The following is a 56,066-nucleotide window of genomic DNA, read 5'->3' as shown; positions in this document are numbered from 1 at the left end:
TTAGCGAATTGCACCGCTACGCTACCCAGCGCTTGATTGCGCAGGCTGGACGCGATCTTACGGATAAAGCCCTCGGTATCGAGCCCGACATCTCTGATCTCGCCACAGGGGCTTTCTCGGCTGTCGACTTCGCGATCGCGCGGGCTCGTACGAAAAACACCTGGGGCAAGGCGGCAGATTTTGCAAGGCAGGCGCTCAGGGATTTTCTCGATCCCAATACTCCGGCCGGTATCTCAACAGGTCTGAAGGATCTCGATGCGATTTCCGGGGGGCTTCATCGCGGAGAGATGAGTATTGTCGGCGGCAGGCCCGGACAGGGCAAGACAACGGTGGCCACGCAACTCGCGCTCAACGCGGCAGGCAGCGGTGTAGGCGCTTTGGTGATCTCACTGGAGATGGGCAATGCGCAGCTCATGCAAAGAGCGTTATCGAACCTCGCTTTCAGGCGCGATAGGGAGCCGATCCCTTACTCGCTTTTTCGCACGGACAAAATTGCCAGTCCCGAGAAGCGAAAGATCGGCGAGGCCGAGGTCGAGCGACTGCAGAACTCCATTACTGCGTTGGAGGCGATGCCGCTTTTCCTCGAGGACAAAGCTGGACTCACGCTCGCAGAGATCGCCGGGATCGTGCGCAAAACTCGTGCGCACTGCGACAAGCAGGGTATTGGCCTCGGGCTCGTTGTCGTCGACCACATCGGACTTGCGCTTCCGACCGACAGATACAAAGGCAGCAAAGTCAACGAAGTCTCAGAGCTGACTGCTGGTCTTAAGCGTCTCGCCAAGTCTCTCGACGTTCATGTCATGGCTCTGCAGCAGCTTTCGCGCGAAGTCGAAAAGCGGGATGAGAAACGCCCTCAGCTCTCGGACCTTCGAGACAGTGGGAGCAGCGAGCAAGACGCTGACGTCGTGCTGTTTCCCTTCAGGGAAGCGTACTACCTCGAGCAGCAGAATCCCGACGATCCTATCAGCCGACAGAAACGCGACGACCGGCTTTTCGAGGTGAAGAATCGTATCGAAATCAATTTCGGCAAGAACCGCTCGGGCAGTGTCGGCGGCGCTGTTTTCGAAACGCATATGGACTGCTCGTTAGTTCGCGACCTCCCGAAATAGAATAGGACATCCGTCATGACTCAACATCTCAACCACCTCCCGCGTCACTACCTTGGAAAGTCTCCGATCGTCTGCAACGCCATCCTCTCGGCGCTTCGCAGCGGGAAAAACATCACCACTGCGGCCCGCATTGTGGGGCTCGCGCGGTCGACCATTCTCGTTTGGCGGAAGGCCGATCCAGAGTTCGATCGCGCCGTCAGTCTTGCGAAGGAGGACGGCATTGCGAAGGTGGTCGCGGATCGGCTGCGGGGCATAGATCATGAAACCTAGGGTGTCCCAACGGACAGCTGAAAAAGCCATCGGGCTGCTCGCTGAGCGGATGTATGAGCGCCATGGCATTCCCAAGCAGACGGAGTTGCCGGAGGCGACGGCACTCGCTCTGGCACGCGGCGATCACGTCGCCGCTTCCTTGTCCGATGACATTCGCCTGATGACGATGGCCGCCGGACTTGGGGGCGGCAGTGGTCGGAATGGTGCGGATCAAGACACCCTGGAAGCGCTCAAGCTTCTCGCCGTGATGGACGGGCTCGCGGAAGCGAAATTTCCTCCGAGGCCACTCCAAGCTCCCGCCGTGAAATCCGAAGATGACTGGAAGAAGAGCAGGGGCCCGTATCGCAAAACCCGTTTGAAGCAATCGGGTCTGAGAGCGGAGGCACGAGGCCTCATCGCATCCAGCGCGATTTTCCTGATTGGGCCCGAGGAAGGCCCGGTCCGGATCGGCGTTTCGAAGCAGCCGATGGATCAGCTGCGCCTGATGAACCGGCACTGCCTGCTGACGTCGTATATCGGGTTCGAAGGGTACGCGGCTTCGAACGCGAAAGCCCAGCGCACCATGCGTGAGGTGATCGAGTACGCGAAAGACCGGGGCCTTCGGCACCCCGTCAAAACCGACGTTCTGATGCTGCCGATGGGGACGGCGATCGAAGTTGTCATGCGCGTCGCCGCGCAGATCGGCATCGCATTGCTCAGTAAAGAAGAAAAAACCCGGACCATTGCCGAGTTCGAAAAAACCGAATGGCAGCGCGAGGACCAGGCATTCGACCTTGGTGGATGAGAACCGACGCGGCCCGCGAGTTGCGTGGGACCGTGGACTTGTGAGACAATGCGCTGGCGGAGGAGAAACATGCAAACTGAAGGGGCAGCGTCTCAGGTCCACGGCTACGTTATGGCCGTTGCATCCGAAACGATCCGGAACCAAATGCGTGCCCGCGATCCCTCAGTGCACGCGAACATGGTGTCGGCGGCACTCTCTACCCTTTCCACTGCGCCGCAGGCGAAGCCAAAAGCGAGCTTGCACGCCGATGATATCGTGCGCGGTGACCGCTTTATGTGCATCAAAGAGCTGTGCCACAAGGTCGGCATGGGCAAGTCGACAATCTACCGCTGGATTGACGACGGACAATTTCCGGAAGGCGTCAAACTCGCATCCCAGATGGTCCGCTGGCGGGAAAGCGTGATCGACGCTTGGATGGCTTCTCTTAGTTCCGACGCCCGTTGAGCAGGTCCGATGCCGGCGGCAAGCCTTCGAGCAGGATGGCGGCCCACTCATTCGCAATTTCGCGCCTAAGCTCCATGTGTTCGGCACGATTATACGCCGCTTCCACGGCGTCCTCGGGCAGGTGCGCAAGCATCAGGTCGATGACGGCTTTATCATGCCGGCGACGTTCGTTCATGATAGTTGAAAAGGTCGAACGCCATCCGTGGGGAACGTGCTTCCTTGAATATCCCGCCCGCTTGAGAAGGAATGAGAGGGCGTTCTCCGACATCGGCTTTCGAATATGTCGGTCGTTCGGGAAGAGGAATGGAGATTGCCCAGTGAGCGGCTTCAGTACTTCCAGTATTTCGACCGCGTCAGGTGAGAGCGGCACGAGGTGATCGTGGGCTTCGTCGTCTTTGAATGCCTTTTTCAGCTTCATTCTTGCCGCCGGAATGCGCCACACTGGTTTGTCTGGATCGAGGCTGCCTAATTCGTCCCAAAGAGTCGCTGCGAGTGTCCCCGGACGTACGGCGGTAAGCGCCAGGAACCGCATAGCCAGCTTCGTCACCGGACTAGCCGGGATCGATGCTGTAGAGACCAGAACTTGTCGGGCTTCGTCGAGCGACTTTACAGCGGGCTGGCGCCCCTTCGGCGGCAGAGGTGCAAGCGCCTGCTTGACGATCGCTGCCGGATTAACGTCGCAACGACCGCCCGCAACCGCGAAGCCAAAGACCATGGACACGCGCTGTTGTATACGGTGAGCAGTTTCAATCGCAGAGCGCGCCTCAACTTTGCGCAGCGCCTCAATCACCATCGCTGGAGTGATATCGCGGAGAGGCTTGTTGCCAAGCGTCGGGAACACATCCTTCTCGAGGCTATCCAGGACGTTCCCCGCGTGAACATCCGTCCACCTCGCCTTCGTAATGGTGTGCCACTCGCGGGCGACCCTCTCGAAGTTGTCGGCCGCATTGCGAGCCTGAGCTGCTCGATCATCGCTCTGAACGCTTGCCGGATTTCGCCCATCGCGAAGCGCCTGACGAGCCCGAGCATGCCGCCCCCTCGCCTCAGCAAGCGACAGTCCAGGATACTCCCCGAGGGTTAGCGTTCTCGGCTTGCCACCAAACCGATAGCGAAACCGCCAAAGCCTCGACCCCGCCGGCGACACATACAGTGACAAACCCCGGCCGTCGGCGAGATAGTATGGCGAGGCTTTGGGCTTCGCATTTCTAGCCTTTGCATCCGTCAAAAGATCGACTGCCACCCAGCGCCCCCGATTACACAAATCCTGGAACCGATTACATACGGATTACACGGAAAGGGAAGACGGCCCGGGATAAGGCGGGACTGCGCGGGACAAGAAACCTGCGGAAAACCCTGATTTTGTTGGGATCGGGAGGCCGTCCGGGACTGCCTGGGACGAGCAGTTGGTGGAGAGGGCTGGATTCGAACCAGCGTAGGCGAAGCCAACGGATTTACAGTCCGTCCCCTTTAGCCACTCGGGCACCTCTCCCCAGGGCCGTACGTCGGCGCCAGAAATGAAAGCGCCCTGCCAACCGGGCAGGGCCTTTGGACGCGTTATCTTCATGGGGGCCTTTCCTGTCAATCGGAAAAGCGGCAATGTGCTCTTGCGCCCCCATCATAGGCCGGGCAAGGACAGAATCCCCCATGAACGGGGAGAACCGCACTAGCTTTCGAGGCCAAGCCCTGCAGAAACCACGTTTTAACAAGCCGTGGCGCGACAAGAAGCGCTCCAGCGGGTTTCCATCGCGCGGGACAAATGCGCCCGCCCACCCCGGCTCCCAGCGCTCCCGAGGCGGTGATCGTCATAACGAGGATGACGGCCCGATCCGGCTCTTCGGCCTGCACCCCGTCGAAGCCGCCCTGAGGAACCCCGCGCGGCGGGTGTTGCGCCTGCTATTGACCGAAAACGCCGAGCACCGCCTGCGTGAATCCCTCGGCGAGATCGCGCCCCCGATCGAGCAAGTCACTCCGCGCGATCTCGATAAGTTGTTAGGCTCCGATGCCGTGCATCAGGGCGCGGCACTCGAAACCGAGCCCCTACCCGAACCGGACTGGCAGGACCTCGCGGAATCGTCCAACGGCCGTCCGCTCATCGTCCTCGACCAGGTCACCGATCCGCACAATGTCGGCGCTATCCTGAGATCGTCCGCCGTGTTCGGCGCCAGCGGCCTCGTCATGACCCGACGGCACAGTCCGCCGCTGAATGGCGTCCTGGCGAAATCCGCGTCCGGGGCGCTCGAACTCGTCCCTGTGGCTCTCGTCTCCAATCTGTCCCGCGCGCTCGATGAACTTAAGGACGCAGGCTTCACCATCGTCGGCCTCGACGGCCAGGGGGAGCAAACCATCGAAGCTCTCGATTGGTCGCGACCGACGGCTATCGTCATGGGATCTGAGGGCAAGGGGCTGCGCGAGTTGACGCGTAAAACCTGCGATTGTTTGGCCCGCATCACAACGGACGACACCATCGCAAGCCTCAACGTCTCCAATGCCGCTGCGATCGCATTGCATACCGCCCTTCTCGCGCGCAAAGGCGGCAACGCCTAGCCGGCCGACATCTCGTCGAATACAAAGCGCCCGGACCGTCTGAGGCGATCCGGGCGTGAAATTTTTCACTGAGTTCTAGGACGTAGCTTTAAAAACGTCAGCCCTAGCTCACCAGTCTCCGCGGCGATGTCCGCCGTAGTGACGGCGATGCCATTCGACGTGATAATAGCGACGCTCCGGCGCACCCCAAGCACCATAGTACGGCGGCAAGCGCAATTTGGATCGGCGGATAAGGCGCCCGCCCCACTCACCCGAGTTGTAGTAGGGATAATAGCCCCTCGGCGAATAATGATACGAATAATACTGCTCGAGCGCATCGTTGCGGCGATATTCGCGATCCCGAAGGTCTGGCCTGTTCAGATCGAAAGCCGACGCCGATCCGGCGACCGCTAGGGCCGCCGCCGCGATCGCGGTGAGCGTCATCAGAGACCTAAAGCGCATTGGCAGAACTCCTGCGAGGGTCTGGGCAGAGCACGACTATGCCCTGCAAAAGAATATCAGAATCGTTGCACGAGAATATCTTAAGTTTGCTTGAAGGGCACCTCGCGATGCCTTCCCGTCGCCAAATTTTTTCAACCCGTTACATCTCTGCCAAACAGATGCGGCATGACAGAAATATGCCAGACATCGGTCCGCTTGAGATCGCGGCAGGGTCGGAACCTGGGTTGCACGAATAGCCGGCTAGTGACGGAACCAAAATCAGTTTACCGCGTTCAGTTACGTTACGGGAAATCGGAATACAAACGGAGGTTGTTTTGCGCTTAAAAGCCATCGCGCTGATCGCAGTCATGACCGGAGGCTTTGCCTCCGCAGCATCGGCGATGACTGTCACAAAGCCCGCGGGCCTAGCAGCTCAGTCGGCGTTGCAGCAGGTCGACTACAAAGATCACAAAGGGAAGAAGTCTTATCATAAGCGACAGAAATACCGCGCGGGCGGCCGTTACAACAAGGCCCCGGGCAACTGGCACCGCTATAACAATCGTCCCGGTGACTGGCAGCGCCGCGGTTGCATCGTCGTAGGCCCGATCTGGTGGTGTCCGTGAGGCACGAGCGATAAGCAACACCCTTATTGGACGAAGGCTTAAGTCGGCGAATTCGGGGAGTGGGGGCTTGCCTCCGCTCCCACTTTGTTACTGCCACTATTGCCGCTTACCAGACCGAGCAGGCCGCCCGCAAGGTTGACAACGACGGGCTGATCGGCAAGGACTTGCCGCGATCGCAAGGTTCAGAGTCCGAACTCAATCTGCCGCATCGCAGTCTCTTATGCCGGCTTAGCACAGTGGTAGTGCACCTGATTTGTAATCAGGGGGTCGTAGGTTCAAATCCTACAGCCGGCACCAATGAAATCCGTGCGCCGTCCGGCGGAGTTGGCGAACGATCGGATGTGACGCCGGCCAAGTCTCAATTCACCATGTCCCCGGCCGACAAACTCCCTAGATTGCGAGCTTCCCGGATTTCGCCGCTGCGTATCGATCACCGACGACTTTCCAATTTACGACGTTCCACCACGCTTTCAAATAATCGGCGCGTTTGTTCTGGTACTTCAGATAATACGCGTGTTCCCAAACGTCGTTGCCCATGAGAACACGGTCACCGTCCATCAGAGGCGTATCTTGATTGGGCTTCGGCATGAGCCCCAGCTTGCCGTCCTTGTCGACCGTCACGAACACCCAGCCCGAACCGAAGACTTTCGTCCCCGCAGTATTGAACTGCAGTTGGAGTTTATCGACGCCTCCGAAATCGCGGTCGATCGCGGCTTTAAGATCGCCGTCGGGCCCCGCCCCGCCCGGCGCTCCCATGATCTCCCAGAACATGCTGTGATTGGCATGGCCGCCACCGTTGTTGCGGACCGTCATCCGTATGCTTTCGGGGACATCGGCGAGCTTCGCAAGCAACGCCTCCAGCGGGAGTTCCGAAAGTTGCGAATAGTCCTTTAGCGCCGCGTTGAGATTCTTGACGTAGGCAGCGTGATGCTTGTCGTGGTGAAGCTCCATGGTTACGGCATCGATGTCGGGTTCGAGCGCCGCGAAAGCGTAAGGCAGCGACGGCAGTTTGAACGGCCCCCCGGACGGCTCGGTCTGAGCGAACGCCCGGACGGCCGTGGAGGACGAAACGGCCGCGACGACCGAGGCCGCACGCGCCGTCTTGAGAAACGATCGTCGATCGAGGCTCGTCATAATGAAGCTCCTTGGGTCACATCGCTTCTAGGCATTGCCTGAAAATGTAGATCCGGATTTGGAAATCACCAGCGAGAACGCATAAGAATGATCAATTGAGCCACACCGGATGCGCCGCAACCGCCGCGCTCGGCGCAAGGCATATGACGCCGTCCATTCCAGACGGATCGTCAAAGCTATTGCGCGTGATCGTGCTTCATCTCGGAGTCGTCCATTTTCATGCTGCTGTGATCGGCATCGGAACTGCTCATTGCTCCGAGCGATTCCACTTGGAAGGCGACGTCGATCGTGCCGGCCTTCGCGAACGTCAGCGCGCCCTTGATCTTCGGTCCCTGCGCGATCGGCGCTTTCAAGCCGACGAACATCAGATGATTTGCACCGGGATTGAATTTCACTGTCTCGCCCGGCTTGATCTCCAGCCCATCTTTGAGTTGCCGCATCATCATCTTGTCGCCATCCATCTTCATCTCGTGGATTTCGATATGATCAGCGCCTTCGAACGTGCCACCTGTGAGCGTGTCGGCTTCTTTACCGTTGTTCGTGATCGTCAGATATCCAACTCCGACGGCCGCACCCGGAGCGGTCGCCCGCGCCCAGGGATGACCGACGACGATGCCGTTCTTCTCGAACTTGTGAGCAGACACGTGCTCGCTGAACACAACTAGCAGCGCCAATGCCGCCATCAACTGTTTCATCTTTTCTTCTCCACTTTGAACTCTATGAATATTTCCAAATGCGAAAAGCGGCAATCAGCAGCGAAGTACGACGGGCCTCACCTCTAGCCCAAGCCGCGATTACGCGATGCCGCGAACGCGCCCGCAGATGCGCCAAAAATGACGAAACCCAGTAGAACCCCAAGCGGGTTAAAGGCAACGCTCGCCCATTCCGGCATGATGACTTGCGCCGTATTGAATGGTTCGAAGCTGTTGCTGCAGATCTCAAGGGCGATGGCATCCTGCAACATAGCCAAATTGATTTCGTCAGTGAGAGCATCCGCCCTGCTCCGCGTCTCCTCTGTCTTCCGAAGACGGTCGAGGAGCGCCTTGCTCGCCGCCAGATATGCGTGAGAGCACTCGTTAAAGGGATTGGCTTCGTCGGAAAGGCTCCCTGGAATCAGCCCCCACAGACAATAGGCGAATTGCAAATTGATGAAATTCTGTAGCGACCTCGCTTCGACGCCCGGTTGGATCTGCCGATTGGCAAGATCCAGAATCGCCGACCGGTACCGGATCATGATGTGAAGTTGACCGTGCGTGAGATTGGGTATCGAAATCCCCGAAGTTTGATCCGAACTTCTGACACTCCGATGAGCCTCGACGTTGAAGGATGAGGTCAGCGCCAGTCCGAAGATCATCAGGAAAATCGATGTGCCAGGGCAAATCTTTGCACCAAGCCATCCGAGAATGCTTTGTTTAACATCGTCCCAATCGACCACGGCGCTGCTCCGCTTGAACGCGACGAACAATCAACACGCAACCGCGGGAAAATCAACGCTTGCAATATGTAATCGATTGCCCACAACGAAGCGGCCGTCTCTCGTCTGGGGCAGGTCACGAGTTCTCGTCACCCTGGGGCTCGGGAAAACGCCGCAGCGCCAGCAAACGGCGAATATAATTCTCGACGATTTGCGGTTCGTAAGGCTTTTTCAGGTGCGGACCTTCCTCGCAAAGCCGCCCCGCAGCAGCCGACGCACTCTTCGGCGTGCCAGCCATGACGATTTTGATCTCCCGACGGTTCTTACGCAGCCACTGCGTCAATGTGAACGGACTCAACGCACCCTCAACTTCGACGGCGCTAAACACAACATCGACCGTTACAGGAGCTTGCTCGATAACGCGCAAGGCTTCATCGGTCGTCGCCGCCTCGACGACGCGGTACCCGCAGTCACGAAGATAGGCCGCAAGCGCCATCCGAACGAGCACTATGTCCTCAATCACGAGAACGCTTGTGAGATTTTGAGATTTTGCTTCCTGTTCAATCACTCCCTTCTAACGGCTGGGAGAACCGCCGTGTTCCGCTTTAGGCAGCAACTTTCGCACGCACCGCATTAAGTCATCGAGGCGAATTGGTTTCGCAAAACACGCATCGAATTCGTGCGGCATTCCGGAGTGAACCTCGCTCGATATGAGTACGATTTTGATCGAAGGAAATACTTTGCGGGTCCACTGGGCCAGGGCCATGCCGTCAACATTTCCCGGCATGCGGACATCGGTCAAGACCATCCCGATATCGTCGACGCTCGACAACAGCGTAATGGCTTCATCGCCACTGGCGGCCTCGATAACGGTATAATTTGCCTCGCGAAGCTCTTCCGCCAGATGCAGCCGGATCAGAACTTCATCTTCCACGACCAATATCGAACGCTGTGCCAAATTTTGGCCCATTGCTGCAGGCGGCGGTTCGATTTGATTTCTCCCTTGCCCCATACGACCCTAAATAGCGCCGAGCGAGTTTGGTTCCCGTTCGTAGAAGTAACTTTTCGATGAAACTTCACCAATGGCAACATGCGGCGTCCGAGAAGCAGGCGGGAACGCACGCCTCGCCTTGAAGTCTCGCTCGCGATGAAGCCAAAACGCGGCTCAAAACGCAAGCTGCTACCGAAGATCAAAAAGCTTCACGCGGCCAAAGCGAACACGCTATAGATAGCCGGCATCAGATGAGAGAAAGCGACACCCGCCCTTGGCACGAATTCTCATCGTCGAAGACGAAATTCTGATCGCTGAACTTCTGGCGATGTACATCGAAGATCTCGGCCACGAGGTCATTGGGCCTGCCACCACCATCGATCAAGCCTTGTCGATCTTGAGCGCGGACCGGCCGGAATACGCCTTCCTCGACTGCACGCTCGGTCAACAGGACAGCGCCCCGATTGCGGAAACTTTGGCAAAAGACAATGTGCCCTTCGCGTTCGCGACCGGCCGAGGCGTCGAAGCATTGCCCACCGACTTTAAAGCCCAGCCGATGATCTCGAAGCCTTATGCCTTTGAAGACGTCGAGCGCTTGCTCGCCGCGTTGACGTCATAGCGATCCATCAACGCCGCGATCGTCAAGCCAGTTCGTGAACGCTGAAGAGATTATTGGCGTCGGTCCAGACGCGCTCCGCCTGCCAGCCGGCCCTCGTCGCAAGATCGCGAAACTCCGCCACCTTGTATTTATAGGAGTTCTCCGTGTGGATGCTTTCGCCCTTTCGAAAATGAAAGATCCGTCCGCAAACTCTCACGTCTTGCTCACGCTCGCTCACAAGGTGCATTTCAATGCGGCCCTGTTCCGAATTGTAGATGGCCTTATGGACGAACGCGCGCTCGTCGAACGTGCCGCCAAGTTCGCGATTGATGCGCGACAGCAAATTCATGTTGAACGCCGCGGTCACGCCTGCTGCGTCGTCATAAGCTCTTGTCAGCGTCTGCTGGTCCTTCTTGAGATCGACGCCGATGATGAGCCGCCCGTCCTTACCCAACACACGCCTGAAGCTCGACAATAGGATCTCGGCCTCACGCGGCGCCAGGTTTCCGATCGTCGAACCCGGGAAAAATCCGACCGCACGTCTGCTCGCGAGATCGCGGGGCAAAGCGGTCAACCTCGAAAAATCCGCAACCAGCGGCCGCACCTCAAGCCCGGGATAACGCACGGCAAGGCGCATGACCGCGTCGGCAAGCGCCGTCTCCGATACATCGACCGGAACATAGACGATCCGCGCCGCGACCCTATCCAGCAGGATCTGCGTTTTTAAACTGGAGCCCGAACCAAACTCGATAAAAAGATCCCCATCGCGAAAGTCCTCGACTAGATCGCTGGCACATCCCCTCAGGATTTGAGCTTCGGTGCGTGTAGGATAATACTCGGGAAGCCGCGTAATTTCCTCAAAAAGAGCGCTCCCCCGCGCATCGTAAAAATAGCGGCACGGCAATTCCTTTTGCGCGCGCGACAAACCCTCGATGACGGAAATCGAAAATTCGCTATCGACTTTCGAGACGTCCGCGGGCAACCGCTCGAGGGTGGGAACATAACGCATCAGTCGATCTCCGCTGCGAGGCGCAAGCCGAGGAACTGCCAGCGCTGATGGGGATAGAAGAAATTGCGGTACGTGGGTCGCGAATGACCGGCCGGCGTTGCGCACGACGAGCCGCGCAGGACGTGCTGGCCAACCATGAACTTGCCGTTGTATTCGCCGATCGCCCCCTCCGGCGGGCGATAGCCCGGATAAGCCAGATAAGCGCTCGCAGTCCACTGCCAAACGTCGCCGAAGAGCTGCTTCGGTGAACCCGGCGCATCGGCCGATGTAGCCGCACTCGGGCGAAATACGCTGATGTCCCGCGACTGCGTCTCGGAATAGGCGTGGGCAACAGCCTCCCATTCGAATTCGGTCGGCAATCGCTTTCCCGCCCAGCGCGCAAACGCGTCAGCCTCGTAATAAGAGATGTGAGCAACCGGCTCTGCTGGCTCGATCGGCTGCAATCCCTGCAACGACATCTGCGACCATCCGCCATCCGCCTTCTCCCAATAGAGCGGCCCCTCCCAACTTTCGCGATTAACGGTCGCCCAACCGTCGGCAAGCCAGAGCGAAGGGGTCACATAGCCGCCGTCTTCGATGAACGAAAACCATTCGGAGTTCGTGACGAGCCTGTCCGCAAGCTTGAACGGCCGGATGAGCGCATCGTGCGACGGCAACTCGTTATCCCAGCAATAACCGTCGCTGGAATGACCGACAGGAAGAATGCCACCAGCGAAATCAACCCAGCCCAACGGCTGCAGGGGCGTAAGCTTATCCTGCCGCGGCGCGCGGGCTTGATAGGCGGGGCGCAAGGGGTTGGCCGCGAACAGCGCGAGAATATCGGTCAACAACAGCTCCTGATGCTGCTGCTCGTGATTGATCCCGATTTCGATGAGCCGCGCGATCTCGCCCTGCCGTGCAACGTCTTTGTCGACGAGACGGTGAAGCGCATCATCGACATGCGCGCGATACTCCAGAACGCGCGCGGCCGACGGACGCGTCAGCAATCCTCGCTTCGGGCGTGGATGGCGCGGTCCGAGCGCCTCGTAATAGGAATTGAAGCAGTAGTTAAAATCGTTGTCGAAGATCCGATAGCCATCGAGATGCGGCGCCAGCACAAAGTTCTCGAAAAACCACGTAACGTGCGCAAGGTGCCATTTCGTAGGGCTGGCATCGTCCGAGGCCTGCACCGTCATGTCTTCAGCCGACAGCGGTTTGGCAAGCGCCAGAGAATGCGCCCGGGTTTCGAACAACCGCGCGCCAAGGCCAGCTTCCGCCCTCCCTTGCTCACGCGAGGCCGTGCCCCCGCCACTCTGACCTCGTTCCGCATGATCGAAGGCCGTTTGGCCCGACGTCACAGGCATTCTCTCACCCGATCTCAACACACATATCCAAACCGCTTGCGACGTGGTTCGCGAAACGATCCAACCGATGATTGGTTCCAAGATATAAGCTAGGTCAGACGGTTATGTTACCCGGGCAGCTCACGTCTTCTTTCGGGCCGTTTCTTTCTCTTCACCGTATTTCATGCCCTCAAGCTTGATACCGTCGGGATCGAGGAAAAATACAGCGTAGTAGTCTTCGTAGTATACGTCGGCGGGGTCCACGATCGTTACATGGTGTTTTCGTAAATAGTCTTGGAGATCGTCGACGTCTTTTCTACTGCGCAACTGGAAGGCATAGTGATGCAGGCCGATGTCACCAGTGCGATGTTTATGTTCGCGCCCTTTCTCGTCGGCTTGACCAATCCAATACCTGGTTTTTCCATTCGTCCAGCCCATTGAGTCGTCGTATTCATCCAACACCTCGAGTCCGAGAAAGTCGAAGAGGCCGCTATAGAAATGTTTCGACCGGGGAAAATCGCTCACCCGGATCGAAATATGGTCAATGCCGACAAAACGCGCCATTAGCCGCTCCCTGACTCGAGCAACGCGATGTGCAGTCCACCCAATCGCGTGGCTGCAAACCCGGATCTGTGTCCAGCGTTCCGGATAGCGTGACGGCTTATTGGAAAGCAAATCCCACTTCGTCGCTGGCACTGTGAGATGCGCGGATCTGCGAAGTTTCAGCTTTCAGACGAGACCAAAGCGCGCATCACCGTCTCAAGCGTCGTCGGTCCTTTCACGATGCTTGACGGAGGGCCTTCGAAAGCTATCCAGCCCTCATTAAATCCGTCAAGCATCTGAATTCTCGGCAAGGGGTCCTTCATTCCCTGCGACTTGAACAGGGCGCCCCACGTCTCGCGTGGAACAGCTTCCGCACGCACCGGCCGCCGGAGAACGTCGGCAAAAGCCGCGGCCACGTCGTTCGGACTATATCGCCGCTCGGCTTCGAGTTCGACAATCCTCCGTCCCTCCCGGCGCTCCTGGATGAGCTTCGCCGCCAGATGTCCGATATCGACGGTCGCGATCATCGGAACCGTCCTGTCGAGAGGCTGCAGAAACGACGCGATAATGCCCGCGTCACGCGCTGAGGCGACGTCCCACGCGAAATTCTCCATAAACCAAGCCGGCCTGAGGAACGTCATCGGCACGGCGAGCTTGCCAAGTTCCTGTTCCATCAGTGTTCGCTGCGTCAGGAGATTGGGTTGATGCGCCTGTGCCCCGATCGTTGACAGACAGACGACACGCCCCGGACGGGCCGCTTCGAGACCTTCCTTAACTGCGTCGATCACCGCCAGCGCTTCGGGAAAGCCGGGCGATGGATCGAACTCGTTCGGCGGCAGGATGAACACGCCCTCCGCGCCCTTGAAAGCCTCGGCGAGCGCCGCGCCGTCTTCCATCGTCGCTATCGCCACCTCGCATCCCCTCGTCGCCCATTCGGCGCCCTTGGCGACGTCCCGCACCACGGCCCGAACCGGCTGCCCTGCATCGAGCAGTGCCCGGGCCATCGCGCCCCCGACCTGACCTGTAATTCCGGTGATCGCATACATGGTAAGTCCCCAAAATCGTTTGATGAAACGGAAGGTGCCACCTTGCGGGACTTGACTGAAGTGCGCTCTCGTCCAAATATTATTGCCGTGAAATCAACAATTGCGAGGCTACGATGCCGTTCGACGGACGTTTGCTCTCCGGCGTATCGGTTCTCGCAGCAGTCATCGAAGCCGGCAACTTTGCCCGCGCTGCCGATGCGCTCGGATTGACGACGTCGGGCGTCAGCCGCGCCATATCCCGGCTCGAAGCCCGGATCGGCACGCGGCTTCTCGACCGGACGACACGTTCCATCGCGCTCACCGACGAAGGCCGGCGATTTTATGAGCAAGTGAAGCCGAGCCTTGCCAACATCGAGGATGCGGCGACCGTCGCCTCCGGCTCGGCCAACATCGTACGCGGACGCCTGCGGGTGAATATCGACCCCGTCGTATCGCAGCTCATTCTGCCGGGACGGCTCGGCAAATTTCTCGATCTCTATCCGGAGTTGACGCTCGATTGCGTGACGCGCGAGCAGATCGGCGATCTCGTGGGCGACGGCATCGACGTTGCGATCCGCTTCGGAAATCTTCCGTCGTCAGCGCTGATCGCGCGCAAATTGGCGGATCTTCAAGTCATCACCGTTGCGGCACCAAGCTACGTGAAGCGATATGGCCGGCCACTTCATCCGAGTAATCTCGTCGGTCATGCCTGCATCGACTACCGCGATCCCGTGACCCGCCAATCCTTCGATTGGGAATTTCACAAGGGCCGGAAAATCCTGCCCGTCAAGACCAAGAGCCGTCTTCTGCTGAGCGACGCCGCAACGATGCTGACCGAATGCCTCGCCGGAACCGGCATCGCCCAGGTTTTCGCAGTCGTGGCCAAAGATCCTATCAAGAGCGGAAAACTGATTGAACTGTTCCCCGATTGGGCCGACGAACGATTTCCGCTCAACGCCTACTATCCCTCGCGCCATCACCCGGCCGCCAAGGTCCGCGCCTTCGTCGACTTCATCCTGAAAGCCGTTCGTTGAGAAACGGCATTGTGCTCAGTACTTCAGCCGGGCTTCCTGTCCGAACGACGAGAGCGGCGCCGAGCCGTCCGGAAGCACGATCTCCCCCCGCGCACGGCGCTCTTTCAGATAGGCGAAACTCTGCATGGTCTGCGCGAAGAGATGTTCGCCTGCCTTGAGAGACGGCCGTTGCGGTGTGTCGGCGGCAACGTAGCGGGGCAACGGTGCGACGACCGTGTCATAGTCGGCTGCAAAGAACAGCGGGAATGAATAACGCTCCGCCGGCACCTTGCGAACACGGTGCGACGTCGCCGGAAATTCGCCGTTCGTCCAGATCTCCATCATGTCGCCGATGTTAACGACATACGCACCCGGAACCGGCGGCGCATCGATCCATTCCCCCGCGCCGTTCATGACTTCAAGACCTGGACACGTCGCTCTCAACAGCGTGAAACACTCATAGTCGGTGTGCGCGCCAATACCCGGCCGATCTTCGGCACCGGAATCGAAGGGATAATGAATCAAACGCAACTGGCTGGGCGGCTTCGTAACGTATTGATCGAAGAACGTCGGCTCCTCGCCGATCGCCATCGCAAAACCACGCAGCAAAACGCGGCCGAGGGCGAAGACCGAGGTGTAGTAATCGTCCACGGCCCTGGCAAAACCCGGCAGGTCAGGCCATTGGTTCGGCCCGAGAAGCGGGTTTCCCGCGACAAAATCTGGATCGTCCGACGGCAGATCGATCGACAGATCGTACGCTTCTTTCTTGTCCTTCGAACCCGAGGCGAAGACTTCTTCGCCCTCGGGAACATAGCCGCGATGGTTTCTCGAATTGCCGATATAGACCTTCATCTTCTCGTCGTAGGGCAACGCGAAGAAGCGCTTGGTCGCGTCGAGAACACCATCGAAAAGAGCTTCGTCAATGCCGCCGCCCGTAACGTAGACGAAACCGACAGCGCGAGCGGCCTCTCCAAGTTCCTCCGCAACCACCATCTGCTCGGCGGGCGTGCCCGTCCGAAGCTTCGTGACGTCGACGATGGGAATGCTCGAGAAGTTTCCTGATGTGCTCATCTCTTTCCTCTTACATCTAATCGGTGACGAACCTGACGCGGTTGCTCAGAGCTTGTTGTCTGCCAAGAGTTGCATGAACGTATCATCGAGTCGGAGCTTGATATTGGACGCATCGCCGAGCGTTTGCCCAGGAAGCGCAATCCCAATTGCATCCTTCGATTTTGCGCCGGTGCCCATCAGCTGCTGATCGAAGCAGAAGGTGCGCACAAGATCCATCGCCTTGACCATGTCTGGCGAGCGCGTGTACGCGGCGCCGGCGCCCGGATCGTAATAGAATGCCGTCGTATCGATCTGGGAGTTGAGGCTTTCGACGCTCGTCCCCGAGAGATCGGCCATGAGCTTACGAGCTTCCGCACTCTTCGCGTCGTTGGCCTTGATCACTGCAAGCGTCTCAAACCAAGCGCCGGTCAGCGCCTTGCCGAGTTCCGGATGCTCTTTAAGGGTCTTCGTATTCACAAGCAGTGCATCCACCAATTCGCCGGGCATTTCGGTCGATTGATAGACGACGCTGACGTTCGGCAATTTCTTCAGTTCGATAAAAGCCGGGTTCCACGCAACGACGGCATCGACGTCGGGCGTCATAAAGGCCGAGACGAAATCGGCATCCGAAACATTCTGCAATTTCGCATCGCTGATGTTCATGCCATGCGCTTCGAATGCACGCGCCAGCATATAGTGAGACACCGAGAACTGAACGAGATTGATCTTCTTGCCCTTGAGATCGGCGAACGTCTTGTTCGCGCCTTTCAAGACGATTCCATCGTTACCGTTCGAATAGTCACCAAGAATGGGAATGGTCGTATCGACGCCGCCGACGGCCGGGATTGTCAAAGCATCCATCGTCGTTGCGGTGACCGCGTCGACCTTGCCGCCGGTATATTGATTGATCGATTCAACGTAATCGTTGACCTGAACCAGTTCGATGTTGATACCGTATTTCTTGGCCCATTTCTGCAGGATGCCAGCATTCTGCGCATAGGGCCACGGCATGTATCCCGTGTAGATCGACCACGCGACTTTAAAGGTCGGCTCGGCGCGCGCAGGCAGCGTCGCTACAAAAAGTACGGAAACGGCGCAAAGGACAAGACGAAACATCGAACGCATGGCCATCAGGCTCTCCCTGTCATTGAGCGAAAAATGGAAAGCACTCCGTCGTCGTGTCCGGACCCCGAAAGATTTTGTTGCCGATCGCAAACGTCGAGGTCGACGATCGTCCATTGCCGCGTGAACGGCGCACCGGCCGCAGTCACGTCGCAAACTGTGATGGTCTCGCAATCGCGCGAAAACGTCGGTGCGAGATCGGATCTGACGCGGAACGGCAGGCTCGATCGCCCAATCAGCCACGACCCATCACGCACCCGCCCTAGCGAGATTTCGCAATCGAGCAGCGCCCGCGCATCCTGCGGCGACGAGGCCTTGACGAATTCGGCAAGCGAACCGCCGTGCGGCAGCGCGCCCGCCCGGTTTCGCACGTACATGAAAATATCGCCGACCCGCACCAGGAAACCCAAGAGGCCATCCTCGGTGCGCATACGAGCAGCAAAGTGCGGATCGAGGTTCGGCGAGGTGTGATGCCAATGCTCGATGTAGGGTATGTCTCTCCCCCGCTCAATCAGCATGCCATCTGAAAACGCTAAATATCCTGCGTCGACGGCGTCGCCCGGACATTGGAAATCAATCGCGCGACGCCATTCGAAAGCATCGCCGGTTTGCACCAAATGTCCGGCAAATCCTTCCTGCTGGGCCAGCCAGCCGAGATGATGAGGCTCCAGATCGTTGAGGCACGACACGCCGTCAAACGACGGAGGATTGGCCGGTTGCCGGAGATCAGCGAACAATTTCGGCCCTTGCAGCCACGCGACGAACGTCGTGCGGTCCTCGCGCCCGTCCGGCCACGCGATAAGCGACCTTTCCCACAGCCCAAGCGTATCTTTGATTTCGACCATTTGTGCAGTCTCCAATAACAACAGACTGTCATCGAAAACATCGCGTCAGAAGCGGTCGCATACCGATGCGAGCCATAGATCAGATCTATGTCCGGCGCGTCGCCTCGGCGCTCTCTGGATCGGGGTCTTTAACGTGCATCTCGATCATATCGAGCAGCGCCCGCGCAGACGGACTGAGATTTGAATCCCGCGTGATGAGGTAGACGGGATAGGTTGGAAGAATGTCTGGGTGGAGCATCGGCCAAAGGCCGCCCGCGTCAACGGCCTCCGCCGCGACGACCGTCGGCAGAAATCCGATGCCGATGCCGATTTGAATGAGACGCTTGACTTCGTGCAGTGTCTCGGCGGACCCGCCCGAACGCTCGCCCAGTCGATACCTCTGACGAAAATCCGCAAGCTCGGCGGGCTCATCCTCGCCTGTCAGTACAAAAATCTCATCGGCCACGGCGTCGGGTTCCGTCGGCGCCGCTCCGAACAACGGATGCGCCTTTCCGCAATAGAGTTGCTGCCATTCGCGCATCAAGGGCCGATAGCGAAGGTCCGGGCCAGTGACCACATCGCAGGCGATGCCGATGTCCGCGCCTCCATCCTTCACCGACAGCACGACATCCCGCCATGGCGCAATGTCGAAGCGGATTTCGACTTCCGGATTGACCTGATGGAACGTCAGCATCGCCTGATCGAATGCTGGCGCCACAAGGTCTGATATGACGCGAAGCGTCACGACGCCCTGCAATCGCCCCGCCGACTGCGCGACATCGCCCGGCATACCCGAAATCAGGATTTCGATATCTTCAGCCGCTTTGAGAAAAGACCGCCCTGCCGGAGTCAGCGCTACGCCTCTAGCGGATCGCACGAAGAGCGGCGCCCCGACGTGATCCTCGAGACGTTTCAGTCCCGCGCTGATCGTTGGCTGCTGCTTGTTGAGCGCGCGCGCGGCTGTGCTGATCCCTCCCGACCGCACGATGTCGAGAAAAAGCCTCACGAGATTCCAGTCGAGATTGCGGGCAAATTGCTGACCCTTCCTCGATATTCGTAATCCGCTTGTCATGGCTCCCGCGCTCGCAACTCTCGGCGGCAGCATATCTCGCGAACGTACACATCCAAGTGCCTCGCTCCCGGCAATTTGTCTCGGACGGGCTAGGCTGATGGCAATCGTTCGGCCGCCAGCACCTTTTCTACGTTTCCCCGATGGACGGCCTCATAGGGCTCAAACAACGTCACGGCTCCCACCGCCAACGGCTCCGGAATGAACGCGGCAAGCGAAAGCGCTGCGAACCCATCATCGTCGGTAACCCTCAAAAGCCGCTCGACATAAATTCGCGTCGCGTCAATGAGACGGCGATCGTAGCCCGCTCCCATGATCCGCTCTTTCGCACCGTGGTTCGGGAGAATGCGCGAAAAATCCCACGTCGACATCCGCTCGATATCTCGCAGGTGTTCCGACAATCGGTCGGGTTCAACGACATAGGTAACGGTATCTTCAAGCGTGTCGCCCGCGAGCAGCGTTCCGTCACTCGGCAAATACAGGGCGACGCCGTCCCGGCTATGAATGTCGAGCGGCCGCAATTCGACGGCGACGTTCCCACATCTGAGATCATGCCCGCCGTCGAAAATCGTCGTCGGCAGGACGAGCGGTGAAATCGCCGGCAGCCCATCGTGCGTGCCGTTTTCGATTTCGGTTTTCTTATCCAAAAGAAAACGCGCGGTTTCCGCACACGCAATGATCTCGCAATCGCTGAAGACGGCATTTCCCGCGACGTGATCCAAATGCCAGTGACTCAGCACGACGCGGATGTCGCGAACGCCCCTCGCTTCAAGAACTGTTCGAATATCACGCGCGTGGGCAATCGAAAGATGGGTATCATAGACGATTGCCGATGGCCCATCGATGACCGCATAGCTGCAAATGCCGAGCGCGAAGCCGCCGTCGTCGAGCCAGTTCGGCTCGTCGGAATGGTATCTCACGCCCGGGATGCGGCCGTCGTAGAAGCCGAGCAAATGCTCGCCGAGATCCAAAACCGTGAGTGTCGTCGTCTGCGTCATGATCATTGCTCATCGCGGGCGCTCCGCCGCTATCACAAGCTCCGGCGGAACATTCCCCTAGAGAAAGTGTAGCATCGGCCGTTCCGGAGAACGGTCGCCCTTGCGGCGACATAATCGCCTTGCCGATTGCTTGCCGCGCCGGGCAGCGTTTCCGGGTAAGGGCGTGGTACGAGGAAGATGGCCGTGGTAGCATGCTGATGCCCATGGACATTTTCTCAGGTGATGACAGGAGCGGGCGGCGGAACGGACTGAGCGCGGTCAAAGACCGGCAGCGATGCTCGTCCTTTCGCAACTGGAGGGTGATATGCCGAATTTTGGGATTCCGCGCCGGGTTCCGGCCAACGATCTGAGAGCGGAGTCTTCGTCTCCTCCCTTGAACTGGAGACGCGGGCTCTTTCGCGTCTGGATCCTCGTATCCGCCGGTTGGATCATGGGCTGGACGATCTACCTTCTGCTCGAAGGCGTCCAAGGAAGCCTGAGCACGCGCGGCGATTTCATCGAAGTTCCGATCCTGCTCTTTGCCCCGCCAATCGCGCTTTGGCTGTTCGGCTACGCCTCGGCGTGGGCGATCAAGGGTTTCGAAATCGAAAAATAGCGCACTCGGCTACCGCCGGGTGGCACGCGCTGGATACCCGATCAGGCCCTCGCGCGAACCGGAGCCCCCCTCGTTTTCCAGAACCGTTGAGCCCGGGCCTCTTCGTCGTCGGCGCTTCCAAGCGCAAGGTGGTCGTTCAGTGCTTTTGTGTCCTTGATGACGTCGTGCCACGTCAAATCGGCGGCTTTCAGCATTTCGGAGGCTTTCAACGCCGCCGCCGCACGTTCCCCGTCGTTGGGAGAAGCGAGCATGCCGCAAAGCTTCAGAAAACGCGGAAGGTCGAAACTCTCCGGACGCCGAACGGCTGCCTCACTCGTTTGGCTACGTCGACGCCACTTGGCCATAACACCCTCTGAACTCCGCGCCCCAAAGCTCTTTTACGCTCAGTTTCGGGATCACGATAGTCACCTCGTTTCGCCGTCACACTCGGCCGACGAGCCCGGACCGTAAGCTGACGACTCGACCGGCGCACCCCAGATGTTTTCTCCCAGATAGGCCCCGCGGCGATCTGGCATCAACCGGACCTCCCCACAAGAACGTCATTCAGCCGCGACGACACCATCAGGCGGCAGAAAATTGCCTTATGCGGGCGGCGGTATTCCCTCGGCTGTCTTGACGGCCGGTGCCTTGCGTGAGCGGCGCCACTCCTCAAACCGTTGAACGACGACGAAGAGCGACGGCACGAACAACACCGCAAGCAACGTCGAGGCAAGCATGCCGCTGAAGACGGTGATGCCGATGGATTTCCGCGCCGACGCGCCCGCTCCCGTAGCAAAGACCAGCGGCGCTACGCCGAGAATGAACGCGAACGACGTCATCAGGATCGGCCGGAAACGGGCCCGCGCGGCTTCAAGCGCGGATTCCGCGATCGCCTTGCCTTCCGCCCGAAGCTCCCGCGCCACTTCGACGATCAGAATCGCGTTCTTCGCCGAAAGCGCGATCAGCAGCACCAAGCCGATTTGAACATAGAGGTTGATGTCGATGCCGAGCCCAAGCATCACCGATACTGGCCCAACAAGCGACAGCGGCACAGCGAAAAGAACCGACAACGGCGCGTACCAACTCTCGTACTGCCCAGCGAGAACGAGATAGACCAGAAGCATGGCGAGTGCGAACACGTAGTAGATCTGCCCACCCACCAGCTTTTCCTGATAGGAGAGCGCCGTCCAAGAATAACCGACGCCTGGCGGCAGCGTCCGCGCAGCGATCTGCTCCATCAGCGCCATCGCATCGCCGGACGAAAAACCTTTCGCGGGCACGCCGACAATCGTGGCCGACGGATAAAGATTATAAAGACTGATGAGCGACGGACCGACGATCGGAGTGATCGTCATCACTGTCCCGAGCGGGATCATGTCTCCGTTCTGATTGCGCACCTTGAGGTTCAGAATTTCGTGCGGTTCCATGCGGAATTTCGCATCCGCCTGCACGTAGATCTGGAACACGCGCCCGAACTTGTTGAACTGGTTGACGTAGCTCGAACCGAGATAGCTCGCCAGCGTGGAGAAAACATCTTCGGTCGTCAGCAGCAGCGTCTGAATTTTCGCACGATCGATCGTGACTTTGTATTGCGGCGCCGTCGCCTTGAACGTCGTAGACGCCCGCTGGATACCCGATTGCGTGTTGGCGGCGTTCGCTACGGCGTTGACTGCGCTTTCGAGCTTCAGAAGATCGAAACTGCTATCGCGCAACTCGATCTGAAGTGTGAACCCGCCCGCATTGCCGATGCCCTGGATCGGCGGCGGCGGCAGCACCATGACGAAAGCGTCCGCGACCGCTTTCATCTTCTCGTTCAGAGTTTTGTAGAGCGATGCGAGATCCTCGTCCTTGCCCCGCAAGCTCCAATCTTTCAGCATGATGTAAGCGACGCCCGCGTTCGCGAGCGACGCACTGTTATCGAGCGGCGATAGTCCGGCGATCGTAATGACGCGTTCGACCCCCGGAACGGTCTTCGCGATCTGCTCGACTTGATCGAGCGAATGCTGAGTGCGTCCCAGCGAAGCGCCATTCGGAAGTTGAACCGATGCGATCAGATAGCCCTGGTCTTCGACAGGCAGAAATCCCGTCGCGACGCGCGTCATGCCGTAGACGGCGGCGCCGATGATGGCCATCGCAATGATGAACATCGGGATGGAGTGATGAACCATCCTCTCGATGACGCTGGCATACCAGTTCTCGATGCGTTGATAGACGGCATTGAAGCCGCGATAAAAAGCATTCCGCTGCTCGGGCGGCACCGGACGCCGGAGCCAAAGCGCGCATTGCGTCGGCTTCAGCGTCGCTGCGTTGATCGCGCTGATCAAGGCGGTGGCGGCGATCACCAGCGCAAATTGCGCGTACATCTGCCCCGTAAGCCCGGGCAAGAACGAAGCCGGCAGAAACACCGCCATGAGAACGAGCGTGATGCCGATGATCGGCCCCATGAGCGCGTTCATGGCGGCGATCGCGGCGTCGTGGCCGGACATGCCCTTTTCGATGTTATGCGCCGCACCTTCGACGACCACGATGGCGTCGTCCACGACGATGCCGATCGCGAGCACGATCGCAAACAGCGTCGAAAGGTTGACTGAGAAGCCCATCGCGGCCATTGCCGCAAAGGCGCCTATGATCGTAACCGGCACGGTCGTCGCCGGAACAAGCATCGCCCGCCAATCCTGCAGGAAGACGAGTATGACGATAAGAACCAGGATCGCGGCTTCCATCAGCGTCCGGTAGACTTCCGAAATCGCCTGCTGCACGAACAGCGTCGTATCGAAAGGAATGAGATAGGCCATGCCCTGCGGAAATTCCTTCGCCAGGGCCGCCATCTTGACGGAGACTTCTTTCGCGACGTCGAGAGCGTTGGCACCCGGCGTCAGGAAGATCGCAAGTCCGGCCGCCTGTTTGCCGTCAAGATGGAAAACCTGTGAGTAGGTCTGAGCACCGAGTTCGACGCGTCCGACGTCCTTCAATCGCGTCAGGTCGCCGTCGGTGCCCGTCTTGACGATGACGTTGGCAAACTGCTCGGGATCGTCGAAGCGGCTCTGGACATCGATCGTATATTGAAACGCTGGCGAACCGGAGACAGGCGGCATACCCGCCTGACCGGCTGTCACCTGCTCGCTCTGCTGCTGTAGCGCTTGGATCACGTCCTGTGCATTGAGGCTCCGGGCCTGCATCTTTTCAGGATCGAGCCACACCCGCATCGAGTATTGGCCCGCGCCGAACACATTGACGTTGCCCACACCCGGCAAACGCGAAATCTCGTCCTTCAAGCGGATCGTCGCGTAGTTACTGAGATAAAGGCTGTCGAAGCTGTCGTCCGGCGACGTCAGCGTCACGATCTCCAGGATCGACGTCGACTTCTTCTGAACGACGACGCCCTGCACCTGGACTGCTTGCGGCAGTGACGCCATCGCCGCCGAGACGCGGTTCTGTACGAGGATCTGCGCCGTGTTGAGGTCGGTCCCGATGGCAAACGTGACCGTCAGCGAATACGTGCCGTCCGATGCGGCGTACGATTGCATGTAGATCATGCCCTCGACGCCGTTCACCTGCTGCTCGATCGGCAGCGCGACGTTATCGATAACGGTACGAGCGCTCGCGCCAGGGTAGCTGGTCGTGACCGACACGGTCGGCGGCACCACATTCGGATACTGGGCCACCGGTAGTTCGAATACACAAACGGCGCCGATGACGACCATCAAAATAGCGATGACGTTCGCGAGAACCGGACGTTCGATGAAGAATTTTGAAATCATGGCCCAGCGCCCGCGTCGGGTGCAGGAGCGCTGATCGTCGTCATAACGGGCTCGATTTTTTGCCCTGGTACGACGGTCATCAGGCCGGAAATGACGACGCGATCGTCCGCCGAGATCCCCTTCTCGACAACGCGCAAGTCGCCGACCTGAGGACCAAGTTCGATCTTTCGCTGCTCAATGACATTATCTTTGTTCGCAACGTACACGTAGCGCCCGGCTTGATCGCTGCCGACAACCCGATCCGGAACCAGCAGCGCGTTAACGTCCTTGCCCCGCGGAACGCGCACCCGAACGAAATATCCCGGCAGTAGCGCCCTGTTCGGGTTCTCGAATATCCCACGAACCAACAGCGTGCCCGTCGCCGACGTAATGCTTGGCGCGGCGTAATCGAGGGTCCCCTTGTGAGGGAAACCCGTCTCGCTCTGCAGGCCGACCTCGACCGGGATTTTCTTCAGTTCCTCGGGCGTAATCGCCCGCGCTCTCATGTCTGAGCGAATGCTCTGCACATCGGCTTCGCTGACCGCGAAAGTAACGTAGATCGGCTCAATCTGAACGATCGTCGCGAGCGTCGTCGGGCTCCCCGCGCCGACAAGTTGCCCCATCGAAACCTGACGCGCAGTTACGATCCCGTCGAAGGGCGCCTGGACGTCGGTATAGCTGAGATTGAGCTGCGCCTGCTCGATGTCGACTTGCTGCTGCTTCTGCGCGGCGACAGCTGCGTCGTAAGTGGCGGTCGCCGCGTCGAGGGTCGCTTGGCTCGCGATATTCTTTGCCGCAAGATCGACTTGGCGCTCATAGTCGGCCTTCGTTTTCTTGGTGTTGGCTTCCGCGCTTGCGAGACCCGCCTGGGCCTGCTCAAGCGACAGTTGATAAGGCTTTTGCTCGATGACAAACAGCGTCTTGCCGGTTTTGACGGCATCGCCGTCATTGTAGTCGATGCCCTGAATGAAGCCCTGAACGCGCGCAACGAGCGTCGTGGTGTTGATCGCCGCCGCATTTCCCGTGGCCATCAGATAGCGCGTAACTGTCTGCTTTACGGGCGCTGCCAACTCGATTTTCGGCGGTGGTGGCGGGACGAAAGCATTCCTTTCGCCGCAAGCCGAAAGCCCGAGCGATACGACGATTGCAAACACCGGATAAGCGAAGGAGGTATAGCTCGATACGAGGCCGCCGCTTTTAGCCTGCCCCGTGGCCCGGCAAGCGGACGGCCGCAGTCCATAATTATCACTCATCCGAGAAGTCACCCCGAACTATGCAGATGTGGAAGGCGTAAGAAGCGTCGAGAGCATAGTAAGTCAACTCTCGGGTGGCGTATAGGCGCTCAAGATTTCAAAATGTATCCGGCGCGCCGAAAATTCCTTCGAAAGCGTAACGAAGGTTACTTTCATCCTAGCGTCCCACGGAATCCTTTTCGGCATTAACAAACGGCCGCGGGCCCCCGAAGTTGAACTGGCTCATCCTCCGAAGGTCGCACCAGCTGTATCTCGGAATGCATATGCCTCTCTGGCGTGTTCGAATCTTTACTCAAAATGCCCGCACGCGTTGGACGCTGAGGGCCGCTGCTCAAAAAAGCGCCTGAATGATGTAACTGCGCGGCACGACCGAGCGAATAGCCCAATAGAGAAATGATCGTCGGGCGCAAAACATCGTTGCTGCAGCGCAGGCGTTTGCTTGCTCGAACGCGGAGTGGACAACAATTGAAAACCGACCAGCTCATCCAGGGCCTTATCGCTGATCTCCCGACGCAATCGGGGTCCGTCGCGAAGGCAATTACGGTCAGCGTTTCGCTGTCCGTAATTGTTTCGCTGACTGCGATGCTCCTTTGGTTTGGTCTCCGACCAGATATCGGCGAAGCGATGCATTCCGCGCCATTTTGGGTGAAGGCGGGCTATGCGCTCGTCATCGGCACCGCCGGACTTTTTGCGCTTGAGAGGCTGGGACGACCGGGTGCATCCGCCACGCCCTCCTTCGTGATTGTATCGGTGGCGGTCGCGACTCTCGCAATCGCGGGCGTCACCGAGATCGTCATGGCGCCGCCCGGCGACGTAAGCCAGCTGTGGTTGGGCGCGTCATCATCGATCTGCTCGTGGGCCATCGTCGGCCTTTCCATTCCCTTATTGATCGCCGCCTTCATCGCGCTTCGCCAGCTCGCGCCTACGCAATTCGCCATCGCCGGAACCGCTGCAGGCCTCATGGCAGGCGGGTACGCCGCGTGCATCTACTCTTTGCATTGCACTGAGTACGGACTTTCGTTCCTGGCGATCTGGTACACGCTTGGAATGCTGATCGTCGCGGCAGTCGGCGCTCTCCTGTCCGGCCTGCTGCGCTGGTAAGGCCGCACGTCAGCTGCCATGCTGCCGCGACGCTTTAAATAATGCAGGCGCAATCCCATCTGGTGCCGATAGCTATCCAACGGAGGCGAAAAATGACAGCGCGTGCCATGCTTGTGCCGGGAGTCGAGCATCCGATAACGCTCGAAAAGAATCCGCGTAGGGTGGTTGTGAGGGTTGGCGACGTCGTTATCGCAGACACGCGCAATGCCATCGTTTTGAAGGAAGCGAACTATCCGCCGGTCCAATACATCCCGCGTGCGGATGCGAATATGCACCTGCTTCAGAGGTCCGCCCACACCACCTACTGCCCATACAAAGGCGATGCCTCGTATTTTCACCTTTCGACGCCCGATGCGAATTCAGAAAACGCCGTGTGGACCTATGAGGCGCCTCACGATGCGGTGAGCGCCATAAAGGATTGCCTGGCGTTCTATCCCGACCGTGTCAAAATCTCCGAGTAAGAACAATGCCTTTGCCCCCAAGAGGAGGTAAAGTTCCAACGGCAGGGATTTCTGGGATGGTTGGAGCGGGTGATGGGAATCGAACCCACGTATTCAGCTTGGAAGGCTGCTGCTCTACCATTGAGCTACACCCGCGAACCCATGAAGAAGGCGCTTTGTAGCGAATTTTTTCGCAAGCGCAAACGGCTTTACGGCGGCGAACCCAAGCGGCCCCCTTTCCACGCTCGTCCCTCCCCCCGGCCCATTTAGCGGATGCCCTAGCGTCCGCCATTTCCCGCGAAAATCTCGAATTTACAATGCTGCAATGTTGATTGTGTCGCACGCGCGGTGCACAAACTAAGGAAAATCAGCCACACCAAAGTGGCGATGACCTTGGGGGAAAGACGCATGACGATCGCGAGTCCAGCGGATTCATCCGCGCCCGGTTTGCTCGACCGAGAGCGCATCGTTGCCAAAGCGGGGTTCAATCGCTGGCTGGTGCCGCCCGCCGCTCTCGCCATCCACCTCTGCATCGGCATGAGCTACGGCCTGAGCGTATTTTGGCTGCCGCTCTCACAGGCGCTCGGGATCACCAAGCCGGTGACGTGCCCGGACATGACCATCGCCCAGGCGCTTTTCACGACGACATGCGACTGGCGCGTCAGCGATCTCCTCGTGACGTTTACGCTCGGCATCGTCTTTCTCGGATTATCGGCCGCCGTCTTCGGCGGTTGGCTGGAGCGCGCGGGTCCGAGGAAAGCCGGCGTCGTGGCCGCGCTTTGCTGGGGTGGTGGATTTCTGATCTCAGCCGTCGCCATCCATCTTCATCAGCTCTGGCTTTTGTGGCTCGGGCTCGGAGTCATCGGCGGAATCGGTCTCGGCCTCGGCTACATCTCGCCGGTTTCGACCCTCATCAAATGGTTTCCCGACCGGCGCGGCATGGCGACCGGCATGGCCATCATGGGTTTCGGTGGCGGCGCCATGATCGGCTCCCCGATCGCCATTCTCCTGATGAACCATTTCAAGACCGCCGAATCCGTCGGCGTCATGGAAGCGATGGCCGTGATTGGGGCTCTCTACCTCGTCTCCATGCTATGCGGCGCCTTCGGCTACCGCGTCCCGCCCGATGGCTGGAAACCGGACGGTTGGACACCGCCGAACGCGCAAGGCAAAGCGCTGATTACCCACGGCAACGTGCATCTCGACAACGCTCACAAGACACCGCAGTTCTGGCTGATCTGGATCGTGCTTTGCATGAACGTCTCGGCCGGCATCGGCGTGCTGGCCATGGCCTCACCGATGCTGCAAGAGATCTTCGCCGGTCGTCTGATCGGTCTCCCCGATATCCGCTTCAGCGATTTGACGCCGGTACAGGCAGCCGCAATCGCGGGCATCGCCGGCGGCTTCGTCAGCTTGCTGTCGCTGTTCAACAGCGGCGGCCGCTTCCTGTGGGCGTCCCTCTCCGACATCATCGGCCGCAAGACGACCTATTTCTGTTTCTTCGTGCTCGGCATGGCGCTCTACGCACTGGCGCCGACGTTGGCGCACATGGGATCCATCGCTCTGTTCGTCGCCGCGTTCTGCGTGATCCTGACGATGTACGGCGGCGGCTTCGCGACGGTACCGGCCTATCTCGCGGATATCTTCGGAACCCAATTCGTCGGCGCCATCCACGGCCGTCTGCTGACGGCGTGGTCGACGGCTGGCGTGCTCGGACCTCTCGTCATCGGCTACATTCGCGACGCCCAAATTGGCGCCGGAGTTCCCCGCGCGTTGGTCTACGATCGTACGATGTATATCCTGGCGGGCTTTCTGCTCGTCGGCTTCATCGCCAACGCACTTATCCGCCCGGTCGCCGACAAATGGCTGATGAGCGACGCCGACGTCGCGAGACTTAACGCGGCCAAATCGACGGCAAACGTCAGCACCGGATCGCACGGCATCGGCTTCGGCGGCATGAGCCCCGCCGCCCTCATCGCCTGGATCGCGGTCGGGATCCCGTTTTGCTGGGGCGTCTGGAACACGCTCGGCAAAGCCACGGCATTGTTTCATTAAGAGCTGACGTGTCGGCAGCGCCTTTCGGGGCCTGCCGGCCTCTTCTTGAACGATGCAGCGCGCCGATCGAAACAGCTTACATGAGTTGCTGGACGATCCCGGATTTCTCATCGAGCAACTCGCGCCCGGTCTTCCAAACTTCGTGCCCGCCAGCCACGTCGGCGCGGACCTTGCCGATCCACGACTGAGGCACCCCGGCTGTCTCGAAATAGGTATCGAAAAAGCGATCGGTCTCCGCGCCGATCGCAGAGTCGGGCACACTCGGATCTTTCTCCTTCGAAAAGAAGTCGCGAAAATTCACTTCATGAAACATGAACTCGGCGTTTGCGGCCGCAATGCGCCTCTGACCCCGGAGATACACCGGCACGCACATCGATGCGCAAATGCCGCCAGCATCGACGCTCGTCACCAACATGTGTGTCTGCCCGATCCGATCGAGCAACCGCACGACCTCGGCCCCTTGATCGAGCGAGCCCCCTGGAGAGGAAAGCGTCAATATGATTTTGTGCGCCTCGTCCTTGTGGCGCGCGAAGGCCTCGGCGATGCGGCTCGCCATCGGCGCATCGATTTTCCCGCGCCATCGCAAATAGAGTGTGTCTTCGCTCGGCATCATGCGGACATCGAGTTTGCCGATACCGGCGAAATAAGCCGCGAAGTGATCCCGCGTCTTGAAGCCGAGAACCGCCAGAAGAACAATCATGGCGGCCCAGACGAGGCGGTTGCGCGAACGAGCCGACATCAGCCAGCACGCGGCAGCGGCTGACTTCCGTTAGGAGAGGCGCCATGGATCATCGGGGATCGCCGCGACGGGCTCGCGCCGGCTGCCGGCTCCGCAACGCGGAGTCGCCGGCGCAAATCATCAGTGCGTCCAGTTTGTGGTGCGGCCGAAACGGAAATTATCGGCATAAGACTTCTTGATCGGCTTGCGCGGCTTCGGCTCGCTCAGCGTGTAGGCAAGTCCGGCACGCGTGGCGTAATCGATCGCCTCTTCCTTGGTATCAAACTCAAGGCGTACCTGGGCTTGCGTATCCCGCGAACTCGTCCAGCCCATCAGCGGATCGATATCGCGCGCGCTCGCGGGCTCGAATTCGAGGAGCCATTCCTTGGTGCGCGCCTCGCCCGATTGCATCGCCGTTTTTGCTGGCTTGAAGATCCGTGCCGTCATGGTGGCTCCGCAATGACGAGAGATCGAAAGACGAGAGATTGAAATTGGTCGGGGCGACAGGATTCGAACCCACGACCCTCTGGTCCCAAACCAGATGCTCTACCAGGCTGAGCTACGCCCCGACTTAAGCCCTCATCTGCCGGTTTCGCCCGTTAAGGTCAAGTCGCCGCTTGATGGAGCGGCATCTTTGCCGCCCACCGAACACGTCAGGTGCCCGAAAAAATGGGATATCGCACCTTATCGCCAGCCTTGATCCCGAGCCGCGCCGCCGCCCCGCCCGGCAGTTCAAGCACCGCAAGGACAGGCGAGTCCGACGAGATCACCCGATCCGACAGCGGCTCGGCGCGCTCCTCGATCCGCGCAATCGTACCGTCGGCACGGATGAACACCATGTCGAGCGCGATGTACGTGTTGTGCATCCACATCTGCATGACGCGCTCGGCGGTGTACGGGAAGAGCATGCCCTGACCGTCGCTGAGCTCCGTGCGGAACATCAACCCGAGCGCCTTTTCCTTCTCCGAGGTCGCCACTTCGATTGCGAACGAGTGCTCAGGTCCACCCGACGCGGAGACGATCTTCAGCGTGTCCTGCCGCATCTTTGCAGACGCGGGCGGCACGACATCGATCAATGCATTGACGAAGGGCCACGCCGCTACGAACAGCGGCGGAAAAATAAAAAGGGCCACGCAGATCGCGGCCCCCTTCGTTGAACTCGGAACGATAGTCACCATTGTTCCCGTATCAATTACGAGACGGCAGCCCCGTCGGCACGCCATCCGGCCTGAGTTCTGCAGCCATGCAACCCTTCGATCCGTAGCCCCAACGGACCTGAACGATCTGCCCTGGCCGAAGCTCAGTGAAGCCGAAGCGACGAAGCGTTTCCATGTGACAGAAGATATCGGGCGTACCCTCGCCCCGCGTCAGGAAGCCGAAGCCGCGAACGCGATTGAACCATTTCACATAAGCGCGGCACCAGTCGCTTTCCGGCTGCACGTGGACGTGCGTGCGCTGAGGAAGCTGCGAAGGGTGGATCGCCGAACTCTCATCCATGCTGAGAATACGGAATGCCTGCATACCCTTCGAACGTCGCAGCACTTCGCAATGAACGCGTGCGCCTTCGTAAGCGGTCTGAAAGCCTCCGGCCCGGAGGCATGTGACATGGAGAAGGATATCCGGCAGGCCATTATCTGGCACGATGAAGCCGTAGCCCTTGGAAGCGTCGAACCACTTGATCATTCCGGCGACTTCAAAAACTTCAGTCGCCGCGTCGTCGAGCGCCTCTGGGCTTATTGCGCCCATATCCATGAAATCAGATAGCTCGGGACGTTTATTATCCCCCATACTTGCTTACCCCGCATATACTGTGCGTCAAACGACACTCCTAGCTCCGCTGCGCCGCCGAGCGTTTCATTCTGGAAGAGCCCTCTTCAGAAACGAAACACCAAACGCCACTTCGAAACTTCGGAAACCATAACACCGGCTCTGCCCTTAACTAGGGGCAATATTTTGGCGCATCCCCCTTGACCATCGGTTGTGAGGTTTTAATCCACATCGTGTTTGCAGTCCTAACAGCATGATAAACCGCAAAGAAGATGGATCACGATTCTTCCCCAGTTTCGATTGCGCGAACGCGTTGATCTGAGATTCGTCCACACCGGTGGATGAGACATCGCACCGCGAATCACCCAACAAGTGATTCGCTCTTCTACTCTTGATTGTCAGCGTCTTCGATGCAGCGCAAGGTGCGCCGAAAACTGAGATTTCCAACACTCGTCCACAGACTCACGAAATTGCCGATCACGGCGACTCAGTGCCGCGAGACGTTTCAGGCCGCACTGTGGCAGAGGTGCAGCGTTCGCAGATGCGGCACGTTCTGTTTCGCGCGATCACGGACGCCAACGTAGTCAGATATCGAGCAAAAGGTGAGCGATGCGCTACTTGCATACGATGGTCCGCATCAACGACATCGCATCGAGTCTCGAATTCTATTGCGGTGCACTCGGGCTGAAAGAGATTCGCAGAATCGAAAACGAGAAGGGCCGCTTCACGCTCATCTTCCTTGCGGCACCTGAAGATGAAGCCCGCGCCTTGAGCGAAAAAGCACCGATGCTCGAACTCACGTATAATTGGGATGCTGAAGACTACGGCGCCGGCCGCAACTTCGGCCATCTCGCTTTCGTCGTCGACGACATCTACGCAACGTGTGCAAAACTTCAGGCTGCGGGAATTACGATCAATCGCCCCCCGCGTGATGGCTACATGGCGTTCGTTCGCTCTCCCGATCTCATTTCCATCGAGCTTCTCCAGAAGGGCAACGCGCTCCCGCCGCAGGAACCGTGGGCATCGATGCCGAACACGGGAACATGGTGAGCGAAACCGCGTCGAACGACATCGCCATCATCGGCGCGGGACCAGCGGGCTTATTTGCCGCCGAGATCATTGCTGCGACTGGACTTCGCGTCACGATCTACGAAAGAATGCCATCGCCAGCGCGAAAGTTTCTGCTCGCCGGACGCGGTGGCTTGAACCTAACTCATAGTGAGCCGCTCGAAGAGTTGCTGGCGCGCTACGGCGGCTGCGCCGACGAGGTCCGCGCCGTCGTCAAAGCCTATCCGCCGTCGCGTCTCATTGACTGGGCAAACGGCCTCGACGCCCAAACCTTCATCGGCACGAGCGGTCGCGTCTTTCCCAAGGCGATGAAAGCCTCGCCATTGTTGCGCGCTTGGTTGCGCCGACTGAACGGCCTCGGCGTCACGATCAAGACGCGCCACCACTGGACCGGCTTCTCCGAAGCGGGAGAACTGGTGTTCGCAACGCCTGATGGCTCGATCACGATCAAACCCGACGCATCCCTGTTCGCGCTCGGCGGTGCAAGTTGGCCGAAACTCGGCTCCGATGGTGCTTGGGTCGACGCGTTCGAAAATGCCGGCATCGCCTCAACACCGCTCCTTCCCGCCAACGCCGGTGTCCTCGTCCCATGGTCCAACGTCTTCAAGTTGCGCTTCGAAGGAACGGCGCTCAAGCGCATCGCCCTCTCTATCGCTGGCGCTTCGGCGCGCGGCGAAGCCATCGTCACGACGCGCGGACTCGAAGGCGGCGCGGTTTACGCTGTCATTCCGCATATCCGGACAGCTCTTGCTGCGCACGGAAGCGCAACGCTCTCAGTCGATCTGAAGCCGGACCTCGACACGGCCGCCCTCACCGAGCGGCTGTCACGGCGGCGTCCCAAGGAAACGCTGACAAACTTTCTGCGCAAGGCGGCGCATCTCGATCCCGTCGCCATTGCCCTGCTCCGCGAAGGTGCCGCTCCGCTCCCCGATAGCTCCGAGGCCCTTGCCGCGCGCATCAAAGCCCTCCCGATCCAAATCACGGGGCTGACCGGCCTCGATAGGGCGATCTCAACCGCCGGCGGCATCGCCTGGAGCGGGTTGGACAGTCACCTTATGATCAAGGCGCGTCCAGGTACGTTCGTCGCGGGCGAAATGCTCGATTGGGAGGCCCCCACCGGCGGCTATTTGCTGCAGGCGACCTTCGCCACGGCCGCGGCGGCCGCAAACGGCTTGCTCGAATGGCGCGCCGCACGACAATGAAATCCACGTCCGTCGGTCCTGGGAGCGAACGCCATTCTCCGCTCCCGCGAGAAAGGAACACGGTCGTTTCGCGATACTTTTAGAAATAATATCCTATTCTTATTTATTCATATGCCTTCTCATGAGAATGATATTCTATTATGTATCGCCCCGGAGGTCCTTCAATGACGTTGTTCGAAGCACCGGCGACCGCGCCCGGCGGTCAGCCAACAGATAGTCATTCCGCAGCGCAGCACGCGTTGGCGGCTGAGCTTGACCGCGAGCTGGCGGCGATCACCACGCTCGAGGAGCGCCTCCTGGCGATCCGGGCTGGCGTCGACGGCAGCATCGCCTTTTCGACCAGCCTCGGCATTGTAGATCAGGCGATCACGCACGCCATCGCCACCACCGCCTCCGGCATCGATATCTTTACGCTCGACACCGGCCGCCACTTCCCCGAGACGCTCGACACCTTGTTCGATACCGAGGGCAAGTACGGCATCAAGATCCGCGTCATGTTCCCGAACTCCGCCGCGGTCGAAGAACTTGTCGAGAACGATGGTGTTTATGGCTTCCGCTATTCGGTCGAAGCCCGCAAAGCCTGCTGTGAGATCCGCAAGGTCGAGCCGCTCAACCGCGCGCTGAAAGGCGCTGCCGGCTGGGTAACGGGCCTGCGCCGCGAGCAGTCGCAAGGCAGATCACACGTTCCCTTCGCGAGCTACGATCCTGTGCAAAAGCTCATCAAGCTGAACCCGATCGCCGACTGGTCTCTTGAAAAACTCGAAGACTACGTTGCGGCGAACAAAATTCCCGTCAATGCTCTACACGCGAAGGGCTTTCCTTCGATCGGTTGCCAGCCGTGCACCCGGGCCATCAAGCCGGGTGAAGACATCCGGGCCGGCCGCTGGTGGTGGGAAAACGAGAACGGCAAGGAATGCGGGCTTCACACGCAGTCCGAAGACCCTGGATTTGAACCAAAGGACCGCGCGGCATGACGGCGGAGCCATCGCATCTCGATCTGCTCGAAGCAGAGAGCATCCATATCTATCGCGAGGCGGCGGCGCAGTTCCGCAAGCCAGTGATGATGTATTCCATCGGCAAGGACTCGACCGTCCTGCTGCATCTCGCACGGAAGGCTTTCTTTCCGCAGGCGGTGCCGTTCCCCCTTCTTCACGTCGACACGACGTGGAAGTTCAAGGAGATGATCGCGTTTCGCGACCGCACCGCACGCGAGCTTGATCTCGACCTCATTGTTCATACCAACCAAGACGGCATCAATCGCGGCATCAACCCGATCGACCATGCCCCCTCGATACATACCGATGTCCTGAAGACCCAAGCCCTAAAGCAAGCCCTCGACAAATACGGCTTCGACGCCGCGTTCGGCGGCGCCCGCCGTGACGAGGAAGCGAGCCGCGCCAAGGAGCGTGTTTTTTCCTTCCGCGCGCCGGGCCATCGCTGGGACCCTCGCAAGCAGCGCCCGGAGATGTGGAACCTGCTCAACGGTCGCCTCGGCACCGGCGAAACGGTGCGCGTTTTTCCGATGTCGAATTGGACCGAAAAAGACGTCTGGCGCTATATCCTGCGCGAGAAGCTTGATGTCGTGCCGCTCTACTTCGCGGCGGAACGGCCAACGATCGTCCGCAACGGCCAGATCTTGATGCAAGACGACGCGCGCCTGCAACCGCGCGACGGCGAAAAAGTCGAGATGCGTAAAATCCGCTTCCGCACGCTCGGCGATTATCCGCTGACGGCTGCCGTTGAATCGGATGCCGAAACGATTGAAGCCGTCGTCGCCGAAACGCTCAACGCGCAGACGTCGGAACGCCAAGGCCGCCTCATCGACCACGACCAGGCCGGCGCAATGGAAAAGAAGAAGCAGGAAGGCTATTTCTGATGTCCGTGCATGCCCTGCAAAAAATTCAGCCCGCCGAGTCCTCGACGCCTCGCCTTGAGGTCGTCCCGAACCTCGTGCGCGATCTCGGGGGCATCACCCACCTCCTGACCTGCGGTTCCGTCGACGACGGCAAGTCGACGCTGATCGGACGCCTGCTGTGGGATGCTTCCGATCTCTATGAGGACCAGCGCGAAAACGTGCGCAAGTCGGGCCGCAAGGCCGCCGGTACCGATCTCCCCGATTTCTCCATGCTTCTCGATGGCCTCGTCGCCGAACGCGAACAAGGCATCACGATCGACATCGCGTGGAAGTATTTCGACACGGCGACGCGCCGCTTCGTCATCATCGATTCACCGGGCCACGAGCAATACACCCGCAACATGGCGTCCGGCGCGTCCCATGCCGACGTTGCAATCGTACTTGTCGATGCCCGCTCGGGCGTGAAGAAGCAGACGAAGCGCCACACCGCGATCCTCGATCTCGTCGGCGTGAAACACGTCGTGCTCGCCGTCAACAAGATGGACCTTGTCGGCTGGTCAGAGGATGTCTTTCGCAAGATTGAAGCCGATTTCCGCACGCTCTGCTGGAAGTTCAACTTCTGGGACGCGACCGCGATCCCGTTGTCGGCCGTCTTTGGCGATAACGTCTCGGCGCCGTCAAGCAATATGTCCTGGTACACTGGCCCGACACTGATCCAGCATCTCGAAAAAGCGCCGAGCCGAGTCAGCGAATCCGGCGCAGTGTTCCGCTTCCCCGTGCAAACCGTGTTGCGCGACGGCCAGGACTTTCGCGGCCTCGCCGGCACCGTAACGTCGGGCTCGGTCAAGGTGGGCGACGTCGTCGTCGATACCTTGAGCAACGCCAGCGCCAAGGTCATCCGTATCGCCACGATGGACGGCGATCTTCCGAGCGCCACCGCCGGGCAGGCCATTGCGCTTCAACTCGACATCGACATTGACGTCTCGCGCGGCGCCGTTCTGTCGTCTCGTGAAATGCCCCCCGTCGCGGCGCAAACCATCGAAGCGCGCTTCGTCTGGTTGTCGGAAGATGCCTTCAGCCCGACAGCGGGTTACCTGCTCCGCACCTCGACCGATCTCATCCCGATCTCCAACATCGAGATAAAAGCGCTCCTCGATCTCGAGACGATGGCATCGCGACCGTCACGAAGCTGTGCCGCAAACGATATTGCGATCGCGAAAATCTCGCTAGGGCGTGCGGCCGCCATCGACGTCTTCAACGAGACGCCGGAAACCGGAACGCTCCTGCTCGTCGATTCCGTGACTGGCGCGACCATGGCCGGCGGCGTCGCGACATCCGTCAACGCCAAGGCCGAGGAACCCTCCGAAGGTCACTTCATTCTGAAGCGCGACATGCTGGCGAATGGCCTCAACCGCGACCTGTCGATGAGTTCGAAAGACCGCGAAGAGTTCATGCGCCGTGCCAACGAAGTTGCGATCCTTCTCCGCGCCGCGGGCATCGCGGTTGCCATCGAGCCGCCGCCGCCGCTCGACGACGGCATGGATCCGGGCCTCTGAGAAAACGCAGGCGCGCGGTCCCACCGCATCGGTGACGGCGCGCCCGATTTCCATCATAACAACAACAATTCCGGCATTGCAGATAGGCAGGATCTCGCGTAGGTCTCACCCTCGCGTTTTCTGCGGAATCCCATGCCCGAATTTGATCTCAGCACTCTCTGGCCGTTGATCGTCGTGGGCGGTTTCGTCGTCGGATTTCTGGTCGGCATGACGGGCGTCGGAGCCGGGTCTCTGATGACGCCCTTCCTCATTACCACCATCGGTGTTCCGCCGACGCTCGCCGTCGGCACGGACCTTCTGTTCGCGTCGATCACCAAGGCGTCGGCGGCGTGGCCGCACCACAACTTCGGCAACGTCAACTGGCGGCTCGTCGGCTGGCTCGCGGCGGGAAGCGTTCCCGGATCGCTCGCGATGCTTCTGATGCTGCATATTCTCGATCCCGACACGGCCGCGCTCTCCCTCGTCATCAAACGGGCGCTGATCGCCGCACTCCTTCTGAGCTCCATCGCAATTTTGATCTACCCGCTCATCGTGCGCGGCCACACTCAGGACCGCGAGACGACCGAACTCAAAATGCGCTACGTGCCGACGCTGCTGCTCGGCCTGACGCTGGGTTCGATCGTAACTCTGACCTCAGTCGGCGCCGGAGCCATCGGCGTCGTCGTACTGACGCTGCTCTACCCGACGCTTCGAACGCGACGCTTGATCGGAACCGACATCGTCCATGCCGTACCGCTGACACTCATTTCCGGCCTTGGCCATCTGTCGATCGGCAATGCGAGCTTCTCGTTGCTTGGCTTGCTGCTCGCGGGATCGCTTCCCGGCATCGCCATCGGTTCGCGCCTGACCGGAATTCTTCCGGATTGGCTGCTGCGCATCTTCCTGGCGGTAATCCTAAGCTTCGCTGCTTATCAGCTCTCGAAGAAGCTTTAAGCTTCTCGTCATCCCCGGACTTTAACGCGCTTCGCGCGCTCGTCCGAGGATGATGGAAGGCGAGGCTTAAACCAGTTCCACATCCGCGTGGAACTGATTGCCGGCCGTCGTCTCTTTCACGTAGCCGGAGCGGATTGCAAAATCGCCGAAGTGCTCGCCGTCGTTCCGTGTCTTCGCGTAGCTGATAAAGATCGGCTCCAGCAACGACACGATCCGTTGCTTGTCGATGTCCTGCGCATAAAGCTTCGACAGCCGTGAACCGTTGAACGCCGCGCCGAGGTATAGATTGTAAAGCCCCGGATTACGCCCAACGAGCCCGATCTCAGCAAGATATGGCCGCGCGCATCCATTCGGACAACCCGTCATCCGGATGACGATGTCATCGTCCTTCAGTCCGGCGCGATCGAGGCTTTCTTCCAGCGCCGTCACGAGATCAGGAAGGAAACGCTCGCTTTCGGCCAGCGCCAAACCGCACGTCGGCAAAGCAACACACGCCATAGCGTTTCGGCGCAAACCAGATGTAACGTCGAGCGAAATGCCGTGCGTCTTGAGAATGCTCTCGATCTTGGCTTTCGATTTCGCGGCCACGTTCGCAAGAATGACGTTTTGGTTCGCCGTGCAGACGAAATGGCAAATGTCGAGATCCGCGATCTCGCGCAACGCCGACCGCAGCGCGTAGCCGGGACGATCCTTGACGCGGCCGTTCTCGACGAACAGCGTCAGATGCCACGGCTTGTCCGCACTCTTCTTACCATCGATCGTCTGCCGCCAGCCGATCTTGTCGCCGGTGCTCGTGAACTTGAAAGGCTTCGGCTTCCCAAGCTTGAAGCCCGCGCGCTTCTCGACCTCGTCGCGGAAATTGTCGAGCCCTCGATCCTCGATCGTATACTTGAGGCGCGCGCGCGCCCGGTTTTCACGATTGCCCCAGTCGCGCTGAACGGTCACGATCTTTTCGGCAAGCGTGATGGCTTGATCGGGCGTGCAGAAGCCGAACAGATCGGCGGCCCGCGGGAATGTGTTCAGGTCGCCATGCGTCATACCCATGCCGCCGCCGATCGTCACGTTCCAGCCGACAAGCTCGCCCTTCTCGACGATCGCTATATAGCCAAGGTCGTGCGCGTAGATATCGACGTCATTGTCGGGTGGCACCGCCACGACGACCTTAAACTTGCGCGGCAGATAATGGACGCCGTAGATCGGCTCTTCGTCCTTCTTCGCCGGACCCGACTTGTCCTCGACCTTTTCGCCATCGAGCCAGATCTCGTGATAGGCGCCTGTTCTGGGCAGCAGATGCTCGCTGATCGACTTGCCGAGTTCGTAAGCCTGACGATGCGCCTTCGAGAGATCGGGATTGGCCGCCGTCATAACATTACGATTGACGTCGCCGCACGCCGCGAGCGTATCGAGGCAGACATCGTGAAACGCTTGCATCGTGCGTTTCAGGTTCGACTTGATGACGCCGTGAAACTGGAACGTCTCCCGCGTCGTCAGCCGCATCGAGCCGTTCGCATACGTGCTCGCGATGTTGTCGAGCCCGATCCACTGCTTCGCGCCGAGATACCCGCCCGGAATGCGCAGGCGGATCATGAAGGCGTACGCCTTCTCGAGCTTCTTCTTGCCGCGCTCGCCGCGAACGTCACGGTCGTCCTGGATGTAAGAACCGTGAAACTTGATCAGCTGTTGATCGTCTTCGGCGATGGCGCCGGTTTCCACTTTTTGCAGGCCTTCAGCGAGCGTTCCACGCAGCTGATGGCTCTGCTCCTTGATGAACTCGTTCTTCGAGCGTTTGTCGGTCATTTCGTTTTTCCCGGCCCCATCGCCCTCTAGCGGACAATGGGAGATTCCAAATCAATAGACGTCGCGCTGGTAGCGTCCGGCCTTCATCAGCTCTTTGAGCTTGGCGCGACCGGCGTCTTCATCGCCCTTCAACGGCTCGGCGAGAATCTTGGCGAGCATCGTGTCGACGTCCTTCGCCATGCCTTTCTCGTCGCCGCAGACGTAGAAATGCGCGCCTTCTTGAAGCCACGCATTGATATCGGCGCGCCGCTCCCAGAGACGATGCTGAACGTAAATCTTTTCCGGCTGGTCGCGCGAGAACGCAACGTCGATCCGGGTCAGATCGCCCGACTCCAAATATTCCTGCCATTCCAACTGATACAGGAAGTCGTTGGTGAAGTTCCTCTCGCCGAAGAACAGCCAGCTCTTACCCTTGGCGCCATCCGCGACGCGTTCCTCGATGAAGGCGCGATAGGGCGCGACACCAGTTCCCGCGCCCACCATGATGATCGGCGTGTGCCCGTCGGGCGGCAGACGATAGTGCCGGTTCGGCTTGACGTAGAGGCGCGCCGTCTGCCCCACCTTGCGCCGCTCGCCGAAGAATGTCGAAGAAACGCCCTTGCGGACGCGCCCATGCGATTCCCAGCGCACCGCTCCGACCAGAAGATGCGCTTCGCCCGGATGCGCCTTGAGGCTCGACGCCACCGAATAAAGCCGACCCGGAAGCGGCCGCAGCAGCCCCGTCAATTGCCCGGCCGTCAGCTTCTCAGGGTAGGCCACGAAGAAATCGACGAGCTGACGATCGGACGCAAACTTCGGATAGGCTTCGCCTTCGAGTAAGCTCTTTACGTCTGCGCGACCCGTAAGCTTCGCGTAATTCTCGACGAACGACCGCGACAACGTCGTGACGTCAAAAGATTTCTGCAGCTTCAGAAGCAGCGCAGCCTCCGAACCAAGTCCGACCGTCTGCAGCAACTCATCGACGATCGCCGGATCGTTCTCAGGATAAATTCCGACCGCATCGCCCGGCTGGTACGTGAAAGCCGGATCGTCCAGCGTAAATTCCGCGTGCCACGTCTCGCGCGTCGACCCGGTGCCGTTCAAATTGACGAGCGCTGAAATCTCAGCTTCGAGCGGATGCTCGGCAGTGTATTTCGGTTCGTCGTCATCGGCCTGCGGAACGGCACCGCCGAAATCGACATGCACGACCGTGCCGCTTGCTTGATCATCTTTTGGCGCAAGCTTGGCGAGCGCATTTTCCGTCCAGTCCGCCGCCTGTTTCGCATAGTCGAGATCGAGATCAACGCGATCGAACGTACGCACGCCGCCAAGCTCTTCAAGCCGTGCATCGATCGCTCTGCCGATAGCGCAGAACTGTGTGTAAGCGGTATCGCCGAGCGCCAGAACGGCGAACCGAACGCCATCGATACGCGGCGCGGCGTCGCTCATCAGCGCCTGATAGAAATCAACCGCGCGAGACGGCGGATCGCCCTCACCCCACGTCGCGGCGAATACGACGATATTCTTGGCTTTGGCAAGTACCGCCATGTCGACGTCCGCCATATCGAAAACCTTGGCATCGAGGCCATGCTTCTGCGCGGCCTTCTTGGCCTTGGTCGCGAGGGCTTCCGAATTACCGCTTTCGCTGGCGTAAAGGATCGTCAACGGTGCTCGAGGCTTTGTGGCCGGAGCAGCTTGCGCGAGCCCACCGCCCTGAGCCGCCTCGAAACCCGCGAAGAAACCGGCAAGCCAAGAGCGCTGCTGCGGAGTTGTCCGCGCAACCACTTTGTTCAGCATATCGATGTCTTCCGGCAGAAACGGAGCGTTGCGCGGAAGCAAGGGGGTCGCGGTCACGAAAAACTCTCCTCGTCAGGGCCCTAAGCCCAAAACTCCCTAAGCCCGGAATTTCAAAGCGCGGGCCTACCGCGCCTTTCAGCCCAGGAAAAGCCCAAACCTGCCGATCGAGCGGGGCGCGCTCGATAACTAATAGCCAACAATTCCTAACAGCGGGCGCACACGCCGCCGAAACCCAACGGCTCGTACACGCGCTCAAGCCGTTTGGATACGCCATTTTAGAACAATTTTCTACACACCTGCGGCATTCCACCCCAAACATAAGAATAATATTCTAATATATCGGACGAATAATGCCAAAATCGATTACCGAACGGGGGTGCGGGCAAAACCCAGCGAGTGCCGCCCCCCAGCCTCCTGGAAACCCGATCCCATCCCGTCTCGCACATGCGTTGGATCAGACCCACACGCAGACGTGAAGCGCATTGATTTGAAAAGAAGACTGCGACCTGATCTTTAGCGGATTGGCAGTTGGATCGAGCCTTGACTTTGAAGGGCCGATCCGCAGATTGGGCCGGCACAATCAAGTGCCTGCGCCGATTGAGTGGGCCCTCGGCGGGGTCTGCTGGGTAGGAAAAGCAGTTTACCGCTTGGAGGAAACACCATGAAGATCTGGACGAAACCCGAAGTGCGCGAGCAGGAAGTTGGTCTCGAAGTCACCAGCTACCTTCCGGCCGAGATCGACCTCATCTAATGAGATGAAGTCTTCGGTCTCGCAAGCATTGTGAGATACCGGCGCGGCGGTCGATTGGAATGATCGGCCGCCGCTGCCGTATGCTCTCGTATAACTGAGAGCGCTGCCGGCTTCGGCGACCCGTCGGCGTAACAACATTCAGCTTGATGATCATAAAAGTGCTTGGATCCGCCGCTGGGGGTGGATTTCCGCAATGGAATTGCAATGGCTTTCATTCCTCGCGAGTGAGAGCCGGCGAGGCGGGATATAAGGCAAGGCTGCAATCTTCTCTCGCCGTCAGCGCTGACGGCGTGGACTGGGTGTTGCTCAATGCCTCCCCGGATATTCGCCAGCAAATCAACGAAACGCCCGAGTTGCAGCCCGCGCATTCCGGCGCGTCGCGCAATTCGCCTATCAAAGCTGTCGTCGTGACCAATGCCGACGTCGATCACATCACCGGCCTCTTGAGCCTGCGCGAAGGCCAGCCATTCACAATCTACGCCGCCGACCGCGTACTGGCGACGCTCAACGCCAATTCGATCTTCAATGTGCTTGCCGCCGACAAGGTCCCGCGCGTCGCCTTCGAACTCGACAAGCCGACCCGCCTCGAAGGCGCCGGCGTCGATCTTGGCCTCGTCGTCGAAGCCTTCGCGGTCCCCGGCAAAGTTGCTCTGTTCCTCGAAAAGGGCGACGCCGACAACAACTTTGGCAGCCGCGACGGCGACACCATCGGCCTCAAGATCACCGCAACCAAAACGGGCAAGGCATTCTTCTATATTCCCGGAGTCGCAGAGATCGATCCGCCCCTCGCCGATAAAATCCGCGGCGCCGAACTGATCTTTTTGGACGGCACGCTGTTTACCGATGACGAGATGCTGACCCAAGGCCTGCTCAACAAAACCGGCCAGCGCATGGGCCATATTTCGGTTTCAGGGCCAGACGGTTCGATCGCTGCCTTGAGCAAGCTCAACGTGAAACGCCGGATTTACGTCCACATCAACAATTCGAACCCAATCCTGGACGAAAATTCAGAAGCCCGTAAAGTCGTCGAAGCATCCGGTTGGGAAGTCGGCTTCGATGGCATGGAGGTCCGCCTATGAACCCCGTCAGTCTCGAGAAGAAAACCGCCGAACGCCTCGGCAACGAACCGCCGATGTCGACGTCCGAATTCGAAGCCGCGCTTCGCGCCGTCGGCCCCGAGCGCTACCACGATTTGCACCCGTTCCATCACATGCTGCACGGGGGCAAGCTCAATAAGGGTCAGGTGCAGGCGTGGGCATTGAACCGCTACTGCTATCAGTCCGCCGTCCCGAGAAAGGACGCGGCCCTCGTCAGCCGCGCCTACGATCGCGAACTGCGCCGCGAATGGACCCACCGCATCCTCGATCATGACGGCTTGCTGCCCGACGAGCCGGGCGGCATCGAGCGTTGGCTCGTTCTGACCGACGGTCTCGGCCTCGACCGCGAATATGTGATCTCGCGTCGCGGCGCCCTCCCGGCAACCGTCTTCGCCGTCGAAGCTTACGTTACCTTCGTACGCGAACAGCCTTTGACCATTGCGGTCGCCTCGTCCCTCACGGAACTTTTCGCGCCGAAGATTCATAAAGAGCGCATCTCCGGCATGCTCGAAAGCTATGATTTCATCGACGATAAGGTCATGGCCTATTTCAAGCGCCGCCTGACGCAAGCTCCGCGCGACGCCGATTTCGCGCTGCAATATGTTCTCAAAAACGCCAAGACGCGGGACGAACAGGAAGCCTGCGTCGAAGCCGTGCGTTTCAAATGCAACGTCCTTTGGGTGCAGCTCGACGCTCTTTATCACGCCTATGTCGATGGGCACGTTCCGCCCGGCGCCTTCCGGCCAGAGGCATAAGTAAATGAGCAGCGAAGCAACTCGCACACGTGTGATCATAGGACCGGCTTCAAAACCGGCGATGCCGCCCCACATTAAGCTCAGGCATGATGCCGGGCGCGGTCGCTGGCATGTGCTCGCACCGGAACGCGTGTTCGAGCCCGACCCGATCGCCATCGAAATCCTAAAGCGTTGTGACGGCGTCGCCTCGGTCGAGCAGATCGCAGGCGAGCTTGCGAAAGACTACAACGCCCCGCTGCAGGAAATCCTCGCGGACACCATATCAATGCTTCAGGAGCTTTCTGATAAGGGCGTGATCAAAGCCGCTTGAGGAAACCCGGGACAGAACGGAGCTGACGTCATGAACGAAATAGCGCCGATGGAGCAATTCTCCGAAAAGCCCGTAGTCGAGGCGTGCGCCCGCGCGCCGGTCGGGCTTCTTGCAGAGCTGACACATCGTTGTCCGCTGCAGTGCCCGTACTGCTCCAACCCTCTCGAACTCGATCGCGTCAACAGTGAGCTGACGACCGAGCAATGGCAGGACGTCATGCGCCAGGCCGCCGACCTCGGCATCCTGCAGATCCACCTTTCGGGCGGCGAGCCGACCGTCCGCAAAGACCTCGAAGATATCGTCGAAGTCGCGGCCAAGGTCGGCCTCTATACGAACCTCATCACAGCCGGCGTCACGCTGACTCGCGATCGTCTGAAACGCCTGAAAGAGCTTGGACTCGATCACGTCCAGCTTTCGATCCAAGATGTCGACGACGTCAACGCCGAGAAAATCTCCGCCTACAAGAACGGCCTCGCGAAAAAGCGCGAAGTCGGCAAGTGGGTGCGTGAGCTTGAGATGCCGCTGACCGTCAACGCGCCGATTCATCGCCTCAACATCGAGAACCTTCCGAACATCATCGATTTTGCAGTCGAGTTGGGCGCTGGCCGCATCGAGGTCGCCAACATTCAGTATTACGCCTGGGCGCTGAAGAACCGCGCCGCTCTGATGCCGACCCGCACTCAGGTGCTAAAGAGCGCCGAGATCGTCGAGGAAGCGAAAGCGCGCTTAAAAGGCATCATGGTCTTCGATTTCGTCGTGCCGGACTACTACGCGAAGACTCCAAAGCCGTGCATGGGCGGTTGGGGGCGCGGCGTCATGAACGTAACGCCGCAAGGCCGCGTGCTTCCCTGCCATGCGTCGGAGACCGTCCCGGGGCTCATCTTCGATAACGTTAAGGATCGCCGTCTGGCCGACATTTGGTTGAACGGACAGGCCTTCCAGATGTATCGCGGCACGAGCTGGATGAAAGAACCATGCCGTAGCTGCCCGCGCGCCGAAATCGATTTCGGCGGCTGCCGCTGCCAGGCGATGGCCTTCACCGGGGATGCCGCCGCGACCGACCCTGCCTGCAAGCTCTCCCCCCATCACGAAGCCTTCGTCGCGGCAGCGGAGAGCGAAAGCGCCGAGCAGACGCCACCCCCGTTCGTCTATCGTCGCATGAGCCCAGTGAAAGCGCCGGCAGCTGAGTAATTCGCAGCTGTCCAAAATGTAATATACCGCCCGTTTTGCGTGTATTTGCGATGCAGCATTAGCGTCGGAAAATTCAACGGCCGGTGCGGCATTCTGTTCGGCATCGGTTCAGAAAATAAATGCCAATTTCCCTCGACTGAGCTATGAGTTGCAACGTTTCTAAAGTATCGCTCAGGCGAAACGGGAAGGAAAATTGAGAATGCGCAAGTGGGTTCTGGCGATTGCGATGATCGCCGCTGTACCGGCAGCCGGCATGGCCGCTGACGCCGATGCTGGCAAGACGATCTTCAACAAGTGCAAGGCTTGCCACCAGGTTGATAAGAACGGCGTCGGACCGCATCTCGGCGGCGTCGTTGGCCGCAAGGCAGCTTCGGTTGATGGCTATAGCTACTCTGAAGCACTGAAGAAGTCCGGCATCACCTGGGACGACGCAGCTCTCGACAAGTGGCTGCAGGGTCCGAGCAAGGACGTTCCGGGCACGAAGATGATCTTCGCCGGCGTCAAGGACGCGACCGATCGCGCCAACTTGATCGCATATCTCGGCACGCTGAAGTAATTCGCGCTCCACGATAACTGATAGAAATCGCCGCGAAGAAGGGGTTCTTCGCGGTGATGTCTTTTTTAGGTTTCGAAAGGCACAACGTCGCCCGCGTCAAGCGCGTCCAGCATCGCGTCAAGCGTCTTGCCACCGATTTTCAGCGACGGCGCGACATCCTTTAGCGGCGCGAGCACGAACGCCCGCTCGCTGATAAGCGGATGCGGAACGACGAGATCGGGCTCGCAGATCTGTCGATCTCCAATCGTCAGAATATCGACGTCGATGATCCGCGGCCCCCAATGCCGAGTGCGCACTCGGCCCATATCGTTTTCGACCGCCTGGCAGTGCTTCAGGAGATCATGCGGCGACAGCCGTGTCTGCACGCCGACACATCCATTCACGAACCAGTCTTGATCAGTGACGCCCCAAGGAGCTGTCCGATAAAGCCGCGAGCGTGCGACCACGTGTATCGAGCCGTCGGAGCCGAGCCTGCGAATCGCGTCTTCGATATTTTCAACGCGATCTCCGAGGTTCGTGCCGAGCGCCAGAATGGCGTCGAACTGGACCGGCACCCCCTCGATCTTCGCTCCGGTGCAACCGCTCTCGGCCGCCTTCGGCTCAGATTCGCCCATCAGTCGTATTTGATATATGCGAACCGCATATCGCTTTCTGGCGTGCCTTCAAGGCCTTTGCCTTCCTTGCCCGGCTGCCAATGCACAACCTCCTCGATCTTCTTGGCGAGTTCTAGATCCTTCGACGTGATCCCCTTCGCAGAATGCGTCATCAACCGCACTTCCACCCATGCATATGAGCAGGTGATATCGGGATGGTGCCACGCGACTTCGGCAAGATGGCCGATCGTGTTGACGACCATGAGCGTGCCTTTCCAGCTTGCCGTCTTGTAGGTGCGGCGGATCCACCCGTCCTCGAGCTTCCAGGCCGGAAGGTTGTCGGCGAGCCAAGCCTTAACATCAGCCTCCGCCATAGGTTTTTCGCGTTCTGCACTCATCTTGCCCTCGACCTCCAATTATCGGACAACTCGGTTCCGAAATCCTACTGCTGCCGCAGCCGAGAAAGCAAACAGCTGTCGACGCGGCCTTTCAAGAGAAAGGATCGTTTTAAGTGAAGCCTCTTCCGGCGACTTCGGCCGCGCTCCGCGTCACGGCCCCGGCGAGGCTGCATCTAGGCTTCCTCGACTTGAATGGCGGCATCGGTCGGCGCTACGGAAGCATCGGCCTCGCCATCGATAAGCCAAGCACATCGCTCACGATAACCAAAGCGTCGGAAAATTCCGCATCCGGCATCGAAAGCGAGCGATCCGTCGCGCTTCTGCGCAAATTCACCGACGATGGCAAATCGGGCGCCTACGCCATCGATGTCGCCACTGCGATCCCCGCGCACGCGGGCCTGGGATCCGGCACGCAACTCGCGCTCGCAATCGGAGCGGCCATCGCACGCTTGCAGGACCGCGAGCTTTCCGCCGCCGATCTGGCAGCACTCGGCGAACGCGGCGCCCGGTCGGGAATCGGCCTTGAAGCCTTCTCCTCGGGCGGATTCATCATTGACGGCGGCAAAGGCAAAACCGATCGCCCCCCGCCCCTGACATTGCGCACCGATTTTCCCAAACAGTGGCGCGTGATGCTGATCCTCGATCCGAGCTTCGCCGGCGTCTCCGGAGAGGCGGAAAAAACCGCCTTTGCCGGGCTCCCCCAATTTCCCGAAAGCAAGGCAGCGCACATCTGTCACCTCGTCTTGATGAAACTCGTCCCAGGCCTAAAGGAGGAGGACATAGGCGCCTTCGGCTCTGCGTTGACCGAGATACAAGAGATCGTCGGCGGCCATTTCGCCTCGAAACAGGGCGGCAGCCCGTGGACCAGCCGGGCCGTCGGCGAGCTTGCTTCGCGGATGCGAGACAAGGGCGCCACCGGCATCGGACAGAGCTCCTGGGGGCCGACCGGCTTCGCCTTTGTCGACAACCCAAAAGCGGCAGAACGCCTCTATCATTCTCTAAGCGAAGACGCTAAACGCGACGGGCTCGAAATCCTCATCGCACATGGCCGCAACACCGGCGCCAGCATCGAAACGCTGCGCAATTCATAACGAACGGAGCATTGGAAAAAATGAGCGACGCCACCCCGATTCTGCACATGCTCGCGCCGCAGAAACACATGAGCCCCTTCGACGTGAACATGGCGGCTGACGCTGGCTATAAGGTGATCGTTCCCTACATCAATGTCGAGCTTGCCGAGGTCACGGGGCTCATTCAGGACGCTATCTTCTCCCGTCCGCCGAACTACGGCGTTCGCACCGGCTTCTTCATGGGCGGCAAGGACGCCATCCTCGCACTCGACATGATCGAAGCCGCCAAGAAGGCGATGGTGCCCCCATTCGAATGTTCCGTATTCGCCGACCCCGCAGGCTCGTTCACGACGGCTGCCGCCATGGTCGCTTGCGTCGAGAAAGTACTGAAAGAGAAATTCGGCAAGACCTGGAAGGGCACGAAAGTCGCGGTGTTCGGCGCGACCGGCGTCGTCGGTTTTGCATCCTCGATCATCTCAGCCCTTGAAGGCGCTGAAGTGAAGCTCGTCGCCCATCGCGGTATCGATCGCGTCATCAAGAACGCCAAGATCTCGAAAGAGCGTTTCGGCGTCGACCTTGAACCGGTACCCGGCGAAACCGACGAACAGAAGAACGAGATCATCGCCAACGCCGACGTGATCTTTGCCGCCGCCGCCGCAGGTGTCCGCGTCGTGTCCAAGGAACAGATGCAGAGCGCCAAGAACCTGATGGTGATGGCCGACGTCAATGCCGTCCCACCGCCGGGCATTGAAGGCATGGACCTGTTCATGAATGGCGAGAAGCTGCCAGATTCCGAAGTCCTCGGCGTCGGCCCACTCGCCATCGGCGACATCAAGTACAAGTGTGAATCCGGCCTCTTCAAGCAGATGATCGACTCCGACAAACCGCTGGCGCTCGACTTCCGTCACGCCTACGCGCTGTCGAAACAGCTCGTCGGACTGGTCTGAGGTTGAGCGGCGACACCGTCCTTATCGCTGCATTCTCCGGGCGGAGCCTCGCGCAATCCGCCCGGCGTGCAGGATACAGACCGCTTGTCGTCGATGCCTTCGGTGATCTCGACACCCGCGAAGCCGCCGCAGACTTTCGCGTTCTCGACGGCGCCATGCAAACAGGTTTCCGCACGAAGCCGCTGATCGCCGCATTGAACGACCTATCCCGATCGGCGCGACAAACGCCGGTCGGCCTCGTCTTAGGTTCAGGCTTCGAGGACAAACCTCGGCTCGTCGCGGCTCTTGCCCCACGTTTTCGCCTGCTCGGCTCCGACGCGAAAACGCTCGCCGCCTGCAAAGACCCGGCAAAATTTTTCGCTCTTCTCGACAAACTCGCGATCCCTCATCCCGAGACGCGGAGCGATCCGCCGCTGGATGCGGCCGGCTGGATTTCCAAACGCATCGGCGGCAGCGGCGGCCGTCACATCCGCGATTGCTCCGGCCATCCGCACGCCAAGCCGCGACGCTACTTCCAAAAGCGGCTGACCGGCGCGCGCTATTCCATCGGCGCCGTTCTCACGAATCAGACCGGAGAGCTGTCTTCCTTCGCCGCCAGCAAACAATGGACATCGCCCTCGCGCACGCAATCTTACCGTTTCGGCGGCTGCGTATCGAAGCCCGCAGTGGATCAAGCGCTCCTGGCTGAACTGACGCGCATTTCGGGCAAACTCGCGACGGCGCTGCATCTCGTCGGCATGGCCTCCTTCGACTTCATCGTCGAGCAGGATATTCCCTACCTTCTGGAAGTGAATCCGCGCCCCGGCGCATCGCTCGATGTCCTTGATGACGCCGAAGGCAATCTGTTCCGGGGCCATATGGCCGCCTGGGACGAAACGTCTATCGTTCCCCATGGACCGACCGTCCTGCTAGCTAAGGCCATCGCAATCCTCCACGCCGACCGTGGCGCCGTGACGCTCGGCAATACGCCCTGGCCCGATTGGAGCGCCGACCGTGGTGCACCCGATACTTTCGTGCCGCCCGGCGCCCCGCTTGCAACCGCCGTCGCCTCGGCCCCGACCGCCGATGCGGCAGAAGCCCTCGCCCGGACACGCTTGGCGGAACTCGAAGACCTGATATACGAACACGCAAAATCCTGATCGGAGTTGGATATGGTAAAGCAGCCTAGCGTCTCGGCACGCGCCGCCAAGCTTGTGGAAGACATCGTGACCAACGCCGATGCACTCCGCATCGATGTGACGACGGGCAGCGAGGGCGAACGCCTCATCGATATGGGCGCCAATGTTGTCGGCGGCCTCGAAGCTGGCCGACGCCTCGGCGAAGTCTGCATGGGCGGCCTAGGCCAAGTTGCTTTCACGCAAGCGTCTGGTCTTCCCAACTGGCCGCTCGGTGTCGTCGTCACTTCGAACGATCCCGTTATCGCGTGCCTTGGTAGCCAGTACGCAGGCTGGTCGATTTCGGATGAAGAGTCCGGCTTCTTTGCACTCGGCTCAGGGCCGGCTCGCGCTATTTCCCGGGTCGAAGTGGATCTCTACAAAGATCTGGGCTACGCCGACCGTAATGCCGAAACGACGCTCGTGATCGAAGGCGACAAATCTCCGCCGCCCAGCGCCATCAAGAAAATCGCCGAGCACTGCGGCATCAATCCGCGAGGATTGACGATCATCTACGCAACGACCTGGAGTCTCGCGGGCATCGTGCAGATCGCATCTCGCGTCCTCGAAGTCGCGATCCACAAGGCGCACGCGCTCCACTTCCCGCTTGAGAACGTGCTTGACGGCATGGGCACGACACCGATCGCCCCGCCGATCCCTGATTTCGTCAAGGCGATGGGACGCACGAACGACGCGATCATCTACGGCGGCCGCATCCATCTCTTCGTGAAGGGTCCGGACAGCGATGCACAACGCCTTGCGGAAAACCTGCCTGCAAGCACCAGCGACGCTTACGGCAAGCCGTTCGCCGAAATCTTCGCCGACGTCAAAGGCGACTTCTACAAAATCGATCCGATGCTGTTCTCGCCCGCGCAGGTGATCGTCTCGAACGTCGAGACAGGCAACACCTTCCGCGCTGGCGAGCTCGCGCCGGGAGTGGTCGATGCGAGCTTCCGCTGAGAAATTACCGGAGTCCTTATCAGGACTTGGCGACGGACTTCACCTCGCCCTTCTGATCGAGGAAGGGCGAGGCGAATGGCATGCACGCCGCATCGTCCGTTCGCTCGAAGCCATGGGCGCACGCGTCACGGTCTCTTCGCTCCCCCACTGCGCGTTCGACACGGGACTCGAAAGCGGCATTGATATTCCGGGGTTCAAGGGCCGTCTGCCCGACGGGGTTTTCGTTCGCTCGATTTCGGCGGGCACGCTCGAACAGATTACGTTTCGCCTGGGTCTGCTGCATGCGTTGCGCGAAAGCGGAGTCAGAGTTTGGAACGACGCACGCGCCATCGAACGCTGCGTCGACAAATCCCAAACGACGTTTCTTCTGCACAAAAGCGGCATTGCGACCCCGCGCACGCGCGTCTGCGAAACGCTGCCCCACGCGCTGGAATACACCGAAGGGCTTGATCGTCCGCTCGTCTTGAAGCCGCTGTTCGGCAGCCAGGGCAAGGGCATCGGCATGATCTCGCAACAGAGCGAGCTGCCCGCGCCCGAAACCGTCGACCAGATGTACTACATGCAGGATTACGTCGCGCCGAAGGACGGCATCTACGAGGATTGGCGCGTTCTCGCGACGCGTCATCGCGTCATCGCCGCTATGATCCGACGCGGCACGACCTGGGTTACGAACATTCACCAGGGCGGCAAGGCCCGCGTTCACCTCCCCGATGATGAGATGGCGCGCATCTCGATGGCCGCCATGCGCGCCGTCGACGCCGATTATGCAGGCATCGATCTCATTCGCACTGCGTCGGGCGAATTGCAGGTGCTCGAAGTCAATTCGAATCCGGCCTGGCGCGGCCTGCAAAGCGTCGCCGACATCAACATCGCCTGGGCGATCGCCGAGGATTTTCTCAAAACGGTCGTCGCGCATCGCGCCGCCTCGGGATGTCCCATCGCCGCAGTCCTGCCATGAAAAGCGCGCGCTCCGCTGCCGAAATCAGCGCCGCGTTCCTTGACGCCTGCAACGCCGAGCTCAACGCCTTGAAGCCCGGCAACGTCCATCGCTATTCCGCCGGACACGGCATGGACGTCCTGCATTTCGAGCAGGCTGCGAAAGCCGCGGCAGGTCCGATCGCCGACCCCGATGCGAGCGTCGGCAAACGCATCCTCCGCGCAACGGAAGCGAGCGTCGCCGCCACCGGCCTCAATACCAATCTCGGCATCGTGCTTCTCTGTGCGCCTCTCGCCAAGGCTGCGAGCGAGACGACGTTCGATGTCGGTCTTCGCCGCCGCCTCGGTATGATTTTGTCGGCGCTCGATGAGCAGGATGCCGAAGACGCGTTCGCGGCAATCCGCATCGCCAATCCCGCCGGCATGGGCAAGGTCGAACAGGGAGACGTCAATGCGCAGCCGCAGCATTTGACATTGCTTGCGGCGATGCACCTTGCCGCCGAACGCGACCGCATCGCGAATGCCTATGTCAGCGTATATGCCGATATTTTTGATTTCGCGCTTCCGGTATTGCGAGAAGCGAAAGCGATATCAGATCTCGATTCGACTTTAGCAGTAACCACGCTGCATATGTCTCTTCTGTCCGAATTCCCCGACACGCATATCGCACGCAAATTCGGTGCCGGAATCGCCGAAAAGGTACGTGAGGAAGCGCGCGTGTTAAGGCCGCAGTGGTTTCCTGCTGCAACTGCGAAATCGTCGCTGGTTCTTCAGGATTTCGACGCAAAATTGAAACATCAGGGTCTCAATCCGGGAACCACTGCCGATTTTGTAGTCACGACCCTTTTCGCCGATGCGTTGATCGAGCGGAAACGTACCTGAACGGCGATTGGCCTCAACTTAAGGGCTTGTCTCGCCCGATGACCTAGGGCAATACAGGCGCCGTGTCCGCGGACCCCGCGGGCCGGTCTATCGTGCCCAAACCGGTACTCATGACAACCTGGGCGCTAAGCACGTGGATATTCATCGCTAGAGCAGTACAGCTAGAACCCATCTTCTGACGGGGATTGTTGTCGCTCGTATCGTTTCATCCGTGGGAGGAACCCCCCTAATGGCCAAAATTAACAAAGTCATGGTTGGCGAGTCGCTCGTCGGCGACGGCAACGAAGTCGCTCACATCGACCTCATCATCGGACCCCGCGGTTCGGCTGCCGAGACGGCGTTCTGCAACGCCCTGACGAACAACAAGGACGGCTTCACGACGCTTCTCGCCGTCATCGCGCCGAACCTCGCCTGCAAGCCGAACACGATCCTTTACAACAAGGTCACCATCAAGGACGCCCGCCAGGCCGTTCAGATGTTCGGACCGGCACAGTACGGTGTCGCCAAGGCCGTTCAGGACTCGGTTGCTGAAGGCGTTATCCCGGCCGCTGAAGCCGACGACGTTTTCGTCTGCGTTGGCGTGTTCATCCACTGGGAAGCTGCCGACGACGCCAAGATCCAGGACTACAACTACCGCGCCGTTAAGGAATCGATCGCTCGCGCCATCGCTGGCAAGCCGACGGCTGCCGAAGCGACCGCACAGCGTAACTCGGCTGCGCATCCTTTCGCTGCCAAGGCTTGAAGCGGAAACCGTCCTCAGCAGGTCGAAAACAAAAATGAAACTGCCCCTCCTATGAAGGGGGGTCTGCTGCAGCGATTGGGTAGACTACTCTCGGGCCGTTACAGCGGTTAACTCGAGAACGGGCCCTGGCCGCGACTAGGCATCGTTCTCAGCTGGAGTGGCTGCTGCCAATTCACTGATCCGGACATTCATCGGCCGGCGACCTCAAGCAGGTCGCCGGCCGAAATTTTTCCAGAGTGAAGCGCTGACGCGACCAGCGCTCCCGCCACTCCGATCTTTTTGATGTCATCGAGATCGCCGCGATCGCGGACGCCACCGGCCGCATAAATGCGCCGCCCCTTCGCCCGCGCAACGATGCTTTCCAGACGGCGAATATCCGGCCCCTCGTTCGCTCCCACCCGATCGAGAGTCATGACCACGACGCGCGAAGGCCACAACGACGAATCGGCAAGCATTGCCTCCGGCCCGATAAACTCGCCGTTCTTGAAATCGAGCGAAAGAACGGTCCGCGCCGGCGCTTCCGCCGAGATGTCCTCCCAGTTGCGCACCGTCTCGATGCTTTCCGTCCCGACAACGAGCGTCGCCACCGGAGCCGCCAGAATGGCGCGTGCGGCCCCACGCGATCCGGTGCCCGCGTCGATCCAAATCTCCACCCTGCCCAAGACCTGGCTCAGCGCCGGCACGATATGGGTATTGCGGCCCCGCCCTTCGATGCCGTCGAGGTCGGCAAGGTAAATCTTATGAAACGGGAAAAGCCGCGCCAAGCCACGCGCAACGTCTGCGGGCTCGGATGATCCGGCGAGCGGGGTTTCGATCGGCCGGTAGCCCGAACGCTGGCCTTTCATCGCCCGGACGACCTGCCCATGCGCGACATCGATAACCGGAATGACGTCCACCGCTTGCCTCCTCGGGGCCCGAGTGTATCACGGGTTGTTATATCGAGGCGAAGGCACAAATGACCAAGGCAACGATCGGTCTGGACATCGGCGGCGCGCACCTCAAGGTCGCGCGCCTCGAAGCGACGCGCCTCGTGTCCGTGCGCCAGATCGCTTGCCCGCTTTGGCAGGGTCTCGATCGCTTGGACGCAGCCCTTGCCGACGCCGAACCGGTCATCGCCGACGCTGACACGTTCGCAATCACGATGACCGCCGAACTGACCGAGATCTTCGAAAGCCGCGAAGCCGGCGTCCTCGCGATTTTGCAGCGCCTCCGCGAGCGTCTTGACGGCGAGCTTCGCATCTACATGGGCTTGAAAGGCTTCGCGTCACCCCAAGCAGCCACGGGAGATCCACTCTCCGTCGCATCCGCGAACTTCCTCGCGACCGCATCCCTCGTTGCGCGGCTGCGTCCCGGAACGCTGCTGATCGATATGGGATCGACGACGACGGACATCATCGCCTGCGACCGGCCGCTTGGCCTCACCGACTGCGAACGCATGCAGACCGGAGAGCTTGTCTACACCGGTTTTACGCGAACGCCCGTTGCATCCGTCGCGACGCGTGCGCCTCTCGCCGGACAATGGCAAGGCTTGGCCCGCGACGCCTTCGCGACCATGGCCGACGTTCGCCGCATCCTCGGCACGC

General features: G+C 59.8%; 59 protein-coding genes, 4 tRNA genes and 1 pseudogene (2 of these 64 cut by a window edge). 33 read left to right on the top strand and 31 right to left on the bottom strand.

Annotated elements, in window-relative coordinates; all coding sequences use genetic code 11:
- From WC811_RS19615 to WC811_RS19600, 4 genes are all read left to right on the top strand, one after another.
- A protein-coding gene (locus WC811_RS19615) for a replicative DNA helicase (protein ID WP_372647120.1) crosses the window boundary here: on the top strand, positions 1-1,109 show its 3' portion. The gene continues 349 nt to the left of window position 1, outside the view; only the last 1,109 of its 1,458 coding nucleotides appear in the window; the start codon falls outside the window, past its left edge; the stop codon is at positions 1,107-1,109.
- A gap of 15 nt (positions 1,110-1,124) precedes the next feature.
- Entirely contained in the window at positions 1,125-1,379 is a 255-nt protein-coding gene (locus WC811_RS19610; RefSeq protein ID WP_372647119.1) for a hypothetical protein, read from the top strand.
- A gap of 1 nt (position 1,380) precedes the next feature.
- Positions 1,381-2,163 carry a hypothetical protein gene (locus WC811_RS19605; protein WP_372647118.1) on the top strand — a complete coding sequence of 261 codons (783 nt, stop codon included), beginning with the start codon at positions 1,381-1,383 and terminating at the stop codon, positions 2,161-2,163.
- Positions 2,164-2,232: 69 nt separating this feature from the next.
- Positions 2,233-2,607, top strand: a complete 375-nt coding sequence (locus WC811_RS19600) for a helix-turn-helix transcriptional regulator (protein WP_372647117.1) — start codon at positions 2,233-2,235, stop codon at positions 2,605-2,607.
- Here the strand turns inward: WC811_RS19600 and WC811_RS19595 are convergent.
- Positions 2,588-3,847 (bottom strand): tyrosine-type recombinase/integrase, encoded by a 1,260-nt coding sequence (locus WC811_RS19595; RefSeq protein WP_372647116.1) that lies wholly within the window; start codon positions 3,845-3,847, stop codon positions 2,588-2,590. The two genes, WC811_RS19600 and WC811_RS19595, sit on opposite strands and share 20 nt — an antisense overlap.
- A 164-nt stretch (positions 3,848-4,011) precedes the next feature.
- Positions 4,012-4,096: transfer RNA gene (locus tag WC811_RS19590), tRNA-Tyr, on the bottom strand.
- Positions 4,097-4,251: 155 nt separating this feature from the next.
- Here WC811_RS19590 and rlmB point away from each other — a divergent pair.
- Positions 4,252-5,151 carry a 23S rRNA (guanosine(2251)-2'-O)-methyltransferase RlmB gene (gene rlmB / locus WC811_RS19585; protein ID WP_372647115.1) on the top strand — a complete coding sequence of 300 codons (900 nt, stop codon included), beginning with the start codon at positions 4,252-4,254 and terminating at the stop codon, positions 5,149-5,151.
- A gap of 108 nt (positions 5,152-5,259) precedes the next feature.
- On the opposite strand, the gene WC811_RS19580 is transcribed toward rlmB, so the two are convergent.
- Positions 5,260-5,592: a hypothetical protein gene (locus tag WC811_RS19580; protein WP_372647114.1), complete on the bottom strand. Its 333-nt coding sequence runs from the start codon at positions 5,590-5,592 to the stop codon at positions 5,260-5,262.
- Between the two features lie 314 nt (positions 5,593-5,906).
- Between WC811_RS19580 and WC811_RS19575 the strand changes: the two genes are divergently transcribed.
- Together WC811_RS19575 and WC811_RS19570 are read left to right on the top strand one after the other, a co-directional pair.
- Positions 5,907-6,194 (top strand): hypothetical protein, encoded by a 288-nt coding sequence (locus tag WC811_RS19575; protein ID WP_372647113.1) that lies wholly within the window; start codon positions 5,907-5,909, stop codon positions 6,192-6,194.
- Positions 6,195-6,416: 222 nt separating this feature from the next.
- Positions 6,417-6,491: transfer RNA gene (locus tag WC811_RS19570), tRNA-Thr, on the top strand.
- Positions 6,492-6,584: 93 nt separating this feature from the next.
- Here the strand turns inward: WC811_RS19570 and WC811_RS19565 are convergent.
- The 5 genes from WC811_RS19565 to WC811_RS19545 all read right to left on the bottom strand — a co-directional run bounded on the left by WC811_RS19565 (position 6,585) and on the right by WC811_RS19545 (position 9,676).
- Positions 6,585-7,328 carry a superoxide dismutase gene (locus WC811_RS19565; RefSeq protein WP_372647112.1) on the bottom strand — a complete coding sequence of 248 codons (744 nt, stop codon included), beginning with the start codon at positions 7,326-7,328 and terminating at the stop codon, positions 6,585-6,587.
- Positions 7,329-7,504: 176 nt separating this feature from the next.
- Positions 7,505-8,023 carry a copper chaperone PCu(A)C gene (locus WC811_RS19560; protein ID WP_372647111.1) on the bottom strand — a complete coding sequence of 173 codons (519 nt, stop codon included), beginning with the start codon at positions 8,021-8,023 and terminating at the stop codon, positions 7,505-7,507.
- 83 nt (positions 8,024-8,106) lie between these two features.
- Positions 8,107-8,763 (bottom strand): hypothetical protein, encoded by a 657-nt coding sequence (locus WC811_RS19555; protein ID WP_372647110.1) that lies wholly within the window; start codon positions 8,761-8,763, stop codon positions 8,107-8,109.
- A 115-nt stretch (positions 8,764-8,878) separates the two neighbouring features.
- A complete protein-coding gene (locus WC811_RS19550) occupies positions 8,879-9,265 on the bottom strand; it encodes a two-component system response regulator (protein ID WP_372647109.1) in 387 nt (128 codons plus the stop codon).
- Between the two features lie 51 nt (positions 9,266-9,316).
- The gene (locus WC811_RS19545; RefSeq protein WP_372647108.1) at positions 9,317-9,676 is read right to left on the bottom strand and encodes a response regulator; all 360 of its coding nucleotides are present in this window, start codon (positions 9,674-9,676) and stop codon (positions 9,317-9,319) included.
- Positions 9,677-10,007: 331 nt separating this feature from the next.
- On the opposite strand from WC811_RS19545, the gene WC811_RS19540 reads away from it, so the two are divergent.
- Positions 10,008-10,352, top strand: a complete 345-nt coding sequence (locus tag WC811_RS19540; protein ID WP_372647107.1) for a response regulator — start codon at positions 10,008-10,010, stop codon at positions 10,350-10,352.
- Between the two features lie 22 nt (positions 10,353-10,374).
- On the opposite strand, the gene egtD is transcribed toward WC811_RS19540, so the two are convergent.
- From egtD to WC811_RS19520, 4 genes are all read right to left on the bottom strand, one after another.
- A complete protein-coding gene (gene egtD / locus WC811_RS19535; RefSeq protein WP_372647106.1) occupies positions 10,375-11,340 on the bottom strand; it encodes an L-histidine N(alpha)-methyltransferase in 966 nt (321 codons plus the stop codon).
- A complete protein-coding gene (gene egtB / locus WC811_RS19530; protein WP_372647105.1) occupies positions 11,340-12,683 on the bottom strand; it encodes an ergothioneine biosynthesis protein EgtB in 1,344 nt (447 codons plus the stop codon). Before egtB ends, egtD begins: the two co-directional genes overlap by 1 nt.
- A 120-nt stretch (positions 12,684-12,803) precedes the next feature.
- Positions 12,804-13,226: a VOC family protein gene (locus WC811_RS19525; RefSeq protein ID WP_372647104.1), complete on the bottom strand. Its 423-nt coding sequence runs from the start codon at positions 13,224-13,226 to the stop codon at positions 12,804-12,806.
- 158 nt (positions 13,227-13,384) lie between these two features.
- On the bottom strand, positions 13,385-14,251 hold the full coding sequence (locus WC811_RS19520) for an NmrA family NAD(P)-binding protein (RefSeq protein WP_372647103.1): 867 nt from the start codon (positions 14,249-14,251) through the stop codon (positions 13,385-13,387).
- A 113-nt stretch (positions 14,252-14,364) separates the two neighbouring features.
- Here WC811_RS19520 and WC811_RS19515 point away from each other — a divergent pair, with 113 nt between their 5' ends.
- A complete protein-coding gene (locus tag WC811_RS19515; protein WP_372647102.1) occupies positions 14,365-15,264 on the top strand; it encodes a LysR family transcriptional regulator in 900 nt (299 codons plus the stop codon).
- A gap of 15 nt (positions 15,265-15,279) precedes the next feature.
- Here the strand turns inward: WC811_RS19515 and WC811_RS19510 are convergent, their stop codons facing one another.
- The 5 genes from WC811_RS19510 to WC811_RS19490 form a co-directional block, all read right to left on the bottom strand.
- A complete protein-coding gene (locus WC811_RS19510) occupies positions 15,280-16,314 on the bottom strand; it encodes an isopenicillin N synthase family dioxygenase (RefSeq protein WP_372647101.1) in 1,035 nt (344 codons plus the stop codon).
- Between the two features lie 45 nt (positions 16,315-16,359).
- Complete coding sequence (locus tag WC811_RS19505; protein ID WP_372647100.1) at positions 16,360-17,424, bottom strand: putative urea ABC transporter substrate-binding protein; 1,065 nt, start codon at positions 17,422-17,424, stop codon at positions 16,360-16,362.
- Positions 17,424-18,260, bottom strand: a complete 837-nt coding sequence (locus WC811_RS19500) for a hypothetical protein (protein WP_372647099.1) — start codon at positions 18,258-18,260, stop codon at positions 17,424-17,426. The genes WC811_RS19505 and WC811_RS19500 overlap by 1 nt, the downstream gene beginning before the upstream one ends.
- 85 nt (positions 18,261-18,345) lie before the next feature.
- On the bottom strand, positions 18,346-19,311 hold the full coding sequence (locus tag WC811_RS19495) for a LysR family transcriptional regulator (protein ID WP_372647098.1): 966 nt from the start codon (positions 19,309-19,311) through the stop codon (positions 18,346-18,348).
- Between the two features lie 89 nt (positions 19,312-19,400).
- Entirely contained in the window at positions 19,401-20,306 is a 906-nt protein-coding gene (locus tag WC811_RS19490; RefSeq protein WP_372647097.1) for an MBL fold metallo-hydrolase, read from the bottom strand.
- 304 nt (positions 20,307-20,610) lie between these two features.
- Between WC811_RS19490 and WC811_RS19485 the strand changes: the two genes are divergently transcribed.
- A complete protein-coding gene (locus tag WC811_RS19485; RefSeq protein WP_372647096.1) occupies positions 20,611-20,901 on the top strand; it encodes a hypothetical protein in 291 nt (96 codons plus the stop codon).
- Positions 20,902-20,942: 41 nt separating this feature from the next.
- Here the strand turns inward: WC811_RS19485 and WC811_RS19480 are convergent, their stop codons facing one another.
- The 3 genes from WC811_RS19480 to WC811_RS19470 form a co-directional block, all read right to left on the bottom strand.
- Positions 20,943-21,152 carry a hypothetical protein gene (locus WC811_RS19480; protein ID WP_372647095.1) on the bottom strand — a complete coding sequence of 70 codons (210 nt, stop codon included), beginning with the start codon at positions 21,150-21,152 and terminating at the stop codon, positions 20,943-20,945.
- 330 nt (positions 21,153-21,482) lie between these two features.
- Positions 21,483-24,641, bottom strand: coding sequence for an efflux RND transporter permease subunit (locus WC811_RS19475; protein ID WP_372647094.1), 3,159 nt, complete (start codon positions 24,639-24,641; stop codon positions 21,483-21,485).
- A complete protein-coding gene (locus WC811_RS19470; RefSeq protein ID WP_372647093.1) occupies positions 24,638-25,873 on the bottom strand; it encodes an efflux RND transporter periplasmic adaptor subunit in 1,236 nt (411 codons plus the stop codon). Before WC811_RS19470 ends, WC811_RS19475 begins: the two co-directional genes overlap by 4 nt.
- A 465-nt stretch (positions 25,874-26,338) precedes the next feature.
- Here WC811_RS19470 and WC811_RS19465 point away from each other — a divergent pair, with 465 nt between their 5' ends.
- Together WC811_RS19465 and WC811_RS19460 are read left to right on the top strand one after the other, a co-directional pair.
- Entirely contained in the window at positions 26,339-26,974 is a 636-nt protein-coding gene (locus tag WC811_RS19465) for an NrsF family protein (RefSeq protein WP_372647092.1), read from the top strand.
- A gap of 92 nt (positions 26,975-27,066) precedes the next feature.
- Positions 27,067-27,435 carry a DUF427 domain-containing protein gene (locus WC811_RS19460; RefSeq protein ID WP_372647091.1) on the top strand — a complete coding sequence of 123 codons (369 nt, stop codon included), beginning with the start codon at positions 27,067-27,069 and terminating at the stop codon, positions 27,433-27,435.
- A gap of 61 nt (positions 27,436-27,496) precedes the next feature.
- On the opposite strand, the gene WC811_RS19455 is transcribed toward WC811_RS19460, so the two are convergent.
- Positions 27,497-27,570 (bottom strand) — tRNA-Gly (locus tag WC811_RS19455).
- A 252-nt stretch (positions 27,571-27,822) separates the two neighbouring features.
- Here WC811_RS19455 and WC811_RS19450 point away from each other — a divergent pair.
- Positions 27,823-29,469: an OFA family MFS transporter gene (locus WC811_RS19450; RefSeq protein ID WP_372647090.1), complete on the top strand. Its 1,647-nt coding sequence runs from the start codon at positions 27,823-27,825 to the stop codon at positions 29,467-29,469.
- Positions 29,470-29,545: 76 nt separating this feature from the next.
- On the opposite strand, the gene WC811_RS19445 is transcribed toward WC811_RS19450, so the two are convergent.
- From WC811_RS19445 to WC811_RS19425, 5 genes are all read right to left on the bottom strand, one after another.
- Entirely contained in the window at positions 29,546-30,208 is a 663-nt protein-coding gene (locus tag WC811_RS19445; RefSeq protein ID WP_372647089.1) for an ATP-dependent Clp protease proteolytic subunit, read from the bottom strand.
- Positions 30,209-30,328: 120 nt separating this feature from the next.
- A complete protein-coding gene (locus tag WC811_RS19440; protein WP_372647088.1) occupies positions 30,329-30,634 on the bottom strand; it encodes an ETC complex I subunit in 306 nt (101 codons plus the stop codon).
- Positions 30,635-30,679: 45 nt separating this feature from the next.
- Positions 30,680-30,756: transfer RNA gene (locus WC811_RS19435), tRNA-Pro, on the bottom strand.
- An 84-nt stretch (positions 30,757-30,840) separates the two neighbouring features.
- Entirely contained in the window at positions 30,841-31,320 is a 480-nt protein-coding gene (locus WC811_RS19430) for a DUF192 domain-containing protein (RefSeq protein ID WP_372647087.1), read from the bottom strand.
- A 55-nt stretch (positions 31,321-31,375) separates the two neighbouring features.
- Positions 31,376-31,975, bottom strand: a complete 600-nt coding sequence (locus WC811_RS19425; protein WP_372647086.1) for a cold-shock protein — start codon at positions 31,973-31,975, stop codon at positions 31,376-31,378.
- 588 nt (positions 31,976-32,563) lie between these two features.
- Between WC811_RS19425 and WC811_RS19420 the strand changes: the two genes are divergently transcribed.
- From WC811_RS19420 to WC811_RS19395, 6 genes are all read left to right on the top strand, one after another.
- The gene (locus WC811_RS19420; RefSeq protein WP_372647085.1) at positions 32,564-33,004 is read left to right on the top strand and encodes a VOC family protein; all 441 of its coding nucleotides are present in this window, start codon (positions 32,564-32,566) and stop codon (positions 33,002-33,004) included.
- A complete protein-coding gene (locus WC811_RS19415; protein WP_372647084.1) occupies positions 32,998-34,224 on the top strand; it encodes a TIGR03862 family flavoprotein in 1,227 nt (408 codons plus the stop codon). The genes WC811_RS19420 and WC811_RS19415 overlap by 7 nt, the downstream gene beginning before the upstream one ends.
- Before the next feature lie 164 nt (positions 34,225-34,388).
- Positions 34,389-35,198, top strand: a complete 810-nt coding sequence (locus WC811_RS19410) for a phosphoadenylyl-sulfate reductase (RefSeq protein ID WP_372647083.1) — start codon at positions 34,389-34,391, stop codon at positions 35,196-35,198.
- Complete coding sequence (gene cysD, locus WC811_RS19405; protein ID WP_372647082.1) at positions 35,195-36,100, top strand: sulfate adenylyltransferase subunit CysD; 906 nt, start codon at positions 35,195-35,197, stop codon at positions 36,098-36,100. Before WC811_RS19410 ends, cysD begins: the two co-directional genes overlap by 4 nt.
- Positions 36,100-37,635 (top strand): GTP-binding protein, encoded by a 1,536-nt coding sequence (locus WC811_RS19400; protein WP_372647081.1) that lies wholly within the window; start codon positions 36,100-36,102, stop codon positions 37,633-37,635. The genes cysD and WC811_RS19400 overlap by 1 nt, the downstream gene beginning before the upstream one ends.
- Before the next feature lie 132 nt (positions 37,636-37,767).
- A complete protein-coding gene (locus WC811_RS19395) occupies positions 37,768-38,568 on the top strand; it encodes a sulfite exporter TauE/SafE family protein (RefSeq protein WP_372647080.1) in 801 nt (266 codons plus the stop codon).
- Between the two features lie 66 nt (positions 38,569-38,634).
- On the opposite strand, the pseudogene WC811_RS19390 reads toward WC811_RS19395, so the two are convergent.
- Positions 38,635-40,359: pseudogene (locus WC811_RS19390) on the bottom strand (NADPH-dependent assimilatory sulfite reductase hemoprotein subunit); the annotation flags it as partial.
- A 57-nt stretch (positions 40,360-40,416) separates the two neighbouring features.
- Complete coding sequence (locus WC811_RS19385) at positions 40,417-42,198, bottom strand: sulfite reductase flavoprotein subunit alpha (protein ID WP_372647079.1); 1,782 nt, start codon at positions 42,196-42,198, stop codon at positions 40,417-40,419.
- 604 nt (positions 42,199-42,802) lie between these two features.
- On the opposite strand from WC811_RS19385, the gene pqqA reads away from it, so the two are divergent.
- The 6 genes from pqqA to WC811_RS19355 all read left to right on the top strand — a co-directional run bounded on the left by pqqA (position 42,803) and on the right by WC811_RS19355 (position 46,801).
- Complete coding sequence (pqqA, locus tag WC811_RS19380; protein WP_181338038.1) at positions 42,803-42,892, top strand: pyrroloquinoline quinone precursor peptide PqqA; 90 nt, start codon at positions 42,803-42,805, stop codon at positions 42,890-42,892.
- A 146-nt stretch (positions 42,893-43,038) separates the two neighbouring features.
- Complete coding sequence (gene pqqB / locus WC811_RS19375; protein WP_372647078.1) at positions 43,039-43,971, top strand: pyrroloquinoline quinone biosynthesis protein PqqB; 933 nt, start codon at positions 43,039-43,041, stop codon at positions 43,969-43,971.
- Positions 43,968-44,744, top strand: a complete 777-nt coding sequence (pqqC, locus tag WC811_RS19370) for a pyrroloquinoline-quinone synthase PqqC (RefSeq protein WP_372647077.1) — start codon at positions 43,968-43,970, stop codon at positions 44,742-44,744. The genes pqqB and pqqC overlap by 4 nt, the downstream gene beginning before the upstream one ends.
- Before the next feature lie 4 nt (positions 44,745-44,748).
- Positions 44,749-45,054 (top strand): pyrroloquinoline quinone biosynthesis peptide chaperone PqqD, encoded by a 306-nt coding sequence (gene pqqD, locus WC811_RS19365; RefSeq protein ID WP_372647076.1) that lies wholly within the window; start codon positions 44,749-44,751, stop codon positions 45,052-45,054.
- A 30-nt stretch (positions 45,055-45,084) separates the two neighbouring features.
- Positions 45,085-46,245 carry a pyrroloquinoline quinone biosynthesis protein PqqE gene (gene pqqE, locus WC811_RS19360; protein ID WP_372647075.1) on the top strand — a complete coding sequence of 387 codons (1,161 nt, stop codon included), beginning with the start codon at positions 45,085-45,087 and terminating at the stop codon, positions 46,243-46,245.
- Positions 46,246-46,444: 199 nt separating this feature from the next.
- Positions 46,445-46,801 carry a cytochrome c family protein gene (locus WC811_RS19355; protein ID WP_372647074.1) on the top strand — a complete coding sequence of 119 codons (357 nt, stop codon included), beginning with the start codon at positions 46,445-46,447 and terminating at the stop codon, positions 46,799-46,801.
- 65 nt (positions 46,802-46,866) lie between these two features.
- Here WC811_RS19355 and folK read toward each other — a convergent pair whose 3' ends face one another.
- Together folK and WC811_RS19345 are read right to left on the bottom strand one after the other, a co-directional pair.
- Positions 46,867-47,415: a 2-amino-4-hydroxy-6-hydroxymethyldihydropteridine diphosphokinase gene (gene folK, locus WC811_RS19350; protein WP_372647073.1), complete on the bottom strand. Its 549-nt coding sequence runs from the start codon at positions 47,413-47,415 to the stop codon at positions 46,867-46,869.
- A complete protein-coding gene (locus WC811_RS19345; RefSeq protein ID WP_372647072.1) occupies positions 47,415-47,792 on the bottom strand; it encodes a 4a-hydroxytetrahydrobiopterin dehydratase in 378 nt (125 codons plus the stop codon). The genes folK and WC811_RS19345 overlap by 1 nt, the downstream gene beginning before the upstream one ends.
- A 113-nt stretch (positions 47,793-47,905) precedes the next feature.
- Between WC811_RS19345 and WC811_RS19340 the strand changes: the two genes are divergently transcribed.
- The 7 genes from WC811_RS19340 to fae all read left to right on the top strand — a co-directional run bounded on the left by WC811_RS19340 (position 47,906) and on the right by fae (position 54,483).
- Positions 47,906-48,883, top strand: coding sequence for a beta-ribofuranosylaminobenzene 5'-phosphate synthase family protein (locus tag WC811_RS19340; RefSeq protein WP_372647071.1), 978 nt, complete (start codon positions 47,906-47,908; stop codon positions 48,881-48,883).
- A 20-nt stretch (positions 48,884-48,903) separates the two neighbouring features.
- On the top strand, positions 48,904-49,809 hold the full coding sequence (locus WC811_RS19335; protein ID WP_372647070.1) for an NAD(P)-dependent methylenetetrahydromethanopterin dehydrogenase: 906 nt from the start codon (positions 48,904-48,906) through the stop codon (positions 49,807-49,809).
- Between the two features lie 2 nt (positions 49,810-49,811).
- Positions 49,812-50,948: an ATP-grasp domain-containing protein gene (locus tag WC811_RS19330; RefSeq protein WP_372647069.1), complete on the top strand. Its 1,137-nt coding sequence runs from the start codon at positions 49,812-49,814 to the stop codon at positions 50,946-50,948.
- A gap of 12 nt (positions 50,949-50,960) precedes the next feature.
- Positions 50,961-51,923 carry a methenyltetrahydromethanopterin cyclohydrolase gene (gene mch / locus WC811_RS19325; protein ID WP_372647068.1) on the top strand — a complete coding sequence of 321 codons (963 nt, stop codon included), beginning with the start codon at positions 50,961-50,963 and terminating at the stop codon, positions 51,921-51,923.
- Positions 51,907-52,881 carry a RimK family alpha-L-glutamate ligase gene (locus WC811_RS19320; protein ID WP_372647067.1) on the top strand — a complete coding sequence of 325 codons (975 nt, stop codon included), beginning with the start codon at positions 51,907-51,909 and terminating at the stop codon, positions 52,879-52,881. The genes mch and WC811_RS19320 overlap by 17 nt, the downstream gene beginning before the upstream one ends.
- A complete protein-coding gene (locus WC811_RS19315; protein WP_372647066.1) occupies positions 52,878-53,741 on the top strand; it encodes a triphosphoribosyl-dephospho-CoA synthase in 864 nt (287 codons plus the stop codon). The genes WC811_RS19320 and WC811_RS19315 overlap by 4 nt, the downstream gene beginning before the upstream one ends.
- Positions 53,742-53,970: 229 nt before the next feature.
- The gene (gene fae / locus WC811_RS19310) at positions 53,971-54,483 is read left to right on the top strand and encodes a formaldehyde-activating enzyme (protein ID WP_372647065.1); all 513 of its coding nucleotides are present in this window, start codon (positions 53,971-53,973) and stop codon (positions 54,481-54,483) included.
- A 188-nt stretch (positions 54,484-54,671) separates the two neighbouring features.
- On the opposite strand, the gene WC811_RS19305 is transcribed toward fae, so the two are convergent.
- Positions 54,672-55,379, bottom strand: a complete 708-nt coding sequence (locus WC811_RS19305) for a HisA/HisF-related TIM barrel protein (RefSeq protein WP_372647064.1) — start codon at positions 55,377-55,379, stop codon at positions 54,672-54,674.
- A gap of 59 nt (positions 55,380-55,438) precedes the next feature.
- On the opposite strand from WC811_RS19305, the gene WC811_RS19300 reads away from it, so the two are divergent.
- A protein-coding gene (locus tag WC811_RS19300) for a hydantoinase/oxoprolinase family protein (protein ID WP_372647063.1) crosses the window boundary here: on the top strand, positions 55,439-56,066 show its 5' portion. It continues 383 nt past the right edge of the window; the window shows 628 of its 1,011 coding nt (coding positions 1-628); the start codon lies at positions 55,439-55,441; the stop codon falls past the right edge of the window.

It is taken from the genome of Hyphomicrobium sp., from assembly GCF_041659645.1.
Classification (GTDB): Bacteria; Pseudomonadota; Alphaproteobacteria; order Rhizobiales; family Hyphomicrobiaceae; genus Hyphomicrobium_B.
The sequence above is the reverse complement of the archived record's forward strand: the minus strand, read 5'-3'. Positions and strand labels throughout refer to the sequence as shown.

Coding starts and splice junctions, on each gene's coding strand:
- WC811_RS19610 (WP_372647119.1), top strand. CDS start 1,125: ATGACTCAACATCTCAACCACCTCCCGCGTCACTACCTTGGAAAGTCT.
- WC811_RS19600 (WP_372647117.1), top strand. CDS start 2,233: ATGCAAACTGAAGGGGCAGCGTCTCAGGTCCACGGCTACGTTATGGCC.
- rlmB (WP_372647115.1), top strand. CDS start 4,252: ATGAACGGGGAGAACCGCACTAGCTTTCGAGGCCAAGCCCTGCAGAAA.
- WC811_RS19580 (WP_372647114.1), bottom strand. CDS start 5,592: ATGCGCTTTAGGTCTCTGATGACGCTCACCGCGATCGCGGCGGCGGCC.
- WC811_RS19565 (WP_372647112.1), bottom strand. CDS start 7,328: ATGACGAGCCTCGATCGACGATCGTTTCTCAAGACGGCGCGTGCGGCC.
- WC811_RS19560 (WP_372647111.1), bottom strand. CDS start 8,023: ATGAAACAGTTGATGGCGGCATTGGCGCTGCTAGTTGTGTTCAGCGAG.
- egtD (WP_372647106.1), bottom strand. CDS start 11,340: ATGCGTTATGTTCCCACCCTCGAGCGGTTGCCCGCGGACGTCTCGAAA.
- egtB (WP_372647105.1), bottom strand. CDS start 12,683: ATGCCTGTGACGTCGGGCCAAACGGCCTTCGATCATGCGGAACGAGGT.
- WC811_RS19525 (WP_372647104.1), bottom strand. CDS start 13,226: ATGGCGCGTTTTGTCGGCATTGACCATATTTCGATCCGGGTGAGCGAT.
- WC811_RS19520 (WP_372647103.1), bottom strand. CDS start 14,251: ATGTATGCGATCACCGGAATTACAGGTCAGGTCGGGGGCGCGATGGCC.
- WC811_RS19515 (WP_372647102.1), top strand. CDS start 14,365: ATGCCGTTCGACGGACGTTTGCTCTCCGGCGTATCGGTTCTCGCAGCA.
- WC811_RS19510 (WP_372647101.1), bottom strand. CDS start 16,314: ATGAGCACATCAGGAAACTTCTCGAGCATTCCCATCGTCGACGTCACG.
- WC811_RS19505 (WP_372647100.1), bottom strand. CDS start 17,424: ATGGCCATGCGTTCGATGTTTCGTCTTGTCCTTTGCGCCGTTTCCGTA.
- WC811_RS19500 (WP_372647099.1), bottom strand. CDS start 18,260: ATGGTCGAAATCAAAGATACGCTTGGGCTGTGGGAAAGGTCGCTTATC.
- WC811_RS19495 (WP_372647098.1), bottom strand. CDS start 19,311: ATGACAAGCGGATTACGAATATCGAGGAAGGGTCAGCAATTTGCCCGC.
- WC811_RS19490 (WP_372647097.1), bottom strand. CDS start 20,306: ATGACGCAGACGACGACACTCACGGTTTTGGATCTCGGCGAGCATTTG.
- WC811_RS19485 (WP_372647096.1), top strand. CDS start 20,611: ATGCCGAATTTTGGGATTCCGCGCCGGGTTCCGGCCAACGATCTGAGA.
- WC811_RS19480 (WP_372647095.1), bottom strand. CDS start 21,152: ATGCTCGCTTCTCCCAACGACGGGGAACGTGCGGCGGCGGCGTTGAAA.
- WC811_RS19475 (WP_372647094.1), bottom strand. CDS start 24,641: ATGATTTCAAAATTCTTCATCGAACGTCCGGTTCTCGCGAACGTCATC.
- WC811_RS19470 (WP_372647093.1), bottom strand. CDS start 25,873: ATGAGTGATAATTATGGACTGCGGCCGTCCGCTTGCCGGGCCACGGGG.
- WC811_RS19460 (WP_372647091.1), top strand. CDS start 27,067: ATGACAGCGCGTGCCATGCTTGTGCCGGGAGTCGAGCATCCGATAACG.
- WC811_RS19450 (WP_372647090.1), top strand. CDS start 27,823: ATGACGATCGCGAGTCCAGCGGATTCATCCGCGCCCGGTTTGCTCGAC.
- WC811_RS19445 (WP_372647089.1), bottom strand. CDS start 30,208: ATGTCGGCTCGTTCGCGCAACCGCCTCGTCTGGGCCGCCATGATTGTT.
- WC811_RS19440 (WP_372647088.1), bottom strand. CDS start 30,634: ATGACGGCACGGATCTTCAAGCCAGCAAAAACGGCGATGCAATCGGGC.
- WC811_RS19425 (WP_372647086.1), bottom strand. CDS start 31,975: ATGGGGGATAATAAACGTCCCGAGCTATCTGATTTCATGGATATGGGC.
- WC811_RS19420 (WP_372647085.1), top strand. CDS start 32,564: ATGCGCTACTTGCATACGATGGTCCGCATCAACGACATCGCATCGAGT.
- WC811_RS19415 (WP_372647084.1), top strand. CDS start 32,998: ATGGTGAGCGAAACCGCGTCGAACGACATCGCCATCATCGGCGCGGGA.
- WC811_RS19410 (WP_372647083.1), top strand. CDS start 34,389: ATGACGTTGTTCGAAGCACCGGCGACCGCGCCCGGCGGTCAGCCAACA.
- cysD (WP_372647082.1), top strand. CDS start 35,195: ATGACGGCGGAGCCATCGCATCTCGATCTGCTCGAAGCAGAGAGCATC.
- WC811_RS19400 (WP_372647081.1), top strand. CDS start 36,100: ATGTCCGTGCATGCCCTGCAAAAAATTCAGCCCGCCGAGTCCTCGACG.
- WC811_RS19395 (WP_372647080.1), top strand. CDS start 37,768: ATGCCCGAATTTGATCTCAGCACTCTCTGGCCGTTGATCGTCGTGGGC.
- pqqA (WP_181338038.1), top strand. CDS start 42,803: ATGAAGATCTGGACGAAACCCGAAGTGCGCGAGCAGGAAGTTGGTCTC.
- pqqB (WP_372647078.1), top strand. CDS start 43,039: ATGATCATAAAAGTGCTTGGATCCGCCGCTGGGGGTGGATTTCCGCAA.
- pqqC (WP_372647077.1), top strand. CDS start 43,968: ATGAACCCCGTCAGTCTCGAGAAGAAAACCGCCGAACGCCTCGGCAAC.
- pqqD (WP_372647076.1), top strand. CDS start 44,749: ATGAGCAGCGAAGCAACTCGCACACGTGTGATCATAGGACCGGCTTCA.
- pqqE (WP_372647075.1), top strand. CDS start 45,085: ATGAACGAAATAGCGCCGATGGAGCAATTCTCCGAAAAGCCCGTAGTC.
- WC811_RS19355 (WP_372647074.1), top strand. CDS start 46,445: ATGCGCAAGTGGGTTCTGGCGATTGCGATGATCGCCGCTGTACCGGCA.
- folK (WP_372647073.1), bottom strand. CDS start 47,415: ATGGGCGAATCTGAGCCGAAGGCGGCCGAGAGCGGTTGCACCGGAGCG.
- WC811_RS19345 (WP_372647072.1), bottom strand. CDS start 47,792: ATGAGTGCAGAACGCGAAAAACCTATGGCGGAGGCTGATGTTAAGGCT.
- WC811_RS19335 (WP_372647070.1), top strand. CDS start 48,904: ATGAGCGACGCCACCCCGATTCTGCACATGCTCGCGCCGCAGAAACAC.
- mch (WP_372647068.1), top strand. CDS start 50,961: ATGGTAAAGCAGCCTAGCGTCTCGGCACGCGCCGCCAAGCTTGTGGAA.
- WC811_RS19320 (WP_372647067.1), top strand. CDS start 51,907: ATGCGAGCTTCCGCTGAGAAATTACCGGAGTCCTTATCAGGACTTGGC.
- WC811_RS19315 (WP_372647066.1), top strand. CDS start 52,878: ATGAAAAGCGCGCGCTCCGCTGCCGAAATCAGCGCCGCGTTCCTTGAC.
- fae (WP_372647065.1), top strand. CDS start 53,971: ATGGCCAAAATTAACAAAGTCATGGTTGGCGAGTCGCTCGTCGGCGAC.